Source organism: Oryzomicrobium sp., assembly GCF_021287045.1.
In the GTDB taxonomy this organism is placed as follows: domain Bacteria; phylum Pseudomonadota; class Gammaproteobacteria; order Burkholderiales; family Rhodocyclaceae; genus Oryzomicrobium.
Map to the genome: position 1 here is coordinate 281795 of NZ_JAJTBG010000001.1, position 55588 is coordinate 337382.

59 protein-coding genes and 1 tRNA gene (2 of these 60 cut by a window edge) are annotated in these 55588 nt (G+C 66.4%); 34 read left to right on the top strand and 26 right to left on the bottom strand.

Annotated elements, in window-relative coordinates:
* Positions 1–70: the beginning of a membrane-bound lytic murein transglycosylase MltF gene (gene mltF, locus LWW89_RS01275; RefSeq protein WP_293259921.1), read on the bottom strand. The gene continues 1448 nt to the left of window position 1, outside the view; only the first 70 of its 1518 coding nucleotides appear in the window; the start codon lies at positions 68–70; its stop codon lies beyond the left edge, outside the window.
* 224 nt (positions 71–294) lie between these two features.
* On the opposite strand from mltF, the gene LWW89_RS01280 reads away from it, so the two are divergent.
* Positions 295–387, top strand: a tRNA-Ser gene (locus LWW89_RS01280).
* Positions 388–554: 167 nt separating this feature from the next.
* Here LWW89_RS01280 and LWW89_RS01285 read toward each other — a convergent pair.
* Both LWW89_RS01285 and LWW89_RS01290 read right to left on the bottom strand, forming a co-directional pair.
* Positions 555–1268: a DUF599 domain-containing protein gene (locus tag LWW89_RS01285; RefSeq protein WP_293259924.1), complete on the bottom strand. Its 714-nt coding sequence runs from the start codon at positions 1266–1268 to the stop codon at positions 555–557.
* A gap of 73 nt (positions 1269–1341) precedes the next feature.
* Positions 1342–2007 carry an HNH endonuclease gene (locus LWW89_RS01290; RefSeq protein ID WP_293259927.1) on the bottom strand — a complete coding sequence of 222 codons (666 nt, stop codon included), beginning with the start codon at positions 2005–2007 and terminating at the stop codon, positions 1342–1344.
* A 135-nt stretch (positions 2008–2142) separates the two neighbouring features.
* Between LWW89_RS01290 and LWW89_RS01295 the strand changes: the two genes are divergently transcribed.
* Positions 2143–2937 (top strand): energy transducer TonB, encoded by a 795-nt coding sequence (locus LWW89_RS01295; RefSeq protein ID WP_293259930.1) that lies wholly within the window; start codon positions 2143–2145, stop codon positions 2935–2937.
* 84 nt (positions 2938–3021) lie between these two features.
* Here LWW89_RS01295 and LWW89_RS01300 read toward each other — a convergent pair whose 3' ends face one another.
* The gene (locus tag LWW89_RS01300) at positions 3022–3615 is read right to left on the bottom strand and encodes an NUDIX hydrolase (RefSeq protein WP_293259933.1); all 594 of its coding nucleotides are present in this window, start codon (positions 3613–3615) and stop codon (positions 3022–3024) included.
* Positions 3616–3905: 290 nt separating this feature from the next.
* Between LWW89_RS01300 and motA the strand changes: the two genes are divergently transcribed.
* From motA to motD, 17 genes are all read left to right on the top strand, one after another.
* Positions 3906–4766 (top strand): flagellar motor stator protein MotA, encoded by an 861-nt coding sequence (gene motA / locus LWW89_RS01305; protein ID WP_293259936.1) that lies wholly within the window; start codon positions 3906–3908, stop codon positions 4764–4766.
* 21 nt (positions 4767–4787) lie between these two features.
* Positions 4788–5723, top strand: coding sequence for a flagellar motor protein MotB (gene motB, locus LWW89_RS01310; protein WP_293259939.1), 936 nt, complete (start codon positions 4788–4790; stop codon positions 5721–5723).
* A 384-nt stretch (positions 5724–6107) separates the two neighbouring features.
* Positions 6108–6929, top strand: coding sequence for a CheR family methyltransferase (locus tag LWW89_RS01315; protein WP_334158374.1), 822 nt, complete (start codon positions 6108–6110; stop codon positions 6927–6929).
* A 58-nt stretch (positions 6930–6987) separates the two neighbouring features.
* On the top strand, positions 6988–8037 hold the full coding sequence (locus LWW89_RS01320) for a chemotaxis response regulator protein-glutamate methylesterase (RefSeq protein ID WP_365780816.1): 1050 nt from the start codon (positions 6988–6990) through the stop codon (positions 8035–8037).
* A gap of 189 nt (positions 8038–8226) precedes the next feature.
* Positions 8227–9918 carry a methyl-accepting chemotaxis protein gene (locus LWW89_RS01325; RefSeq protein WP_293259942.1) on the top strand — a complete coding sequence of 564 codons (1692 nt, stop codon included), beginning with the start codon at positions 8227–8229 and terminating at the stop codon, positions 9916–9918.
* A gap of 133 nt (positions 9919–10051) precedes the next feature.
* Positions 10052–11017: a chemotaxis protein gene (locus LWW89_RS01330; RefSeq protein WP_293259945.1), complete on the top strand. Its 966-nt coding sequence runs from the start codon at positions 10052–10054 to the stop codon at positions 11015–11017.
* 21 nt (positions 11018–11038) lie between these two features.
* Entirely contained in the window at positions 11039–11977 is a 939-nt protein-coding gene (locus tag LWW89_RS01335; protein WP_293260322.1) for a chemotaxis protein, read from the top strand.
* A 50-nt stretch (positions 11978–12027) separates the two neighbouring features.
* Positions 12028–12417: a chemotaxis response regulator CheY gene (gene cheY, locus LWW89_RS01340; RefSeq protein WP_293259948.1), complete on the top strand. Its 390-nt coding sequence runs from the start codon at positions 12028–12030 to the stop codon at positions 12415–12417.
* A 3-nt stretch (positions 12418–12420) separates the two neighbouring features.
* On the top strand, positions 12421–13335 hold the full coding sequence (gene cheZ, locus LWW89_RS01345) for a protein phosphatase CheZ (protein WP_293259951.1): 915 nt from the start codon (positions 12421–12423) through the stop codon (positions 13333–13335).
* A gap of 10 nt (positions 13336–13345) precedes the next feature.
* A complete protein-coding gene (locus LWW89_RS01350) occupies positions 13346–15250 on the top strand; it encodes a chemotaxis protein CheA (RefSeq protein WP_293259953.1) in 1905 nt (634 codons plus the stop codon).
* A gap of 190 nt (positions 15251–15440) precedes the next feature.
* Complete coding sequence (gene flhB, locus LWW89_RS01355; RefSeq protein ID WP_293259955.1) at positions 15441–16607, top strand: flagellar biosynthesis protein FlhB; 1167 nt, start codon at positions 15441–15443, stop codon at positions 16605–16607.
* Positions 16600–18687 carry a flagellar biosynthesis protein FlhA gene (flhA, locus tag LWW89_RS01360; RefSeq protein ID WP_293259958.1) on the top strand — a complete coding sequence of 696 codons (2088 nt, stop codon included), beginning with the start codon at positions 16600–16602 and terminating at the stop codon, positions 18685–18687. Before flhB ends, flhA begins: the two co-directional genes overlap by 8 nt.
* Positions 18684–20201 (top strand): flagellar biosynthesis protein FlhF, encoded by a 1518-nt coding sequence (gene flhF / locus LWW89_RS01365; protein ID WP_293259961.1) that lies wholly within the window; start codon positions 18684–18686, stop codon positions 20199–20201. Before flhA ends, flhF begins: the two co-directional genes overlap by 4 nt.
* Positions 20194–21081, top strand: coding sequence for a cellulose synthase operon protein YhjQ/BcsQ (locus LWW89_RS01370; protein ID WP_293259964.1), 888 nt, complete (start codon positions 20194–20196; stop codon positions 21079–21081). Before flhF ends, LWW89_RS01370 begins: the two co-directional genes overlap by 8 nt.
* A gap of 15 nt (positions 21082–21096) precedes the next feature.
* The gene (locus tag LWW89_RS01375) at positions 21097–21846 is read left to right on the top strand and encodes an RNA polymerase sigma factor FliA (RefSeq protein WP_293259967.1); all 750 of its coding nucleotides are present in this window, start codon (positions 21097–21099) and stop codon (positions 21844–21846) included.
* Positions 21839–22579, top strand: a complete 741-nt coding sequence (locus tag LWW89_RS01380) for a flagellar motor protein (RefSeq protein ID WP_293259969.1) — start codon at positions 21839–21841, stop codon at positions 22577–22579. The genes LWW89_RS01375 and LWW89_RS01380 overlap by 8 nt, the downstream gene beginning before the upstream one ends.
* Positions 22580–22583: 4 nt before the next feature.
* A complete protein-coding gene (gene motD / locus LWW89_RS01385) occupies positions 22584–23477 on the top strand; it encodes a flagellar motor protein MotD (RefSeq protein WP_293259973.1) in 894 nt (297 codons plus the stop codon).
* Positions 23478–23609: 132 nt separating this feature from the next.
* On the opposite strand, the gene LWW89_RS01390 is transcribed toward motD, so the two are convergent.
* From LWW89_RS01390 to flgA, 3 genes are all read right to left on the bottom strand, one after another.
* Positions 23610–24107, bottom strand: a complete 498-nt coding sequence (locus tag LWW89_RS01390) for a flagellar protein FlgN (RefSeq protein WP_293259976.1) — start codon at positions 24105–24107, stop codon at positions 23610–23612.
* A 9-nt stretch (positions 24108–24116) separates the two neighbouring features.
* Positions 24117–24428 (bottom strand): flagellar biosynthesis anti-sigma factor FlgM, encoded by a 312-nt coding sequence (gene flgM / locus LWW89_RS01395; RefSeq protein ID WP_293259979.1) that lies wholly within the window; start codon positions 24426–24428, stop codon positions 24117–24119.
* Positions 24429–24599: 171 nt separating this feature from the next.
* Positions 24600–25295, bottom strand: a complete 696-nt coding sequence (flgA, locus tag LWW89_RS01400) for a flagellar basal body P-ring formation chaperone FlgA (protein ID WP_293259982.1) — start codon at positions 25293–25295, stop codon at positions 24600–24602.
* Between the two features lie 214 nt (positions 25296–25509).
* Between flgA and flgB the strand changes: the two genes are divergently transcribed.
* The 12 genes from flgB (at position 25510) to LWW89_RS01460 (ending at position 37153) form a co-directional block, all read left to right on the top strand.
* Positions 25510–25926: a flagellar basal body rod protein FlgB gene (gene flgB / locus LWW89_RS01405; RefSeq protein WP_334158382.1), complete on the top strand. Its 417-nt coding sequence runs from the start codon at positions 25510–25512 to the stop codon at positions 25924–25926.
* 35 nt (positions 25927–25961) lie between these two features.
* The gene (gene flgC / locus LWW89_RS01410; protein WP_293259985.1) at positions 25962–26369 is read left to right on the top strand and encodes a flagellar basal body rod protein FlgC; all 408 of its coding nucleotides are present in this window, start codon (positions 25962–25964) and stop codon (positions 26367–26369) included.
* 36 nt (positions 26370–26405) lie between these two features.
* On the top strand, positions 26406–27083 hold the full coding sequence (locus LWW89_RS01415) for a flagellar hook assembly protein FlgD (RefSeq protein ID WP_293259988.1): 678 nt from the start codon (positions 26406–26408) through the stop codon (positions 27081–27083).
* 70 nt (positions 27084–27153) lie between these two features.
* Positions 27154–28491, top strand: a complete 1338-nt coding sequence (gene flgE, locus LWW89_RS01420; protein ID WP_293259991.1) for a flagellar hook protein FlgE — start codon at positions 27154–27156, stop codon at positions 28489–28491.
* Positions 28492–28544: 53 nt separating this feature from the next.
* Positions 28545–29288: a flagellar basal-body rod protein FlgF gene (flgF, locus tag LWW89_RS01425; RefSeq protein ID WP_293259995.1), complete on the top strand. Its 744-nt coding sequence runs from the start codon at positions 28545–28547 to the stop codon at positions 29286–29288.
* Positions 29289–29321: 33 nt separating this feature from the next.
* The gene (flgG, locus tag LWW89_RS01430; protein ID WP_293259998.1) at positions 29322–30104 is read left to right on the top strand and encodes a flagellar basal-body rod protein FlgG; all 783 of its coding nucleotides are present in this window, start codon (positions 29322–29324) and stop codon (positions 30102–30104) included.
* Between the two features lie 30 nt (positions 30105–30134).
* Positions 30135–30818 carry a flagellar basal body L-ring protein FlgH gene (locus tag LWW89_RS01435; protein ID WP_293260001.1) on the top strand — a complete coding sequence of 228 codons (684 nt, stop codon included), beginning with the start codon at positions 30135–30137 and terminating at the stop codon, positions 30816–30818.
* A 21-nt stretch (positions 30819–30839) separates the two neighbouring features.
* The gene (locus tag LWW89_RS01440) at positions 30840–31976 is read left to right on the top strand and encodes a flagellar basal body P-ring protein FlgI (protein ID WP_293260003.1); all 1137 of its coding nucleotides are present in this window, start codon (positions 30840–30842) and stop codon (positions 31974–31976) included.
* 15 nt (positions 31977–31991) lie between these two features.
* Positions 31992–33044: a flagellar assembly peptidoglycan hydrolase FlgJ gene (flgJ, locus tag LWW89_RS01445; RefSeq protein WP_293260006.1), complete on the top strand. Its 1053-nt coding sequence runs from the start codon at positions 31992–31994 to the stop codon at positions 33042–33044.
* 79 nt (positions 33045–33123) lie between these two features.
* Positions 33124–35169, top strand: coding sequence for a flagellar hook-associated protein FlgK (gene flgK, locus LWW89_RS01450; RefSeq protein WP_293260009.1), 2046 nt, complete (start codon positions 33124–33126; stop codon positions 35167–35169).
* 53 nt (positions 35170–35222) lie between these two features.
* Complete coding sequence (gene flgL, locus LWW89_RS01455; RefSeq protein ID WP_293260011.1) at positions 35223–36611, top strand: flagellar hook-associated protein FlgL; 1389 nt, start codon at positions 35223–35225, stop codon at positions 36609–36611.
* Between the two features lie 8 nt (positions 36612–36619).
* A complete protein-coding gene (locus tag LWW89_RS01460; RefSeq protein ID WP_293260015.1) occupies positions 36620–37153 on the top strand; it encodes a hypothetical protein in 534 nt (177 codons plus the stop codon).
* 42 nt (positions 37154–37195) lie between these two features.
* Here LWW89_RS01460 and fliR read toward each other — a convergent pair whose 3' ends face one another.
* The 13 genes from fliR to fliF form a co-directional block, all read right to left on the bottom strand.
* On the bottom strand, positions 37196–37975 hold the full coding sequence (fliR, locus tag LWW89_RS01465; RefSeq protein WP_293260017.1) for a flagellar biosynthetic protein FliR: 780 nt from the start codon (positions 37973–37975) through the stop codon (positions 37196–37198).
* A gap of 38 nt (positions 37976–38013) precedes the next feature.
* The gene (fliQ, locus tag LWW89_RS01470) at positions 38014–38283 is read right to left on the bottom strand and encodes a flagellar biosynthesis protein FliQ (protein WP_293260020.1); all 270 of its coding nucleotides are present in this window, start codon (positions 38281–38283) and stop codon (positions 38014–38016) included.
* Positions 38280–39005, bottom strand: a complete 726-nt coding sequence (gene fliP / locus LWW89_RS01475) for a flagellar type III secretion system pore protein FliP (RefSeq protein ID WP_293260023.1) — start codon at positions 39003–39005, stop codon at positions 38280–38282. Before fliP ends, fliQ begins: the two co-directional genes overlap by 4 nt.
* A 67-nt stretch (positions 39006–39072) precedes the next feature.
* A complete protein-coding gene (gene fliO / locus LWW89_RS01480; protein ID WP_293260026.1) occupies positions 39073–39612 on the bottom strand; it encodes a flagellar biosynthetic protein FliO in 540 nt (179 codons plus the stop codon).
* A 160-nt stretch (positions 39613–39772) separates the two neighbouring features.
* Entirely contained in the window at positions 39773–40234 is a 462-nt protein-coding gene (gene fliN, locus LWW89_RS01485) for a flagellar motor switch protein FliN (RefSeq protein ID WP_293260029.1), read from the bottom strand.
* Complete coding sequence (gene fliM / locus LWW89_RS01490; RefSeq protein ID WP_293260032.1) at positions 40227–41252, bottom strand: flagellar motor switch protein FliM; 1026 nt, start codon at positions 41250–41252, stop codon at positions 40227–40229. Before fliM ends, fliN begins: the two co-directional genes overlap by 8 nt.
* Before the next feature lie 48 nt (positions 41253–41300).
* A complete protein-coding gene (gene fliL / locus LWW89_RS01495; protein ID WP_293260035.1) occupies positions 41301–41828 on the bottom strand; it encodes a flagellar basal body-associated protein FliL in 528 nt (175 codons plus the stop codon).
* A 163-nt stretch (positions 41829–41991) separates the two neighbouring features.
* Positions 41992–43056: a flagellar hook-length control protein FliK gene (locus tag LWW89_RS01500; protein ID WP_293260038.1), complete on the bottom strand. Its 1065-nt coding sequence runs from the start codon at positions 43054–43056 to the stop codon at positions 41992–41994.
* A 97-nt stretch (positions 43057–43153) separates the two neighbouring features.
* Positions 43154–43591 carry a flagellar export protein FliJ gene (gene fliJ, locus LWW89_RS01505; RefSeq protein ID WP_293260041.1) on the bottom strand — a complete coding sequence of 146 codons (438 nt, stop codon included), beginning with the start codon at positions 43589–43591 and terminating at the stop codon, positions 43154–43156.
* Positions 43592–43665: 74 nt separating this feature from the next.
* Entirely contained in the window at positions 43666–45012 is a 1347-nt protein-coding gene (gene fliI / locus LWW89_RS01510; RefSeq protein WP_293260326.1) for a flagellar protein export ATPase FliI, read from the bottom strand.
* Between the two features lie 137 nt (positions 45013–45149).
* Entirely contained in the window at positions 45150–45869 is a 720-nt protein-coding gene (gene fliH / locus LWW89_RS01515; RefSeq protein ID WP_293260044.1) for a flagellar assembly protein FliH, read from the bottom strand.
* Between the two features lie 44 nt (positions 45870–45913).
* Positions 45914–46915, bottom strand: a complete 1002-nt coding sequence (gene fliG / locus LWW89_RS01520; protein ID WP_293260047.1) for a flagellar motor switch protein FliG — start codon at positions 46913–46915, stop codon at positions 45914–45916.
* Between the two features lie 30 nt (positions 46916–46945).
* Positions 46946–48685, bottom strand: a complete 1740-nt coding sequence (gene fliF, locus LWW89_RS01525) for a flagellar basal-body MS-ring/collar protein FliF (protein ID WP_293260050.1) — start codon at positions 48683–48685, stop codon at positions 46946–46948.
* 231 nt (positions 48686–48916) lie between these two features.
* Here fliF and LWW89_RS01530 point away from each other — a divergent pair, with 231 nt between their 5' ends.
* From LWW89_RS01530 to fliE, 3 genes are all read left to right on the top strand, one after another.
* Positions 48917–50110: an ATP-binding protein gene (locus LWW89_RS01530; RefSeq protein WP_365780827.1), complete on the top strand. Its 1194-nt coding sequence runs from the start codon at positions 48917–48919 to the stop codon at positions 50108–50110.
* Between the two features lie 22 nt (positions 50111–50132).
* Positions 50133–51605 (top strand): sigma-54 dependent transcriptional regulator, encoded by a 1473-nt coding sequence (locus LWW89_RS01535; RefSeq protein ID WP_293260053.1) that lies wholly within the window; start codon positions 50133–50135, stop codon positions 51603–51605.
* Positions 51606–51778: 173 nt separating this feature from the next.
* Complete coding sequence (gene fliE / locus LWW89_RS01540) at positions 51779–52108, top strand: flagellar hook-basal body complex protein FliE (RefSeq protein ID WP_293260056.1); 330 nt, start codon at positions 51779–51781, stop codon at positions 52106–52108.
* A 70-nt stretch (positions 52109–52178) separates the two neighbouring features.
* On the opposite strand, the gene LWW89_RS01545 is transcribed toward fliE, so the two are convergent.
* The 6 genes from LWW89_RS01545 to fliD form a co-directional block, all read right to left on the bottom strand.
* A complete protein-coding gene (locus LWW89_RS01545; RefSeq protein WP_293260059.1) occupies positions 52179–52964 on the bottom strand; it encodes a flagellar brake protein in 786 nt (261 codons plus the stop codon).
* A gap of 190 nt (positions 52965–53154) precedes the next feature.
* The gene (locus LWW89_RS01550; protein WP_293260062.1) at positions 53155–53481 is read right to left on the bottom strand and encodes an EscU/YscU/HrcU family type III secretion system export apparatus switch protein; all 327 of its coding nucleotides are present in this window, start codon (positions 53479–53481) and stop codon (positions 53155–53157) included.
* On the bottom strand, positions 53468–54586 hold the full coding sequence (locus LWW89_RS01555) for a flagellar hook-length control protein FliK (RefSeq protein ID WP_293260065.1): 1119 nt from the start codon (positions 54584–54586) through the stop codon (positions 53468–53470). The genes LWW89_RS01550 and LWW89_RS01555 overlap by 14 nt, the downstream gene beginning before the upstream one ends.
* Before the next feature lie 41 nt (positions 54587–54627).
* Positions 54628–54915, bottom strand: a complete 288-nt coding sequence (locus LWW89_RS01560; protein WP_293260068.1) for a flagellar protein FliT — start codon at positions 54913–54915, stop codon at positions 54628–54630.
* Positions 54912–55337: a flagellar export chaperone FliS gene (gene fliS / locus LWW89_RS01565; RefSeq protein ID WP_293260071.1), complete on the bottom strand. Its 426-nt coding sequence runs from the start codon at positions 55335–55337 to the stop codon at positions 54912–54914. Before fliS ends, LWW89_RS01560 begins: the two co-directional genes overlap by 4 nt.
* A gap of 10 nt (positions 55338–55347) precedes the next feature.
* Positions 55348–55588, bottom strand: partial view of a flagellar filament capping protein FliD gene (gene fliD / locus LWW89_RS01570; RefSeq protein WP_293260074.1) — the end only. The gene runs 2108 nt beyond the window's last position; 241 of the gene's 2349 nt are visible here — the last part of the coding sequence; its start codon lies beyond the right edge, outside the window; its stop codon occupies positions 55348–55350.

The window sequence follows — 55588 nt, forward strand, 5'->3', positions numbered from 1 at the left end:
GCGCACGCGCAAGGCGGGCGAGGCGCGACAGCCAGGTGGGGCGGACGGCGGGGCAGACCCCGAGGGGCATACCCCCAGTCCGGTAGAGGTGGCTCGGCATGGAGCGGCGTCTCCTCCGGGAGGGAAGTACGGGGGGCAGGGAAGGCGCCATGATACCAGCCCCGTTTTTTTCACCCGCCGGACCCCCGCCGGGGGATGCGCGCCGGGGGCGCTTAGGCTATACTGCGCAGCCTTCCGGTACGCCGCAGCGCGGCCGGGAACACTGCCCCCGGGGTCCCCCGGGTTCGGCAGCGCGGAGAGGTACCGAAGTGGTCATAACGGCGCCGACTCGAAATCGGATGGTCAGGGAAACCTGGCACAAGGGTTCGAATCCCTTCCTCTCCGCCACTCCCTGCTTCCCATTCCCCTGTTTTTCTTCTTCCCGGCTTTTTCAGCCCGGGCTGCTGCGCGCATTCGCGACGCCAGTGTCACTGCCTTTTCTTGCGGCGCGATGACCGCCGCTTTCCCGCGTGCGTCCCGCCTCACGGGCCCCCGGGGCGGAGGCGGGAGGGGGCTCAGTCCTGGCCCAGCCCCGCCGCCAGGGTGGCGGCGATGCGCGAGGCGTAGTCGCGGCGGTAAAGCACGATCACCACTATCACCGTCGAGAACAGGAACAGCCAAGGGCTGACCACCCAGGTGAGGGCCGTCAGGCCGAAGTAATAGGCGCGGATGCCCCGGTTGAATTCGTCGCCGGCCAGGGAATTGACCTCCGCCAGGCGGCGGGCGTCCTGTTCGCGCTTGGTCGGGTCGCCGGAGCCGGAAGGGGAGGGGGCGGCGCCGAGCAGGATCGACAGCAGGTTGAACTGGCGCAGGGACCAGGTGAACTTGAAGTAGGCCACCACGAACACGCCGAAGAGCAGCAGCAGCTTGAATTCGAGCAGGTCCCGGGAGGTGTGGGCGGCGAAGGGCAGGTCGGCGGTGAAGGTGATCAGCTTGTCCAGGGTGCCGAGCACGGCGAACAGGCCGGCGATGATGTAGATGGTGGTGTTGGCGTAGAACGAGACGCTGGTCTGCAGGTTGCCGATCAGGCTGGCGTCCATGATGCGCACTTCGCGGGTGAGCAGCTGGCGCGCCCAGAGCAGGCGGTACTGGTGGCCCAGGCCGACCAGCCCTTCCCGGGCGCGGCGGCCGTATTCGGAATAGAAGGTGTAGCCGAACCAGGCGGTGACGAAGGCGAGCAGGGCGAGCCAGTCGGGCCAGCCGATCTCGGCAAGCAGGCTTTTGAGCATGGCCCCTCCAGGGCGGAAACGGCCGGCGATTCTGCCACATTTCGCCGGCGGGCCGGGGCGGGAGGCCGAGGGTTCAGGCGGCCAACTGGGGATGACCGGGGACGGGGCCACCGCTCAGAAGCGGGTCGGCGTGCAGGCGGCTGCGGGCCGAGACGTGGCGGGCGAGAAAATCCATCTGGTCGGCCAGGATGTGGCGGTTGCACAGGATCAGGAATTCGGCCCGATTGGGCACGTAGGGGGCGTAGAGCAGCTGCATGCGGGCCTGTTCCGGGGTCCGCCCGCCCTTCTTCTGGTTGCAGGGGCGGCAGGCGGTGACCACGTTCATCCACACGTCGCGGCCCCCCTGGGACACGGGGGTGATGTGATCCCGGGTGAGGCGGAAGGCCGAGCCCTGGTGGCCGCAGTAGGCGCAGATGTGGCGGTCGCGGCGGAATAACTCCCGGTTGTTCAACGGGGGCACCTGGGAAAAGTCCAGGTGGCCCCGGGCCTGGCCGCGCACGGCGATGATACTGTTGGCGGTGATGTGGGAGCGTTCCCCGGTGCGCCGGCAGATGCCGCCGTGAAAGGTGAAGTCGTTATCGCCGGCCACCCAGGCCACCAGGTTGCGGGCATAGTAGAAGCAGGCGGTCTGCCAGTGCAGCCAGCGCTGGGGCACGCCGTTCTGGTCGAGGGCCAGTATCAGGGGGAGGCTGCCCGCCGGGTCGCTGTCGGCGGGAGGGGCGGGGAGGAAGGGGTCCATGATGGCAGTCGTCGCGGTTTGGAATGCGGTGCCTGGCCGGTCGAAAAGGCCGGGTGGCCCATGTTGACGTTTGTTAGACCGATAAACGGCCCCGCCGTTTCCAAAAATCCCATTGGCAAGCGTCTGGCCCTGGCCTTGAGCGCTTCCCTGATCCTCCACGCCTGGGTACTGCTGGCCCCGGCGCAACTGCCGACGGCAACTGCCACCGCGCCCCTCCAGGCCCGCCTGGAGCGCACAGGGGCGGCGTCCGGCGGCGACGGGAAGGCGGCGGAAGCACCCATGCCGGCGGCCATGCCCGAAAAGCCGCGCCATGCGCAACCGGTGCCGCCGGCCCATGCTTCTTCTACGCCGCCAAGCCCCAGGCGGGATGCGCTCCCCGTTCCCACGCCGCTGGCGCAAGCGGTCGCGCCAGCCGTTGCATCGGCACCATCTGCGCTGGCCGCTGCCGTGCCCAAGTCCGGTGAATCGGTAGGCCGGGCGGACGAGGCGGCGGGGCATCCCTCCGCTGTCGGTGGCCCGACGGCAAGGGGGGAGCCGAATCCTGGTGGAAATTCCGGTGGAACTTCTGCTGCGAATGCCGCTGTAAATGCCGCGCTAAATGCCGGCGGGGGAGGCGGCGAGGCGCCGCCGCCGGATGCGCTGCGAGCCTACACCATCGCCCTTGGGGGGTCGGCCAGCCGCCTGCGCCGCTATCCGCCCCTGGCCCGGGAGCGGGGCTGGGAGGGGCGGGTGGAGGTGGCGGTCACCCTGCTGCCGGGCCTGGCCGTGCCCCGGGTCGGCCTGCGTCGGGGTTGCGGCCACGAACTGCTCGACGAGCAGGCCCTGGAGATCGTGCGCGGGGCGGTGGCGGCGGTGCCGCTGCCCGAGGCCCTGCGCGGGCGCAGCGCCTCGGTGCGGCTGCCGATCGAGTTTTCCCTGGCCGGGGAGTGAGCGGGGCGGCCTTGCCATTCGGCCGCGCCGTGCCGGGCCGGGCGTGGTGCCCGGTTGTCCGGCGCTATGCAATCCGGTATGCGGTTAAAGGAATTCCGGCGGCGGGGGCGGCAGGTCGCAGGAGTGCAGGCCGAAGGCGCCGCGCTTGCGGTCGGCCAGGTAGGCTTCGAGGCAGAAGCGCACGCTGCGGAAGGCCAGTTCGGCCCAGGGAATCTCGTCCTCGGCGAACAGGGCCGTCTCCAGGCTTTCCTCGCCGGGGGCGAAGCGGCCATCGCGCAGGTGGCCCCGGTAGAAGAGGTGCACCTGGTGGATGTGGGGCACGTTTACCAGGGCGAACAGGGACAGGTCGGCGCCCTGCGCTTCGGTGGCGGCCGCCGCCGCGCCGGGAGCGCCCACCACCACGGCACAGGCTTCCTCCCAGGTTTCCCGGGCGGCGGCCTGGGCGGTGGTTTCGCCGTTCTCCATGAAGCCGGCGGGCAGGGTCCATTTGCCGTGGCGCGGTTCGATGGCGCGGCGGCAGAGCAGAATGCGCCCTTCCCATTCGGCCACGCAGCCGGCCACGATCTTGGGATTCTGGTAGTGGATGGCGCCGCAGTTGTCGCAGACGTGGCGGGGCAGCCGGTCGCCCTCGGGAATGCGCAGGGAAACGGGGGCGCCGCAGTGGGAACAGAAATTCATGGCGGAAAGGCGGGGGAGTGGAATGCCCGGCGCCGGGGCCGGGGTTCCAGTGTAGCGGAGTTCGCTGCCGCTTTGCCGGCGGTCCGGGGGGCGGATTCAGCGGATTTCGTCACGTTTTTGCCACATTGGCGCGGCCATTCTTGCCGCCGCCGTGAAATATATGATGGCCGGTTTTGCCGCCCGCCCCGGGCTCCAGATAGAATGTTGCCATTCATTGCAGCCCGTCCGTGGCCGCCCGCTCGAACTTCACTCCGGCACCCACCGAGATCGGGGCCGCGTCAGGGGATTCCATGTTTTTGATCATCGGCTATGTTGTCGTCCTTGGCTCCGTGCTGGGCGGGTTCATGCTCGCCGGCGGTCACCTGGGCGCACTGGTCCAACCCACCGAGCTGATCATCATTGCCGGCGCCGCCGGCGGCGCCTTCTTCGTCGCCAACCCGCCCAAGTCGATCAAGGCGGTGTTCAAGGCCCTGCCGTCCGCCTTCAAGGGCTCCCGCTACACCAAGGCCCTGTACATGGACCTGCTGGCGCTGCTGTTCGAACTGCTCGCCAAGGTGCGCAAGGAAGGCCTGATGTCCATCGAGGCCGACGTGGAGAACCCGGAGCAGAGCCCGATCTTCACCAAGTACCCGAGCATCAGCGGCGACCACCATGCGGTGGAGTTCCTGACCGACTACCTGCGCATGATGGTGGGGGGCAACCTGAACGCCTTCGAGATCGAAAACCTGATGGACAACGAGATCGAAACCCACCACCACGAGGCCGAGGTGCCCGTGGCCGCCATCAACCGCCTGGCCGACGGCATGCCGGCCTTCGGTATCGTGGCCTGCGTGATGGGCGTGGTGCACACCATGGAGTCGGTGGGCATCCCCCCCGCCGAGCTGGGCAAGCTGATCGCCGCGGCGCTGGTGGGTACCTTCCTCGGTATTCTGCTGGCCTACGGCTTCATCGGCCCGGTGGCCAGCCTGCTCGAACAGAAGGCCAGCGAAGAGACCAAGATGTACCAGTGCATGAAGGTGGTGCTGCTGGCCTCCATGTCGGGCTATGCCCCTCAGGTGGCGATCGAGTTTGGCCGCAAGGTGCTGTTCTCCAGCGAACGTCCGACCTTCCGCGAGCTGGAAGACGAGATCAAGGCCCGCAAGGGCAAGTAAGGCGGGCCGAGGACTATCACGGTGAGCGACGACTCCCAGCGCCCGATTATCGTCAAGCGCATCAAGAAGGGTGGCCACGGCCACCACGGTGGTGCGTGGAAGATCGCCTATGCCGACTTCGTGACGGCGATGATGGCCTTCTTTCTTTTGATGTGGCTGCTCGGCTCCACCGCCAAGGGGGATTTCGAGGGCATTTCCGAATACTTCAAGACGCCTCTCAAGGTGGCCCTCTACGGCGGCGACAACGGCACCGGCGATTCGTCGTCGGTGGTCAAGGGCGGCGGCAAGGATCTGACCCGTTCCGCCGGCCAGGTGAAGAAGGGCGAGATCGAGGCCAAGAGCAAGTCCTTCACTACCAAGGAGGCCGCCCTGGAGTTCGAGCGCAAGGAAAGGGCCATCCTGGGTGAATTGAAGAACCGCATCGAGGAGGTGATCGACAAGACGCCGACCCTCAAGCAGTTCAAGAGCCAGTTGCTGCTCGACATCACCAGCGAGGGCCTGCGCATCCAGATCGTGGACGAGCAGAACCGGCCGATGTTCGACCTCTCCAGCGCGGACCTGAAACCCTACACCCGGGACCTGCTGCGCGAGATCGCCAAGATTCTGGAGCAGGTGCCGAACAAGGTGAGCATTTCCGGACACACCGACGCGGCCCAGTATTCCGGCGGCGCCCGGGGCTTTTCCAACTGGGAGCTATCGTCGATGCGCGCCAATGCCTGCCGTCGCGAACTGGTGAACGGCGGCATGAACGACAGCAAGGTGCTGCGGGTAGTGGGCATGTCGTCTACCGTCATGTTCGACAAGAACGATCCCCTCAACCCGGTGAACCGCCGTATCAGCATCGTTGTCCTGAACAAGAAGACCGAAGAAGCCTTCCTGCGCGAGGGCGATCCCGAGGCCGACGCGCCGGCCGTGCCGGCCGAAAGCCTGGTCGGCGGCGCCCAGGAAGGGCGCTGACTTTCGCGGCGGGGCGCCTCGGCGCCCCGGGAGCTTCGGCAGCAACCACGGCGTCCTGCCAGGTCAGGGGAGGGGCGCCTGTCATGAGGTATTGTCCCGGCCATGTCCGATAGCAAAAAGCCGCCGCCCGGCGGCATCCATCCCCCGGGGAGCCTCGCTCGCCCCCTGTCGTCCCCGTCGCCGACTCCGCTTCGGCCTTCTCCTACGGGCACCGTGCCACGCCCGGTGTCGGGCGGCGCCCCGGCGGCACCGGCACGTCCGGCCGCGCCCCCGGGGCGCTCTGGTCTGGCACCAACGGTTCCGGCGACGCCCGCCCGCCCGTTGAGCGGCGCAGCCGGTACGCTTTCCTCCCTTCTGCCGTCCCGGACCGAGGGAGCCTCGCCGGTGCGGGAGTTCGAATTCACCCCGGCGGATTTTGAGCGCATCCGCAAGCTCATCCACCAGTACGCCGGCATCTCCCTGTCGCCGATCAAGCAGGACATGGTCTATTCGCGCCTGGCGCGGCGCCTGCGCGCCACCGGCAAGCGCACCTTCGCCGATTACCTGGCGATCCTGGAGAGCGGCGACCGGGCGGAGTGGGAGCGTTTCGTCAATTCGCTCACCACCAACCTCACCTCGTTCTTCCGCGAGCCGCACCATTTCCCGATCCTGGCCGACCACCTGCGCAAGATCGGTACCGGCCGGCCGATCAAGATTTGGTGCAGCGCCGCTTCCACCGGTGAGGAGCCGTACTCCATCGCCATGACGGTGATGGAAACCTTCGGCACTGCCGACGTGCCGGTGTCGATCCTGGCCACCGACCTCGATACCAACGTGCTGGCCACGGCCCAGAAGGGGGTGTATCCGGCCGACCGGGTGGACAAGATGTCGCCCGAGCGCATCAAGCGCTTCTTCCTCAAGGGCACCGGCAGCCAGGAAGGGCAACTGTGCGTGCGTCCGGAGCTGCGCAAGCTGGTCAGCTTCCAGCGCATCAACCTGCTCGAGCCCAACTGGCCGGTGAAGGGCCCTCTGGATGCCCTGTTCTGCCGCAACGTGATGATCTATTTCGACAAGCCGACCCAGTACCAGATCCTGTCCCGCTTCGCCCCCCTGATGCATCCGGACGGCCTGCTCTTCGCCGGCCATTCTGAAAGCTTCCTGCACGCCGCCGACCTGTTCCGCTCCCTGGGCAAGACGGTCTACGAACTGGCGCGGCGTCCGGCGTGATGCCCATGGGGGGCCAGTTTCCCGCCCGTGCCGCGCCGGCTTCCGGGGCTGACCGGCCATGGTGATGACTCGCGTCCTGGTGGTCGACGATTCCCTGGTCATGCGGCGCCTGCTCTCTGACCTGATCGCCGCGCCAGATTTGGAGGTAGTGGGCAGCGCCGCCGATGCCCAGTCCGCCCAGGGGCGCATCAAGCTCCTGGCCCCTGACGTGGTGACCCTGGACGTGGCCATGCCCGGTACCGACGGCCTGGTCTTTCTCGAACGCCTGATGCGCCTCTCCCCGCTGCCGGTGGTGGTGGTCTCGTCCCTGGCCGGCGAGGGGTCGGATGTCCAACTGAAGGCTCTGGAGCTGGGGGCGGTGGACGTCATTGGCAAGCCCCACCAGGAAGGCGGAAGCTTTGCCGCCTACGCTGCCGAGTTGCAGGACAAGATCCGCGCCGCCAAGGGCGCCCGGCCGAAGCGTCCGGCCGGGGCGGGAGGGGCTGCGGTGGGGGCGTCCGCGCCGGCGCCGGTACGCCCCGTCCTCGGCGCGGGCAGCGGCAAGGTGCTGTTCGTCGGCGCCTCCACCGGCGGCACCGAAGCGATCAAGGCTTTTCTTTCCGGCATGCCGGCGGATTGCCCGCCGACCCTGGTGGTGCAGCACATGCCCGAAACCTTCACCGGCTCCTTCGCCCGCCGGCTGGACAGCCTGTGCGCCCCCCGGGTGGTGGAATCCCAGGGCGACGAGCGACTCGAACCCGGCATTGTCTTCATCGCCCCGGGGCACTCCCACCTGCTGGTCAAGCGCACCCCGGCCGGGCTGGTCACCGAACTGTCCAAGGCGCCGCCCATGAACCGGCACCGTCCTTCGGTAGACGTGCTGTTTTCTTCCGCCGCCGAGGTGGTGGGGCGCAACGCCGTCGGCGTGATCCTTACCGGCATGGGCAAGGACGGCGCCCAGGGGCTGCTCGCCATGCGCCGCGCCGGCGCCCACACCTATGGCCAGGACGAAGCGTCCTGCGTGGTCTATGGCATGCCCCGGGAAGCGGCGGTCCTGGGGGCGGTGGAGGAGGTTGCCAGCCTGGGCGAGCTGTCCCGGCGGGTGCTGGCCGGGCTACATCGTGTGTGATTTCGTGTGATTTGGCACGGTCGGCAGCGGCCTGACGCGATGCCGGACAGCATTCCCGGTTCCACCGAAGGCGCCGCCGCAAGTATCATGGAATAACCCATAAGCGTGGCCGCCCTGCCCGATGCCGGGCGGTCCGGATAAGCGATGATCGGCCGGCTTGCCGGCGCCGACTGGCGGAGGAGTGATTCGATGAAAATTGGGGCGAAGATTTCCCTGGCGCTCGTGTTCGCGGTTCTCCTGGCGCTTGGCGGAGGCTATGCACTGGGGCAGGCGGGCGCCGCCCAGGCGCTCTGGCTGGGGGCGGCGGCCGTGCTGGCGGTGCTGGCCTGGGGCGGCGGGGCCGTGCTGGCCCGGTCCCTGCTGGCGCCGGTGCGTGCCTTGCAACAGACCCTGGAAAAAACCTATGCCGATGGGGACTTGACCCGCCGTGCCCCCACCGACGGCCCTGCCGACCTGGCCGCCGCCGCCCAGGCCTACAACCGCTTGGTGGGCAGCATCCAGACCATCATCGGCAAGGTCTTCTTCAATTCCCGGGAAGTGGGGCGGGCGGCGCGCCAGCTGGTGGGCGAGGCCAACCAGGTGGCCGGCGGCTCGGCCCGTCAGCACGATGCCGCCCAGGCTTCCGCTGCCTCGATGAATGTGCTGTCGGAGCGCTTGGGCGAGGTCAGCGCCAAGGCCGGCGAAACGGCTGAGATCGCCGAGACCGCCACCGCCCTGTCGGCCGAAGGGGAGGGGATCGTGGCCGAGGCGGCCCAAGAGATGGGGCGGATCGCCGCCTCGGTGGACCAGTCGGCACAGGTGCTCCAGGCCCTGGGTGAGCGCTCCGAGGCCATTTCCGGCATCGTCCGCACCATCCGCGAGATCGCTGATCAGACCAACCTGCTGGCGCTCAATGCCGCCATCGAGGCTGCCCGGGCCGGCGAGGCGGGCCGCGGCTTCGCCGTGGTGGCCGACGAGGTGCGCAAGCTGGCCGAGCGCACGTCCCTGGCCACCGGCGAGATCACTGGGGTGATCGGCGCGATCCAGACCGAGACCCGTTCGGCCATCGGCAGCATCGGCGCGGGGTCGGCCCAGGCCGTGCAGGGCGCGGCCCTGGCCCGGCAGGCGGCGGAAGCCCTGGCCCGGATCAACGCCGGCGCCCGGGATACCCAGGACAAGGTGCGCGCCATTGCCGCCACCATCGACGACCAGAGCCGCAGCGGGCAGGAGATCGCCGCCCATGTCAGCGAGATCATGTCCATGGTCGAGGCCAACAGCGCCTCGTCCGACGCGGCGCTGCGCGAAGCCCGCCATCTGGAATACCTGTCCGCCAACCTGAACGAGATCGGCGACGTGTTCCGCCTGGGCGAGGCCGGCGACCGGGCCCTGTCCATCCATTCCGGCATGCCCGGTGTGGTGGAGCAGGCGGCGCGGGCCGTTTCCGAAGTCTTTTCCCAGGCCGTGGCCCGGGGCAAGGTCGGGGCGGACGATCTGTTCGACGGACAGTACCAGCCGATTTCCGGCACCAAGCCGCAAAAATTCTTGACCCGCTTCGACGCCTTCGCCGACGGCGTGCTGCCCGCCGTCCAGGAGCCCCTGCTCCAGCGGCACCCGGAAATCGTCTATGCCATCGCCTGCGACGCCCGGGGTTACGTACCGACCCATAACCAGCGTTTTTCCCAGCCGCTCACCGGGGACGAAAAGAAGGATTTCGTCGGCAACCGCACCAAGCGCATCTTCGACGACCCCGTGGGCAAGCGCTGCGGCGCCCATACCCAGCCTTTCCTGCTACAGACCTACAGGCGCGACACGGGGGAGATCATGCATGACATTTCGGCCCCGGTTTACGTCGATGGCCGGCACTGGGGAGGGTTCCGCATCGGCTACAGAACGGAAGGATGAGGCCGTTCATACAGAATGACAAAAATTACGTGTATGCTCCGATTGAGCGGCATTTCGTCCGAATCCGTTAAAATTCGCCGCCCGCGCACCACTGAATTTCCGATTCAGAAGATCCCGCGGCCTGGGAGAAACAATGTCTGAACTGCTGAAGAGCATCGACGCCCGGACCAAACTGGCCGGCACCAACAAACTGGAAATCCTCCTGTTCACCTTGGGACAGGATGCCCGCAACGGCCGCAAGGAAACGTTCGGCATCAACGTCTTCAAGGTGCGGGAAGTGATGCGCACGCCGCCGATCACCTCGGCACCGGAAATGCCGGCGTCGGTCGAGGGCATGGTCAGCCTGCGCGGCGCCCTGGTGCCGGTGGTGGACCTGGCCAAGTACGCCGGCGTCCAGACCGAGTCGCCCCGGGACATCATGATCGTCACCGAGTACAACGGCCACACCCAGGGCTTCCTGGTCGAAGCCGTCGATACCATCCTGCGCCTGGACTGGAGCCAGATGCGGGTGCCGCCGGAAATGCTGGTGGCCGAGATGGGCGGCCTGGTCACCGCCGTGACCGAGCTGCGCGACAACCGGCTGGTGATGATGATGGACGTGGAGAAGGTGCTTTCCGAGACCTCCCGCTACGACGACGAATTCCAGTTCCGCACGATCCGCCCGATCGACCGGCCCGACTGTACCGTGCTCTTCGCCGACGATTCCATCGTCGCCCGCAAGCAGATTCAGCGCACCCTCGACGCCATGGGCGTGCGCTACGTGGCGGCCATCAACGGCCGCCAAGCTCTCTCCGAACTGGAGAAGCTGGCCACCTACGCCCAGGGCCAGGGCAAGCCGACCAGCGATGTGGTGAGCCTGGTGCTCACCGATATCGAGATGCCTGAACTGGACGGCTACATGCTGACCAAGCAGATCAAGACCGATCCGCGCTTCGCCAACATTCCAGTGATCATGCATTCGTCCCTGTCCGGCATGTCCAACCAGAAGCTCGGCCTGTCGGTCGGCGTTGACGAATACGTGGCCAAGTTCGAACCGCAGCGTCTGGCCGAAACCCTGGCCCGGCGCCTGGGGGCATCTCTGCCCGTCGAGGCGGAATAAGGTTCGCAGGGGACGATGACGATGAATCTTGCTGACAAGAAAAACCTGCTGGAAAGCGTGGATGCCCGCACCAAGCTGGCCGGCTCCAATCAGATGGAAATCCTGCTGTTTTCCCTGGGCACCCGGGAAACCTTCGGGATCAACGTGTTCAAGGTGCGCGAAGTGGGGCGAACCCCCCACATCACCAGGACCCCCAACATGCCCCGCGGCGTGGAAGGCCTGATCTCCCTGCGCGGCAATGTCATTCCCGTGCTGTCCCTGTCCTCCTTCCTGCAACTGGACGGCGAGGCGCCGGCCATCGGCAAGTCGATGATGGTGGCCGAATACAGCCGCCGCACCCTGGGCTTCCTGGTGGACGAGGTGGATCGCATCATCCGGGTGGACTGGGAAAAGGTGAAGGCGCCCGAATCGGTGCTGGTCGCCAACCAGGGCCTCATTTCCGCCGTCATCGAGCTCGAAGGCGGCCACCTGGTGTCGATCCTCGACGTGGAGCAGATACTGGCCAACGCCTTCGGCGAGGCCGTGGTGGTGGACATCGCCCCGGCCAGCGTCGAGGAGGACACTACCGTCTTCTTCGCCGACGATTCCATCGTCGCCCGCAAGAAGATCGCCGAGGTGCTCGACAAGCTCGGCGTCAAGCACAAGCATGCCACCAACGGCGCCGAGGCCCTGTCCCGGCTCCAGGCCATCGCCGCCCACTGCCAGCAGATTCACAAGTCGGTGCGCGACGAGATTCGCTTGATCCTGGTGGATGCCGAAATGCCGGAAATGGACGGCTACGTCCTGACCAAGAACATCAAGGCCGACCCCCGCTTCGACGGGGTGCCGGTGGTGATGCACTCCTCCCTGTCGTCCGAAGCCAACCGCGCCATGGGCAAGGCGGTGGGTGTCGATGCCTACGTGGGGAAATTCGACGCCGAAATCCTGGCCGATACCCTGCGCCCCCTCGTGGAACGTTGATTCCTTCCCCCTCAGAGACACCCGCTAAGAATTAGAACCGGAGTCACGCCATGCCCGATCCCAAGATGAAATTCCTGGTGGTGGACGACTTTTCGACCATGCGTCGAATCGTCCGCAACCTGCTCAAGGAGCTAGGCTTCACCAACGTCGACGAAGCCGAGGACGGCGCGATCGCACTGCAAAAACTCCAGGCTGGCGGCATCGATTTCGTCGTCACCGACTGGAACATGCCGAACATGGATGGCCTTACCCTGCTGCAGACCATCCGCGCCACACCGACGCTGAAACACCTGCCGGTGCTGATGATCACCGCCGAGGCCAAGCGCGAGAACATCATCGCAGCGGCTCAGGCCGGCGCGAGCGGTTATATCGTCAAACCGTTCACGTCGGCGGTGTTGAGCGAAAAGCTGCAGAAGATTTTTGAAAAGATGGGGGTCTGATTGATGAGCAATCCGGCCAATTTTGGGGAGGCGGGCGACAGCGCAGAGCTGGAGGCCCTGTTCGACAGCATCTCCTCGACCCTCCCGCAGGAAGCGCCCGCCGCACCTGCCCCGGCGCCTGCGCCAGCACCCGCCGCGCCTGCCAGCGCGGGAGCGGCCGGGGATTCCGACGAGCTTCAAGCCCTGTTCGACTCGGTGGCCGGCACCAGCGTGCCGGCTGCCGAGCCGGAAGTCGCCAGCACCGTGGAGGCCCTGCGCGAAGTGCCCCGCGCCCTGATCGTGGCGGCCGGTGCCGGCGAATCCTGGCCTGGCCAGGATCGGGTGTTCAACCGCATCGGCCAGATGGCCCGGCAGTTGCACGACACCCTGCGCGAACTGGGTTACGACAAGCTGCTCGAAAACACCATGTCGGCGCTGCCCGATGCCAAGGACCGGCTGGCATACGTGGCCAACCTGACCGAGCAGGCCGCCTGCCGCGTGCTTAACGCCACCGACATCGCCAAGCCGATCCAGGACGAGCTCCAGACCAGCGCCGAAACGCTGGGCGGGCGCTGGGACAAGGTCTACGCCAACCAGATGTCGGTCGAGGAGTTCAAGGCCCTGGCGGCGGAAACCCGGGACTTCCTCAAGACCCAGGTGCCCCAGAAGGCCAGCGCCACCAACGACCAGTTGATGGAAATCATGATGGCCCAGGATTTCCAGGATCTCACCGGCCAGGTCATCAAGAAGATCGTCAGCCTCTCCCAGGATCTGGAAGAGGGGCTGATGAAGGTGCTGGTGGAGGCGATGCCCGAGGCGCGGCGCAGCGACGCGGTGGATTCGCTGCTCAACGGCCCGGTGATCAATCCCGAAGGGCGTACCGACGTGGTCGGCAGCCAGCAGCAGGTGGACGACCTGCTGGAAAGCCTTGGTTTCTAGGAGCAAGACGATGAGCGATTTCGCCGGGATGGAGGATCTTCTGCAGGATTTCCTGCAGGAAGCCCACGACCTCCTGTCCGATGTGGACAACAAGCTGGTGGACCTGGAAAAGAACCCGGAAGACCGGGGACTGCTGAACGACATCTTCCGCGGCTTCCACACCATCAAGGGCGGCGCCGGGTTCCTCAACGCCACCGAGCTGGTCACCCTGTGCCATCTCACCGAGAACCTGTTCGACCGGCTGCGCAACTCCGAGATGCACCTCACGCCGGAGTTGATGGACCTGATCATGGCGGCCACCAAGGGTGTGCGCGACATGTTCGGCGAGCTCTCCGGCGGCGTCCAGCCCCGGCCCGCCGACGATGCCCTGATCGCCGCCCTGCGCCACACCCTTGAGGCGGGCGCAGTTCCGGGTGCGGCTGCCGCACCGACGGCCGCGCCCGTGGCCGCCTCTGCTCCCGCTGCCGCTGGTACGATCCCCGCGGCCGCCGATGGCGGGCCCGATTGGGCGGTGCTCCATGCTGCGATCACCGGCGTGCCCGCCGTGATCCCGCACCAGACGCCGGCCGCTGCGGCCGCAACCGCGCCCGCGGCCCCCGCCGGTGCCACGGTGACTCCGGTGCCGCCGCCCTACGGCCGCCGCGCTGTCGACAAGCCCGGTGCCGCCGTGCCGGCCGGCCGCCGCGTCGAGGAGCGGGTGCGTGAGAACACCATCCGCGTCGATACGGCCCGCCTCGACCAGGTGCTCAACCTGTCCGGCGAGATCGGCCTGACCAAGAACCGCCTGACCAGCCTGCGGGTGGACATCCTGGCCGGCAAGAACGATGCCGACACCCTGCATGCCCTGGACCAGGCCGTCTCCCAGCTCGACCTGCTGGTGTCCGACCTGCAGAACGCGGTGATGAAGACCCGCATGCAGCCCATCGGCCGCCTCTTCCAGAAGTACCCGCGCATTGCCCGGGACCTGGCCCGCCAACTGGGTAAGGACGTGGAGCTGGTGCTGGCCGGCGAGGAAACCGAGGTGGACAAGACCATGATCGAGGATCTGGCCGACCCCCTCATCCACCTCATCCGCAACGCCGTGGACCACGGCGTGGAAGGCCCGGAAGAGCGGGCCGCCGCCGGCAAGCCGGCCAAGAGCCTGGTGCGCCTGGAAGCGCGCCAGGAGGGCGACCACATCCTGCTGATCATCGCCGACGACGGCCGCGGCATGAGCGCCGAGCGCATCCGCGCCAAGGCGGTGGAAAAGGGCCTGATCTCCGAGGAAGAGGCCAACACCCTGGACGAGCGCCAGAGCCTCAACCTGATCTTCCTGCCCGGCTTCTCGACCAAGACCCAGGCCTCCGATGTGTCCGGCCGGGGCGTGGGCATGGACGTGGTCAAGACCAACATCCAGAAGCTCAACGGTTCGGTCGAAATCCGCTCCGAGCCGAGCAAGGGGTCGGTGTTCATCATCTCCCTGCCGCTCACCCTGGCGATCCTGCCGGTGCTGCTGGTACTGCTCGGCGACCAGCCGTTCGCCCTGCCGCTCTCGCTGGTCCGCGAAATCCTGCCGGTGGATCGTAGCAAGATCCAGGAGGTGGGCGGCAAGGAAACCCTGGTGGTCCGCGGCGAGATCCTGCCCGTGGTATCCCTGGCCAAGCTGCTGGGCTGGCCCCAGGAGCGTCCGGCCGATTACGGCGTGCTGATGCAGACCGCGGAAAAGAGCTTCATCCTCGGCGTGGACAACTTCGCCGGCCGCGACGATGCGGTGATCAAGTCCCTCGAGGATTTCCGCCCCCGCGGCGTGGCCGGGGTCACCACCCTGTCCAACGGCCAGATCGTGCTGATCCTGGACATGAAGGAACTGCTGGCGGACATGGGGCAGCACCTCGATTCCGACAGCCGCAGCCTGCGCGCCCTGGAAGTGCACTGACCGGGCTCACCACTGCCGGATGAAAAAGCGGGGCTCACGCCCCGCTTTTTCATTTCTACGGTATCGCGTCGGGATTGAGTTGCAGGCTTGACAGGCTGGAAAACTTTAAAAACGACATGAAAATGAATTGGTTAGCTATTTAATTTTTCTGGATTTTTCTATAATACGGCCAACGTAAAGCGCACCCGGTATGGCTGAAGACAGCGATCTCGAACGAACAGAGCAGCCAACAGGCAGACGGCTCGAAAAGGCCCGGGAAGAGGGCCAGGTTCCCCAGTCTCGCGAACTGGGCGCTTTTCTCGTCCTTATCGCCGGCGCCGCCGTGATGTGGACCCTGGGCGGCTATTTCGTGGATCGCATGCTCCGGGTGTTCAAGAAGGGTTTCGCCTGGGACCGCCAGCTCGCCACCGATTCCAACGTCCTGGTGATGCGTCTGGCCGATGTGGCCACCGATGCGGTGTTCGCCCTGTGGCCCCTGTTCCTGGTGCTGATCGTTGCCGCCCTTGCCTCCCCGGTTTTCCTCAACGCTTGGCATTTCTCGGCCCAGGCCTTCTCGCCCCGGTTCAATCGCCTCAACCCGATGAACGGAATCGGGCGCATCTTTTCCTGGAACGGCCTGGTGGAACTGCTCAAGGCCGTGGTCAAGGCGGGCCTGGTGGGCGGTGTGGCGATCTGGGTGATCTGGCGCGAGATCGACCAGTTGCTCGGCCTGGCGTCCCAGCCCCTGGAATCCGGCCTGGCCGACGCCGGCCACCTGATGGCCTGGAGCTTCCTGGTGATTGCCTCGGCCATGGTCCTGATCGTGGCGGCGGACGTGCCCTTCCAGCTGTGGCAGTACTACGACAAGCTGAAGATGACCAAGGAAGAGGTCAAGCAGGAAATGAAGGAGATGGAGGGTAGCCCCGAGGTCAAGGGCCGCATCCGCCAGCTGATGCGTGAAGCCGCGCGCAAACGGATGATGTCCGCAATTCCCAAGGCCGACGTGATCGTCACCAACCCCACCCACTTCGCCGTGGCCCTGGCCTACCAGGCCGGCATGAAGGCCCCCAAGGTAGTGGCCAAGGGTCTGGGCGTGCTGGCCCTGAAGATCCGCGAGATCGGCGCCGAGAACGGCGTGCCGTTCCTCGAAGCCCCGCCCCTGGCCCGGGCCCTGTACAAGCATGTGGAGCTGGAGGCGGAAATCCCCGGCGACCTGTATACCGCCGTGGCCGAGGTGCTGGCCTACGTCTACCAGCTGCGCCGCTACCGCAGCGAGGGGGGCGACTATCCGGTGCCGCCCCGGGATCTGCCGGTGCCGCCCGAACTGGTGCCGCCGGCGCCTGAAGAGCCGGCCCTGGCGGGAGCGTTGAATGGCTGAAGCCAGCGCCGTCCTGCGCGGCTTGTTCAGCCGCCTCTCGCCCCAGCAGCTGGCGGGGCCGATCCTCATCCTGATGATCCTGGCGATGATGGTGCTGCCGCTGCCCGCCTTCGCCCTGGACGTGTTGTTCACCTTCAACATTGCTCTGTCGATCATTGTCCTGCTGGCCGCCATCAACACCCAGAAGCCTCTGGATTTCTCGGTCTTCCCGACCCTGCTGCTGGTCACCACCCTGCTGCGCCTGTCGCTCAACGTGGCCTCCACCCGGGTGGTGCTGCTGCACGGCCACGAGGGGCCGGATGCCGCCGGCAAGGTGATCGAGGCCTTCGGCCACTTCCTGGTGGGCGGCAACTACGCCATCGGCCTGATCGTCTTCCTCATCCTGGTGGTGATCAACTTCGTGGTGATCACCAAGGGCGCCGGCCGGGTGGCCGAAGTGTCGGCCCGCTTCACCCTCGACGCCATGCCCGGCAAGCAGATGGCCATCGACGCCGACCTCAACGCCGGCCTGATCGGCGAGGACGAGGCGCGCAAGCGCCGTACCGAGATCGCCACCGAGGCCGACTTCTACGGCTCCATGGACGGCTCGTCCAAGTTCGTGCGCGGCGACGCGGTGGCCGGCATCGTCATCATGCTCATCAACGTGGTCGGCGGCCTGGTCATCGGCGTGCTCCAGCACAACATGGATGCCGGCACCGCCGCCAAGCAGTACGTGCTGCTGACCATCGGCGACGGCCTGGTGGCCCAGATTCCCGCCCTGATGATCTCGATCGCCGCCGGCATGGTGGTGACCCGGGTCGGCGACAACGAGCCGATCGCCCAGCAGTTCCTCACCCAGCTCCTCTCCAACAGCCGGGTGATGGGCGTGACGGCGGTGATCGTCGGCGGCCTGGGGATCATCCCGGGCATGCCCAACCTGGTCTTCCTGCTCTTTGCCGGCACCCTGGGCTACTACTCATGGCGCTTGTCGAAGCAAACCGCCGAGGTGGCCAAGGCCAAGCCGGTGCCGGTCCAGGCTAAACCGCCCCAGGAAGCCCAGGAGGCCACTTGGAGCGACGTGCTGCCGGTGGATGTGCTCGGCCTGGAGGTGGGTTACCGCCTGATCCCGCTGGTGGACAAGAACCAGGACGGCGAGCTGCTCAAGCGCATCCGCGGCATCCGCAAGAAATTCGCCCAGGAAATCGGCTTCCTGGTCCCCTCGGTGCATATCCGCGACAACCTGGAGCTCAAGCCCAACGCCTACCGCATCCAGCTCAAGGGGGTGGAAATCGGCGGTGGGGACGCCTATCCGGGCCAGTTTCTGGCCATCAACCCGGGCCGGGTGGCCGCCGAGATCAGCGGCAACAAGACCATCGACCCGGCCTTCGGCCTGCCGGCGGTGTGGGTCGAGGCCGCCCTCAAGGACCAGGCCCAGGCCTTCGGCTACACCGTCGTCGATTCCAGCACCGTGGTGGCCACCCACCTCAACCACCTGATCATGTCCCATGCCGCAGAGTTGCTCGGCCGCCAGGAGACCCAGGCCCTGGTGGATTACGTCGGCAAGGAAGCCCCCAAGCTCACCGAAGACCTGGTGCCCAAACTCATCCCCTTGGGAACCCTGCAAAAGGTGCTGCAGAACCTGCTCGAAGAAGGCATCGCCATCCGCGACATGCGCACCATCCTCGAGACCCTGGCCGAGCATGCGCCGCGCAACGCCGATGCCGAGGCCCTCACCGCCCAGGTGCGCCAATCCATGGGCCGTGCCATCATCCAGCAGCTCTATCCGGGCAACGCCGACATGCAGGTCATGGCCCTGGACCCCCAGCTGGAGCGCATTCTGGTCCAGGCCGTGTCCGGCTCCGGCGACGGCGCCACCATCGAGCCGGGCCTGGCCGACACCCTGGTGCGCGAAACCGCTGCAGCGGCGCAGCGCCAGGAAGAGCTCGGTCTGCCGGCGGTGCTGCTGGTTCCCGGCAGCATCCGCGCCCTGTTGTCCCGCTTCCTCCGTCGTTCGGTGCCCCAGCTCAAGGTGATTGCCCACGCGGAAGTACCCGAAACGAAGATCATCAAAGTGACCTCGATCATCGGAGGTAGGTCATGAACGTCAAGAAATTCATCGCCGTCAACGCCCGGGAGGCGCTGCGCAAGGTCAAGGAGACCCTGGGCGCCGACGCCATCATCCTGTCCAACCGGGGCGTGGCCGGCGGTGTCGAGATCATGGCGGTCGCCGCCCGGGACATGGCGGCCATCGCCCCCGGCCCGTCCCGCGACGAGCAGGGGCCGGTGCCGGTCGCTCCCCGGCTGCCTGCCGCCCGCAGCGACGACGGCGACGATTATTCCGTCAGTCTGAGCGCGGCGCGCGCTGCCGCTGCCCAGGCGCCGGTCCGTCCGACGCCGATGCCCCTGGCCGACCTGGCCGGCGGCATGGCTCCGCCGCCGGAACAGCGTCCCGCCCCCTTGCCGCGCCCCGCTGCCGAGGCCGGCTATGCCCCGTTTCGCCAGGTGCGGCAGGAGGTGGCCGCGCCCCGTGGCATTGTTCCGCCGCCTGCGCCTCCGATGGCGCCGCCGGCCATGGAGCGGCCTGCGGCCATCGCCGCGGAACCCCGCCGTTCCCTTCGCCCCGAGCCCCTACCACGCGCCGAGGAGCCAGGCGTTTCCCAGGCGGTGATGGACGAACTGCGAGCCCTGCGCAAGGTGGTGGAACAGCACCTGGCTGGCTTCAGCTGGGCCGAGACGGGGCGCCACGAGCCGGGCAAGACCCAGGTCCTGGCCCAGTTGCTCGATGCCGGGTTTTCGCCCGGATTCGCCCGGGAGCTGCTCTCCGGCCTGCCCGAAGGGCTGGATGCGGCCCAGGCCATGATCTGGGTGAAAGGGGCGGCGGACCGTTCCCTGATGACCCTGGCTTCGGACGCCGACATCATCGAGCAGGGCGGCGTCTATGCCCTGGTCGGCCCTACCGGTGTGGGGAAGACCACCACCACCGCTAAGCTGGCGGCCCGCTGCGTGGTGCGCCACGGCGCCGCCAAGGTAGCCCTGGTGACCACCGACGGCTACCGGATCGGCGCCCACGAGCAACTGCGCATCTACGGCCGCATCCTGGGGGTGTCGGTGCACCTGGTGCGCGACGCTTCCGATCTGCGCCAGACCCTGGCCGAGCTGTCCCACAAGCACATGGTGCTGATCGACACCATGGGTATGAGCCAAAAGGACAAGCACGTCCAGGAGCAGATCGCCATGCTGGTTTCCGGCGGTAGCGTGCGCCGCCTGCTGTTGCTGTCCGCCACCAGCAAGGGCGACACCCTGGACGACGTGATCCGTGCCTACCGGGGCGACCAGCCCGGCGACGGTCTGGCCGGGTGCATCCTGACCAAGGTGGATGAGGCGGCCAGCCTGGCCTCGGCCCTGGACACGGTGATCCGCCATGGCCTGTCGCTGCACTACGTTTCCAACGGCCAGCGGGTGCCGGAAGACCTGCACCTGCCCAACCGCACCTACCTGCTGCACCGCGCCTTCCGCGACGTGCCCGGCGATTCGCCCCACCGTTACGCAGGGCTCGAACCGACCCTGGTAATGGCCAATGCCGGCCTGCCCAGTTCCGGAGGCAGCCATGGCTGAGTTCTATGCCGACCAGGCGGCGGGGCTGCGCCGCATCTTCGGCCAGGAAACGGTGCGGGTGGTCAATTGCATCGCCGGCCGCACCGGCGTTGGCCGCAGCGTCGTCCTAGCCCAGTTGGCCGCCACCCTGGGGCGCCAGGGCCAGGAGGTGCTGATCCTCGACGAGAACGGCGAAAAATCGGTAGCCGCCTTGTTCGGCGCCATGCCCCGGGCCGATCTGCTCGATGTGCTGCGCGGCCGCTGTACCCTGGCCGAGGCGTTGCTGCCGGTGGCGCCGGGGGTGACCCTGCTGCCGGTGGCCCAGGCGATGCGCGCCATGGCCGCCGCCACGCCGGCCCAACAGCGGGCCCTGGCCGACACCCTGGCGGGGATCGACCGGCCGGTGGACGTGATCCTGGTGGACGGCGCCCCAACCCCGTCCGGCGTTTCCCCCCTGGGGCTGGCGGCGGGCGAGACCCTGGTGGTGGTGTCGGGCGATACCGCGGCCATCACCGAGGCCTATGCCCTGATCAAGCGCCTCAGCCAGTCCTACGGCCGGCGCCACTTCCGGGTGCTGCTCAACAACATCCGCCTGCCCGAGGAAGCTGCCGCCATTTTCGACAACATGGCCCAGGTGGCGGCCAGCCGGCTCGGTGTGCGGGTGGACCTGGCCGCGACCCTGCCCCACGACGAGGCCCTGCGCCGGGCGGTGCGGTTGGCCCAGCCGGTGATCGCCGCCTATCCGGATAGCCCGGTGTCCTATGCTCTCAGGATGCTGGCGGCCGACCTGATGTCCTGGCCAGTGGCCGATTCTCAGGGGCCGGGGGGACTCGGACAGTTCACCCAACAGCTGTTACACTTGAGCCAACAAATAACGCTAACCGCTGTCCTTGCCGGATAGCCAGTACCAGAGCCGATGTATACCCCTGCCGGACAGCTTGATAGGGAGCAGCTGATCCAGCATTACGCCCCGCTCGTCAAACGCATCGCCCATCACCTGATGGCGCGCTTGCCGGCCAGCGTGTTGGTGGATGACCTGGTCCAGAATGGCATGATCGGTCTGCTGGACGCCATGACCCGCTTCGAAAGCGGCATGGGCGCCCAGTTCGAGACCTACGCCACCCAGCGCATCCGCGGTGCAATGCTGGACGGCTTGCGCGAAAACGACTGGTTGCCCCGGGGGCTGCGGCGCGAGCTGCGGCGCGTGGAGCAGGCGGTGCATCGGCTCGAGCATGCCAATGGCCGCCCGCCTACCGAGCAGGAACTGGCCGATTCCCTGGAAATGCCTCTGGCGGACTACCAACGGCTACTGCTCGACGCCCGGGGTCACCAGATTCTCTATTTCGAGGATTTCTCCGACGAAGAGGGCGAATCGTTTCTCGACCGCCATGCCGGCAGCGAAGACGATGATCCCTTGCGCCGGCTGGAGGATCAGGGGCTGCGCCAGACGCTGGTGGCAGGGATCGATGCCCTGCCCGAGCGCGAAAAACTGGTGATGGCCCTGTACTACGAAGAAGAGCTCAACCTGCGCGAGATCGGCGAAGTCCTCGGCGTGACCGAATCCCGGGTCTGCCAGCTGCACAGCCAGGCCATCGCCCGGCTGCGCGCCCGGGTGCTGGGCGAGGAGGGAAAAGTGAAGAAGACCAAGAAGGGGCGTCATGGATAAGATCAGCCTGATCGGCCTGGTGGTGGGCCTCACTGCCATCGTCGGAGGACAGATTTTCGAAGGGGGGCACATCGGCTCCCTGTTGCAGCCCACCGCCTTTGTCATCGTGATCGGCGGCACGCTCGGGGCCATCCTGCTGCAAAGCCCGTCGGCCACCTTCACCCGCGCCCTGCGCATGCTCAAGTGGGTGGTCCTGCCGCCCCAGGTGGAAACCAAGCGACTGATCGACCAGGTGGCCAATTGGAGCCAGATTTCCCGCCGCGAGGGCCTGCTGGCGCTGGAAGGTTTCATTGCCGCCCAGACCGATCCCTTTTACCGCAAGGGTCTGCAATTGCTGGTGGATGGCGCGGAGCCGGAACGCCTGCGGGAAGTGCTCGAGGTGGAGATCGGCGCCTACGAGAGCGATCTCAAGCAGGCCGCCAAGGTGTGGGAATCCGCCGGCGGTTATTCGCCCACCATCGGCATCCTTGGCGCGGTTATGGGCCTCATCCACGTCATGGAAAACCTGACCGATCCCTCCAAGCTGGGGGCGGGCATCGCCGTGGCATTCGTCGCCACCATCTACGGCGTGGGGCTGGCCAACCTGGTGCTGATCCCCATGTCCAAGAAGCTGCTGGCCTACGCGGGCCGCCTGGTCACCGCCCGGGAAATGTTCGTGGACGGCCTGGTGGGCATCGCCAACGGCGACAACCCGCGCATCATCGAAGGCCGCATGCGCGGCTACCTGGGCTGATTTCATGGCGAAGCGTCGGCGCGGCCACGAGGACGAGCACGAGAACCTGGAGCGCTGGCTCGTCTCCTACGCCGACTTCATCACCCTGCTGTTCGCCTTCTTCGTGGTGATGTACGCCATTTCCTCGGTGAACGAAGGCAAGTACCGGGTGTTGTCCGATTCCCTGGTGTCGGCCTTCCGCAACGTGCAGATCGTCGGGGCCGGGCAGATGCAGGTGGTTACCACGCCCAATGCGGCGGTCAAGCAGATCGTGGTGCAGCAGGACCCCAAGAGCGAGGCGCGTCGCCAGGCCCAGCGCGAGAAGATGCGCAATGTGGCCCAGGACATCTTTCGCGTGTTGGCCCCCCTGGTGCGCCAGGGCAAGGTGCGCCTGGTGGAAACCGACAAGGGCGTGACCATCGAGATCGCCGACAGCGTCCTCTTCTCGCCCGGCCAGGCCCAGCTGGAAACGACCTCGGTCCAGGCCCTGCGCATGGTCGGCGAGGTGCTGGCGCCCACCGAATTCCCCATCGTGATCGAGGGGCATACCGACAACGTGCCCATCCGCACCTCCCAGTACCCCTCCAACTGGGAACTGTCGGCGGTGCGGGCCACCACGGTGCTGCGCCTGTTCGTCGATGCCGGAGTGTCGCCGCAGCGCCTCACCGCCATCGGCTACGGCGAGCACCGGCCGGTGGAAAGCAATGACAGCCTGGAAGGCCGGGCGCGCAACCGACGCGTCTCGATCCTGATCGAGTCGGCCATCCCGCTCGAACCGGAGGCGCCTCCCCTGGCTCCGCCACCGGAGCAGCCCCAGGCCGCTGCCGTGGCCGGCCGTGGCGGTGTGGCCACTTCGCCTGCCGCCGCTTCGGCGGTGGGGGCCGCCCTGGGCGGAGGAGGGGGGCAACCGGGGCGCTGAAATCGAGAGAATCCGGGGCGGTCGGAGGCCCCGGGGAGCAGCGCAAATGACAACGCCCTCGCAAGAGGGCGTTTCCGTTGGGGCATCTAGTATCGCCGCCGGTCGCTTGCGCTGCCGCCGTTCAGATCGAATTCAGACCGAATCGATCAGGCGGCTGCCGGTGCCGGCCTGCTTCTGGCCGTCGGGACCATAGACACCGCTACCGGCCTGGTGCCGCTGGAGGAGCACCTGGAGGGCGCCGCTGGCCCCCTGCAGACGTTGGGAGATCAACTGGCCGTTGAGCCCATTCAATTCCTGGGCCTGGTGGGCGAGGGATTGCAGGCGTTCCCAGGCGGCGCGCATCTCCGCGGTACCGTGAGCTTCCAGGTAACCGTGGAAACCGGCGCGGTCATTGGTGAAGCCGGCGACCTGGAGCAGGTAGCGGCGTTCATCGGCGATGCGGTTGAGTTGCTGGACCAGGGGGTTCTTGGCGGCCACCAGGGCGTCCAGACTGTCGACCTGGCCGGCGGTGAGGGCGGCCTGCTCCTGTTGCAGCAAGGTGACGAACTGGCCGATGGCCGACTCCTCCTGACTCAGCAGGGCAGCGAATTCACCTGGTGTGGCGGCTGCGGGAGGCGTGGCAGTAGCCATTCGGACTGATCAGGCCTGACGGCCGGCCCGTTCCGGGCTGCCCTGGACCAGTTCCCGCGCGGTGGCGAGCAGGCGGTCGGCAATGGCGCCGGAATTGATGGAGAAGCGGCCTTCGCTGATGGCCTGGCGGATAGCGGCCACCCGGCCGGCGTCGAAGGGGCTGTCGCTGCTGGCGGCCTCTTCACTGCGGGACAGGCTGACGCGCACATCCTCGCCGGACGGCGCTTCCTCGGTACGGGTTTGCTGCCGGACGCGCGCGTCGCCGGCTGCGTAGCTGCCGGTGGTACTGGCCGGTGGGGTGGCAGAGGGTGAGATTTTCACGATGGGCCTCTGAAATAGTTTCCTAGCAAATCCTTCTATCGGCACAACGGCGAGAAACTTGAGGCCCTTTGTTATGCCGTTTTGCAAATCGCATTGCCGGGCCCGGGCATCAAGCAGATGCATCCGCTTGAATTGTAGCCGATTTCACCCACAGCGGGCGGGAACGGGGCGTTAAAAGCTGACTTCGACGATCCCGCCGGCACGGGCGGTGCCGCTGACGGTCTGGCCATTGGCTGTGCGCACCTGGGCGGGTTGGCCTTCTGCTGCGTTCGACAGGGCGGTGCCCTCGGCGCTCACCGAGAAGCCGGCCCCCTGGGACACCAGCTTGACTGGTTGGCCCTGGCGCACCACCAGCGGTGCGATCAACTGGTCGGCCCGGATCGGCTGGCCGGCGGCGATGGCGTTGCGCAGGCTTTTGCCCACTAGTTGCCCGGTATCGGTGACTACCCCGGCCGGCAGGGTGGCCAGGTCGCCGCTGGCCAGGGCCACGTCGGCGGCCTGGAGGGGCTGGTTGGGGGCCAGGGGGCGGGCCGATACCAGGTAATTGCCCATCACGCTGACGGTGACCGGCACGAACACGGTCCAGCCGGCCGGCGCGTTGCAGCGCACGCCCACGGTGGAGCGCCCCCACAGCCGGGCGCCGTTGGGCAGGAAAGCCTCGACGGCAGGGCAGGGGGTGAGTTGGGTACGCGGGTCCAGGGTGCCGATGCTGCTGCTGACCCGGCCGGGCAACCCCTGGGTCTGGGTTGCCAGGAAGCGGTCCACCGCGTTGTACACCACGGCCTCCACCCCGTTGCCCTGGGCATGTCCCGGCAGGGATGCCAGGGTTAACAGGAAGACGAGCAGCGGGGCGAGCAGACGAGGCATGGGATCGGCATCGGAGTGGCGGGGCAGGGCTATTGTGCCCCAGGGGCGGGCCCCCGGCAAAACTTGCCGGATGGCATGGGTAGGAGCGGTGCCGGCGGCATCGCCCGGGCCGTGACCCCGGCCCTGCACGGCGTTTCCCGGGGCTGGCGGAGCAAGAAGGGAGTTGGCATGAAATCCGCTAAGGAAAAGCCAGTCTTCTCCAGCGAGGTTTCCCGTGGTGGCCAGCAAACTCGATCAGCTCATCAACGTCCAGCGCCAGGCGCTCGGCGTGCGCTCCCAGCGCCAGCAGATCCTGGCGGCCAACATCGCCAACGCGGACACCCCCAACTACAAGGCCCGGGACATCGATTTCCAGTCGGTGTTCGCCGATGCGGTGGCCGGCAAGAGCCAGGATAGCGGCGTCGATCTGGCCCGCACCAACACTCGCCACTTGTCCGGCACCGGCAGCCCGTCGCCCTTCCCGGTGCTCTACCGCCGCGACGTGCAGTCGAGCGTGGACGGCAACACGGTGGACATGGACACCGAACGGGCCTCCTTCACCGACAACGCCCTGCACTACGAAGCCGCCGTGACCTTCATCTCCGGCCAGTTCCGCACCATGCAGTCGGCGATCCAGAGCAACAACGGCTGACCTTCGGCGCCCGCCAACGAACAGGAATAATCACCATGAGCATGTTGAGCGTCTTCAATATCGCCGGCAGCGCCCTGACCGCCCAGTCCATGCGCCTGAACACCGTGGCCAGCAACCTGGCCAACGCCGACTCCATGGTCTCGGCCAACGGCCAGCCCTACCGGGCCAAGCAGGTGGTGTTCGAAGCGGTGCCGATGGGCTCCACTCAGGCCTCCATGGGGGTCAAGGTGCAGCAGGTGGTGGAAAGCGCCGCCCCGGGCCGCCTGATCTACGACCCCCGCAGCCCGGCGGCCAACGCCGACGGCTACGTGACCATGCCCAACGTGGACGTGGTCGAGGAAATGACCAACATGATTTCCGCCTCCCGGTCCTACCAGACCAACGCGGAAGTCATGAATACCGCCAAGACTCTGCTGATGCGCACTCTCAATCTCGGCCAGTAAGCCGCGCATCCATACCCTGTTACGTAGGAGACCACCATGTCCACCGTCCAGTCCTCCACCGATCCCCTGGCTGCGTACAAAAGCGGCTCGTCGAGTTCGTCCGGATCGTCCGGGTCCAGCACGACCGCTTCCGACATGCAGACCACGTTCCTCAAGCTGCTCACCACCCAGCTGCAGAACCAGGATCCGCTCAACCCCATGGATAACGCCCAGATGACGTCCCAGTTGGCCCAGATCAACACCGTCAGCGGCATCGAGAAGCTCAACACCACCATGGCGCAGATGATGTCGTCCTTCGCGGACGCCCAGGGGGTGCAGAGCGCGGCCCTGCTCGGCAAGAACGTGCTGACCAGCGGCAACACCCTGGCGCTGGGCGAAAAGGGTGGGCTGGCCGGGATCGAGCTGGGCAGCGCCGCCGACAAGGTGATGGTCAATATCAAGGACTCTACCGGTCAGGTCGTGGCGACCGAGGAATTGGGCGCCAACGCCGCCGGCAGCTTCGCCTTCATCTGGGACGGCAAGGGGGCCGACGGCACGGCGATGCCCCAGGGCAACTACACCTTCGACGTGACGGCTTCCAAGAACGGCACCGCCGTGAAGGCCACTGCGCTGCAGCTTGGCACGGTAACTGCATTGGTTCGCACCAGTACCGGCTTCAATCTGGATCTGGGCAGCCAGCAGGTGGCGTTCTCCGACGTCCGCCAGATTCTCTAAGCCCCGAGCCCGTCCAGACCGGCAAAAAACGCCGGCAGCCCGGTAAAAACGATCAGTCAGGAGTTAGAACATGGCATTCCAACAAGGCTTGAGTGGACTCGCCGCCTCGTCCAAGGCGCTGGATGTGATCGGCAACAACGTTGCCAACGCGAGCACGGTCGGCTTCAAGGCGGCAAATGCCCACTTCGCCGATGTCTATGCCAACGCCCTCAACGGGGGCGGTGCGATGCAGGTGGGGATCGGCACCTCGCTGGCGGCGGTGGTCCAGCAGTTCACCCAAGGCAACATCACCACCACCAACAACCCGCTCGATATCTCGATCAACGGCAACGGCTTCTTCCGCATGAGCCAGAACGGGGCCATCACCTACACCCGCAACGGCCAGTTCCACCTCGACAACAGCAACTTCATCGTCAACGACCAGAACTACAAGCTGACCGGTTACCTGGCCGACGCTTCAGGCAACATCGCCGCCACCACGCCCCAGGAAATCCAGATCAGCGCCACCGACCTAGCGCCGGTGGCCACCGGCGCCAGTACCGGTACCGGCTTCAAGGGCGTCCAGGCGGTGGTCAACCTGGACTCCCGCTCCCTCGTGCCGAGCACCGCCTGGGCACCTACCGTGTCTCCGGGGCCTGCCGGGCTGGCGACCGTCAACGCCACGTCCTACACCTACTCGACCCCGGCCCAGATCTACGATTCCCTGGGCAATGCCCACACCATGACCTACTACTTCCTGCAGACGGCGACGCCCGGGCAGTGGCAGGTCTATGCCAACGTGGACGGTACCCAGTTCTCCAACGTGAACCTGGGGGCCGGTGCCGGCAACCCCATCACCCTCAACTTCGATACCAACGGCAAGCTCACCACCGCCATGCCGATCACCGGAGTGAGCGTGAACCTGGCGGGCATTACCGCTGACTTGACCGCTGCCGGGGTGAATAAGCCCAACGGCGCCACCACCCCCCTGGTGTTTGGCCTCGACTTCACCGGTACGACCCAGTTCGGGAGCACCAGTGGTACCAATACCGTCACTTCCGACGGTTACAGTTCGGGTCGCCTGGTGGGGCTGTCGGTGGGTTCCGACGGCATCGTCCAGGGACGCTACAGCAACGGCCAGGCCCGCAACCTGGCCCAGGTGGTGATGGCCAACTTCCAGAACCCCAACGGTTTGACCAGCCTGGGCAACAACCAGTGGGCCCAGACGTCCGCCTCCGGCCAGCCGGCCATTGGTACGCCTAATACCGGCAGCATGGGGGTGCTCCAGTCCAACTCGATCGAAGAGTCGAACGTGGACCTGACCGGCGAACTGGTGGCGATGATCACCCAGCAGCGCAACTACCAGGCCAACGCCCAGACCATCAAGACCCAGGATTCGATCATGAACACCCTGGTCAACCTGCGCTGATCGCCGTCCTGACCTGTAACCCGTAGCCAACCTCACCGACCTGACCGGATTCCATGGATCGCCTCATCTACACGGCCATGAGCGGCGCCAAGCATGCCTTCCTGCGGCAGGCCGGCGTGGCCAACAACCTGGCGAACGCATCCACCGTGGGCTACCGCAGCCAGGATCACCAGTTCCGCGCCGTACCGGTGCAGGGCGAAGGTGTGCCCACCCGGGCCTTCGTAGTGGATGCCTCGGTCAAGGATGTGTTCGACCAGGGCACCCTCAGCTACACCGGCCGCGCCCTCGACGTGGCCGTGCAGGGCCAGGGCTGGATCGCCGTCCAGGCACCCAACGGCCAGGAGGTCTATACCCGGGCTGGCAACCTGCAAGTCAGCGCCAACGGCCAGTTGCAGACGCCGGACGGCTATCCGGTGCTCTCGCCCAGCGGCCCGATCGCGGTGCCGCCGGACAACCGGGTGACCGTCGCTCCGGACGGCACGGTTTCGGTGGTACCCCAGTTCGGCACGCCCAACGTGACCGACTCGGTCAGCCAGATCAAGCTGGTGAACCCGGACCCCTCGACCCTGGAACGGGGCGCCGACGGCTTCTTCCGCCTGAAGAACGGCCAGCCGGCCGATGCCGACCCGAACGTGCGCCTGGCCCCGGAAACCCTGGAGGGGAGCAACGTGAACGTGGTGGACAGCATGGTCACCCTGATCTCCCTGTCCCGGCAGTTCGAGATGCAAGTGCAGATGCTGCAAAAAGCCGATACCAATGCCCGCAGCGCCGACCAGTTGCTCAGCCTGACCAGCTGACCGGCGCGATGAACAACTAGGAAGAATGCCCCGATGATCCGCTCACTCTGGATTGCACGGACCGGCCTGGATGCCCAGCAGACCCAGCTGGACGTGATTTCCAACAACTTGGCCAACGTCAGCACCAACGGCTTCAAGCGTTCCCGCGCGGTGTTCGAGGATCTGCTCTACCAGACCGTCCGCCAGCCCGGCGCCCAGTCGTCCCAGCAGACCCAGATTCCCTCAGGTTTGCAGATCGGCACCGGCGTGCGCCCCGTGTCCACCGCCCGCATCTTCACCCAGGGCAACCTGCAGCAGACCGGTAATTCGATGGACGTGGCCATCAACGGCAACGGTTTCTTCCAGATTCTGATGCCGGACGGCACCATCGCCTACACCCGGGACGGCTCGTTCCAGCAGGACAACCAGGGCCAGCTGGTCACCTCCAGCGGCTATCCGCTGCAACCCAACATCACCATCCCCTCCAACGCCCTGACCCTGACCGTCGGCAAGGACGGGGTGGTCAGTGTGACCCTGCCGGGCCAGACCAACGCCCAGCAGCTGGGGCAGATTCAGCTGGCCAGCTTCATCAACCCGGGCGGCTTGCAGAGCGTCGGCGAGAACCTGTTCCAGGAAACCGCCGCCAGCGGCGCCCCCCAGCCCAACATCCCGGGTACCAACGGCCTGGGCAGCCTCAACCAGAACTACGTCGAGACCTCCAACGTGAACGTGGCCGAGGAACTGGTGACCATGATCCAGACCCAGCGCGCCTACGAGATGAACACCAAGGTCGTCTCCACCTCCGATGCGATGCTGGGCCGCCTGACCCAGCTGTAAGGCTGAATCGCCACGACAAGGAAGAACGCCATGAACCTGCCCACCCTGCGCCGCGGCCTGCTGCTTGCCGCCGCCGGCGTCGCGGCCCTCCTGGCCGGCTGCGCCTCGGTGCCACCCACCAACATCCACCAGCCGATGACGGCCCGGCCCCAGCCCCGGGCGGAAATTGTTGCCGCCAACGGCAGCATTTACCAGAACGCCAATTTCCGCCCCCTGTTCGAGGACCGGCGCGCCCGCTTCGTCGGCGACACCATCACCATCAGCATCACCGAGAACACCAACGCCTCCACCAACCAGGCCACCAAGGCCACCCGCGACAGCAGCATCCAGGCGGCGGTGCCGACCCTGAACGGCCTGCCAGGCAAGAGCCTGATGGGTATGGGGTTGAATGCCACGTCCAACTCGGCGCTCAACGGCCAGGGGCAATCCAACAACACCAACGTGTTCTCCGGTACCATCACCGCCACGGTGATCGAGGTGTTGCCCAACGGCAATCTTCTGGTCTCCGGGGAGAAGCAGATCGCTATCGGCTCCCAGCAAGAGTTCGTGCGGCTTTCCGGTGTCATCAACCCGCTCTTCGTCGGTACCAACAATACCGTCGCCTCGTCCCAGGTGGCCGATGCGCGGATCGAGTACAAATCAACCGGCAGCATCAGCGAATCCCAGGTCATGGGCTGGCTGGCACGATTCTTCCTTAACGTATTGCCGTTCTAAGTCGACTCGTTGGGAGGGACCATGCGCGGTCCTCGCAGGTTTGTCCGCCGCTTCGCGGCCGTTTCACGCATTTCGTTCCTGGCCCTGGCCGTTTTTGCCGCCGCTGCGCCGGCTCACGCCGAGCGTATCAAGGACCTGGCCACGGTCCAGGGCGTGCGCAACAACCAATTGCTGGGCTACGGCCTGGTGGTCGGCCTGGACGGCAGCGGCGACCAGACCACCCAGACCCCGTTCACCGTACAGAGCCTGACCAACCTGCTGTCCCAGTTGGGGGTCAACCTGCCCACCACTGGCCAGCCGCCCCAGTTGCGCAACGTGGCGGCGGTGATGGTCACCGCCAACCTGCCGCCCTACGCCAAGGCGGGCCAGCAGATCGACGTCACCGTTTCGTCCATGGGCAACGCCAAGAGCCTGCGCGGCGGCACCTTGCTGATGACGCCGCTCAAGGGCGCCGACGGCCAGGTCTATGCCATGGCCCAGGGCAGCCTGGCCGTGGGCGGGGTGGGAGCGTCCGCCTCCGGGTCGAGCGCCCAGATCAACCATCTGTCGGCCGGGCGCATTCCCGCCGGCGCCACCGTCGAACGGGAAGTGCCTTCCGCCGTGGGGCAGGGGGGCTACATCCATTACGAACTCAATACCGCCGATTTCGACACTGCTCGGCGCATCGTCGATGCCATCAACCGGGAAGTCGGTCCCGTGGCCCAGGCCGTGGACGGCCGCCAGATTCGGGTGTCCGCCCCGGATGATCCCAACGCCCGCATCGCCTTCCTCGGCCGCATCGAGAACCTGGATGTGAAGCCGGCCATGCTGCCGGCCAAGGTGATCGTCAATTCCCGCACCGGCTCGGTGGTGATGAACCAGACCGTGCGCATCGACCCCTGCGCCGTGGCCCACGGCAACCTGTCGGTGGTGATCGGCACCCAGAATTCGGTGAGCCAGCCCAATGCCTTCTCCCAGGGGCAGACCGCCGGCGTGAGCAATTCGGATGTGCAGATCAAGCAGGACGGCACGGCCCTGATCAACCTCAAGGGTGGCGCCAACCTGGCCGACGTGGTCAAGGCGCTCAACACCCTGGGGGCCAAGCCCCAGGACATGCTGGCCATCCTCCAGGCCATGAAGGTGGCGGGGGCTCTGCGCGCCGAGCTGGAAATCATCTAAGACCGGGGCCGCGCCATGAAGGCTTACGATCCGTCGACCCAGCAGCTCATCGGCGACCCGCGCACGCTGCAACAGCTCAAGAGCCAGGCCGCCAAGGATCCCAAGGCAGCCCTCAAGGCCACGGCCCAGCAGTTCGAGGCCCTGTTCCTGCAGCAGGTGCTGAAGAGCATGCGCGACACCCTGCCCAAGGACGGCCTGTTCGATAACGACACCACCCGGCTCTACACCAGCATGCTCGACCAGCAGCTGGCCCTGCGCCTGGCCACCTCGGGCCAGGTTGGGCTGGCCAAGGTGATCGAGCAGCAGCTCAGCCGCAACATGGGCGTCCCCCCGTCCGCCCTGGAGAACGGCGAGGCGGCCGATGCCGCCGCCGGCAAGGTGCCGACGCCGGCACAGTTGCTCGAATCCCTGCAATCCGGCGTGGATGGCGTCCAGGCCAATCCGGGGTTGCAGACCAAACTGGCGGCTGCCTTGCAGTCCCTGACCAATGAGCAGCAGCGCAACCGGCTGCTGGCGGCAGATCGTACGGCAAATATTGCCACGGCGACGCCTTCGGCCTTGCCGGCCGCAGCCCAAGCCGCGGCCGACGGGCGGGGCGACGCCACCGCCCGGGATTTCGTCGCCCGCATCTGGCCCCATGCTGCCGAGGCCTCCCGGGCCACCGGGGTGCCCACCCATTTCCTGGTGGCCCATGCCGCCCTGGAGTCGGGCTGGGGCCGGGGCGAAATCCGCCGCCCGGACGGCTCGCCGTCCTTCAACCTGTTCGGCGTCAAGGCCGGCAAGAGTTGGCAGGGCGGCGCCGTGGAGGTTAACACCACTGAATACGTGGGCGGACAGCCCCAGCAGGCCCGGGAAAAATTCCGCGCCTATGGCTCCTACGCGGAGGCCTTCCGCGACTACGCGGCACTGCTGCAGCGTCCCCGTTTTTCCGGGGCCTTGAACGCGACCGATGGCACAAGTTTTGCTGCATCACTGCAGCAAGCCGGATATGCCACCGACCCCATGTACGCGGACAAGCTCAACCGCATCATCAACGGTGCCACGCTGCGCCAGGCCCTCGCGGGCTAGCCTGCCACCGTTCTCGGTATCCGTCCGGCTCAACTTTTTCTGAATCTGGCCGTTACTCTAGGTCAGTCGGGAGTTTGCCATGACAGGTATCTTCAGTATCGGGCTGACCGGCATCAATGCCGCCCAGTACGGTCTTCTCACCACCTCGCACAACATCACCAACGCCAACACCGACGGGTACAACCGTCAGGTGATCTCGCAGGCGACCAACATCCCCCTGCCCACCGGGGCTGGCTTCGTCGGCCAGGGCACGCACGTGGCGACGGTGCAGCGGATGTACAACCAGTTCCTGTCCCAGCAGGTGATGCAGGCCCAGACTTCCGCCAACGAATACAACACCTACTACAAGCAGGTATCCCAGGTGGACAACCTGCTCGGCGACAGCAACGCCGGCCTGTCCTCGGCCCTCCAGGGCTTCTTCTCCGGCGTCCAGCAGCTGGCGTCCAAGCCGGGCAACTCCACCGTGCTGGCCACCATGGTGTCCTCGGCCCAGACCCTGGCGAGCCGTTTCCAGACCATGGAAAACCAGCTCAACCAGCTGTACCAGGGGACCAACCAGCAGATCACCGACACGGTCAACAAGATCAATTCCTACGCCACCCAGATCGCCAAGCTCAACGAGAGCATCACCATGGCGCAGGCGTCCACCAACCAGCCGCCCAACGACCTGCTCGACCAGCGCGATCAGTTGATCTCCCAGCTGAACCAGGAAATCCGGGTCACCACCGTGACCCAGAGCGACGGTTCCCTGTCGGTGCTGATAGGCTCCGGCCAGCAACTGGTAGTGGGGCAGCAGGTGAGCCAGCTGACCACCCAGCCATCCCAGGACGATCCGACCCGCATGGCGGTGGCTCTGCAGACCGGCAGCGTGAACATGGAGTTGCCCGAGTCTCTGCTTTCCGGCGGCAACCTGGGAGGCTTCCTGTCCTTCCGTTCCGGCGCCCTGGACGATGCACGCAATACCCTGGGCCAGCTGGCGGCCAGCGTGGCGCTTACCTTCAACGCCCAGCAGGCCCTGGGTCAGGACCTTCACGGCAATGTGGCCGGGGACGTCGGCTTCGCCTCCCAGTTGTTCCAGATTTCCGACCCCAAGGTCATCCGCAATTCCACGTCGTCCAATACGGCGGTGCTGTCGGCGAGCTTCCAGGCGCCCCAGAACTCGAACGGCAATTTCAGCACCCAGCTGACCTCCAGCGACTACGAGCTGCAGTTCGGCACTGGCGGTGCCTACACGGTGGTGCGCCTGTCCGATAATTCCCAGGTGGCTTCCGGCACCGTATCCGGGGCGCCGCCGACCAATGTCAGCTTCGACGGCGTGCAGTTGAGCATCACCACCGCCGGCCTGAACGGCGACCGCTTCACCATCCAGCCCACCAAGGAAGTGGCGCGCAACTTCGCCGTCAATTCGGCGGTGATCGGCGATCCCAGCCTGGTGGCGGCGGCTGCGCCGATCCGGGCTTCGGCCGCCCTGACCAACACTGGCGATGCCACCATCACCCAGGGCAGCGTGGGCACGGGGTACACCCTGCCGACCACGCCCCTGACCCTGTCGTACACCAATACCCCGAGCTCGGGGCTGACCGGCTTCCCGGTGGGTTCCACCATCTCGGTGACCGACGCCAGCGGCAACACCACGACCACCACCATTGCCGCCGCCACCGACGTGGTGGCCTTCGGCTCCGGCAACACCATCACCATCAATGGCCCCACGGTCAATGCGGTGAGCTTCAGCGTCAGCGGCACCCCCAAGGCCGGCGACCAGTTCACCTTGCAAAAGAACGTCGCCGGGGTGGCCGACGGCCGCAACGCCAACCTGATGGGTCTGCTGCAGACTCAGCAGACCATGACCGGTTCGGGCAACGGCGGCGGCCTGACCACCTTCCAGGATTCCTACGGCGCCCTGGTGGCCCGGGTGGGCACCAAGACCAACGAGGTCAAGGTCATGGGCGATTCCCAGAGCGCCCAACTGGCGTCGGCCCAGTCATCCCAGCAGTCCCTGTCGGGGGTGAACATGGACGAAGAGGCGGCCAACCTGATCAAGTACCAGTACATGTACCAGGCATCGGCCAAGATGCTGCAGGTGGGTAGCACCATCTTCGACACCATCCTGTCGATCGGAAGATAAGGAACAGGGTAGGGGGGGCGACGATGCCTTCCCCGGCCCCCAAGGAGAACACCATGCGCGTTAGTACCGCCCAGCTCTACGATGTCGGTATCACCGGCCTGCAGCGCAATCAGTCGTCCCTGTTGAACACCCAGAACCAGCTGTCCACCGGCAAGCGGGTGATCAATCCTTCCGACGATCCGGTGGCCTCCGCCCGGGCGCTGGTGCTGGGCCAGTCCCAGAACGTCAACAGCCAGTACCTGACCAACCAGAAAGCGGCCAACAGCCAGTTGCAGCTCGTCGAAGGTACGGTGGGGTCCCTCAACGACCTGCTCCAGTACATCCGCAGCCAGGCCGTGGCGGCCGGCAACCCGGCCCTGACCAATTCCGAGCGCCAGTCGATGGCCTCCGACCTGGAGTCGCGCTTCCAGGATCTGCTGGGCATCGCCAACAGCCAGGACGGCACCGGCCAGTACCTGTTTTCCGGCTTCCAGGGCCAGACCAAGCCCTTCGCGGTGACGTCCACCGGCGCCGTGCAGTACCAGGGCGACGACGGCCAGATTTCGGTGCAGGTGTCTTCTTCGCGCCAGATCGCCATCACCGACGCGGGCAGCGACCTGTTCATGCGTATCCGCCAGGGCAACGGCAGCTTCGCCACCGCCACCAGCGGCAACACCTTCAATGCCCCCACCAACCAGAACCTGGGCACCGGGGTGATCGACCAGGGCAGCGTGCTCGATCCGACCAAGTGGAATGCGGCGACCAACTCGGGCAGCTTCTCCGTCAAGTTCGCCCGGGACTACACCGCCTCGCCGCCCACCACCACCTACGACATCGTCGACACCACCAGCAACACGTCGATCTTCACCGGTGCGGCGCCGTCGGCCACTGGTCCGCTGCCGGGCGGTACCTTCGTGCCGGGGCAGACCCTCACGCTGGCCGGCCCCAACGGCGGGGCCCCGGTGGATTACGGCGCATCGATCACCATCACCGGCCAGCCTGAGGACGGGGACACTTTCTCGATTTCGCCGAGCAAGAGCAACCAGGACATCTTCCAGACGGTCCAGAGCTTCATCAACCTGCTCAAGAACCCGCCCACCCAGGGAACATCCCAGAACGTCACCCACAGCAACCTGGGGGCCACGGCCACCGGCTACAACATCAATGGCAGCGGCACCACCGAGTTCGCCAACCAGTTGGGCGGGATCATCTCCAACCTGGACCAGGCCCTCGACAAGGTGAACACGGTGCGGGCCTCCCAGGGTTCGCGCATGAACGAACTCGATTCCCTGACCTCCGCCGGCCAGGCTATGGATACCCAGTACCAGTCCTCGATCTCGGACCTGGTGGATGTGGACTACTACAGCGCCATCTCCCAGCTTTCCAAGCAGTCGGTGCAACTGGAAGCCGCCCAGAAGGCCTTTGTACAGATCACCAGCCTGGGGCTGTTCAAGCTGCTCTGATTGCTCTGATGGCGCCTTCTATTCTCTCCGCCTGTCGCCTGTGGCTGCTTGCCGCAGGCGCGGGCAGCCTGCTGGCCGGGTGCAGTTCCATTACGGGGACCTATCCGCGCTCGTCCCCCATCGTTCCCCAGGCCAGCATCCAGGTGACGGCCAGCCAGGCCTATACCTTCGAGCAGATCGCCACCACGGCGGGCGTGGCTGCCATTCTTTACGTCGTCTACGATCCCCTCGCGCCCAACTGGACCATCCAGGAAACGCGCCTTGACGACCGCACCTACCGGATGGCCTTCAAGCTCAAGCGCTTCCACATCGGCGGGTCCGGCGAGGTGTCCCAGATCTTCCGCCGCCGCGCCGAGCAGTTGCGGCGCGAGACCGGGGCCCTGACCTACCGGGTCCTGGACTACTCGGAAGGCATCGAATCGGGCACGCCCCAGGCCCAGCGCGTCGCCGAAGGCACGGTGGAATTGGTGGCAGGCGCCTTCCCCCTGGCCGAGCCGGTGTCGGCGCCCACCACCCCGCGCTCCAACTTCTACCGCGACTGAGTCGACTTCCGGCGGCGCCAGCCGAGCGGGGGCGCGTACGCCTCAGGGCTTGAACAGCAGCAGCGAGGCGCTGATCGACTGGTCGATCAACTGCATCAGCGGCGCCACCATCGAGGGCAGGGACAGGCCCAGCAGCACCATGCCCATGGCCAGGGTGATGGGAAAGCCCACGGCGATCAGGTTGAGCTGGGGGGCCGCCCGGGACAGTACCGCCAACGCGATGTTGGTGATCGACAGGGCCACCACCACCGGCAGGGCCAGCAGCAATCCTCCCGAGAACATCAGCCCGGCGAAGCGGACCAGGTTCAGCCACGAATCCGGGTGGGGAAAGGGCGAGAACACCGGAATGCGGACGAAGCTCTCGGCCAGGGTGGCGATCATCGTCAGGTGGCCGTTGAGGGACAGGAACACCAGCAGGGCGAACAGGTTGATGAACTCGGTCACTACCGCCGTGTTGGCCGACGAGTGGGGGTCGTAGAAGGTGGCGAACGACAGGCCCATCTGAAAGCCGATGAATTCGCCGGCCACGGCGATGGCGGCAAAGGCGATGCGCATGGCGAAACCCAGGGTGACGCCGATCAGAATCTGCTGGCCGACCAGCATCAGTACCACCAGAGAATTGGGCTCCAGGGGGGCGGGCGGCGGCGGCAGCAGGGGATGCAGCCCCAGGGCGACGGCCATGCCGAAGATCAGCCGGATGCGGCGCGGCAGGGCCGCGCTGGAGAACACCGGAGCCACGAAGACCAGCGCCAGCACCCGGGTCAGGGGCAGGAAGAACGACAGGATGAAGGCGTTCAGCTCGGCGCTGGAGATGGTGAACATGGGGGCGCGGGCGGAAGCGAGGAGCGCGGACCGCTCCCTCAGCCGATCAGCTGGGGAATGGCGCTGAACAGGCGGGTGATGAAGTCCACCGCCGTTTGCAGCATCCAGGGGCCGGCGATGATCAGGGTGGCGAACATGGCCAGCACCTTGGGCACGAAGGACAGGGTGGTCTCGTTGAGCGAGGTGGCAGCCTGGAAGATGCTGATCAGCAGGCCCACCACCAGGGCCACCAGCAGCAGGGGGCCGGACAAGAGGATGGTGGCCTCGACTGCCTGGCGGCCGATTTCGACGACGGTGCCCGTATTCATGGCGCGAAGCTCTTCACCAGGGAACCCAGGACCAGGTGCCAGCCGTCGGCCAGCACGAACAGCATCATCTTGAAGGGCAATGCCACCATCACCGGCGACATCATCATCATGCCCATGGACATCAGGGTGGCGCCCACCACCATGTCGATGACCAGGAAGGGGATGAAGATGATGAAGCCGATCTGGAAGGCGGTCTTCAGCTCGCTGGTCACGTAGGCCGGCACCAGGATGCGCATCGGCACTGCCTCGGGGGATTCGATGCGCTCGACCTTGGCGAAGCCGGCGAACAGGGCGATGTCCGCCTCCCGGGTCTGGCGCAGCATGAACTGCTTCATCGGCACCGAAGCCCGTTCCATCGCCTGGGGAAAGGTGATCTTGTTCTCGGACAGGGGCTGGTAGGCGTCCTGGTACACCTTCTCGAAGGTGGGGGCCATGACGAAGAAGGTCAGGAACAGGGACAGGCCGATCACCACCTGGTTGGGCGGCGCCATCTGCAACCCCATGGCCTGGCGCAGCATCGACAGTACGATGACGATGCGGGTGAACGCCGTCATCATCAGCAGCGCCGCCGGGATGAAGGTCAGGGAGGTGAGGAAGAGAAGGGTCTGGATCGACAGCGAATAGTTGGTGCTGCCGCCCGGTCCCGGGCTGCTGGTCAGGGCCGGCACGCTCTGGGCCAGCACAGGGGCGGCCGCCAGGACCAGCAGGCCGAAAACGGCCACCAGTAGCGCCTTTCCAGGGAGGGGGCGTGAAGATGCCCTATTGGCGCGGGGTTTGGCGGGGAGGGGGTCAGGAACGGGGTTGGCCATGACGGCGGTCGACGAATTCTTTGAGTTTGGCGGCGAACGGCGGAAGCAGTTCGGGGGCGGGCGGCGCTTCGCCCTTGGGCAGGGTGTGCAGGGCGACGATGCCTTGGGGGGTGATTCCCAGCACCAGCCAGGTATCGGCCACCTCGACGATCACCAGCCGTTCCCGGGTGCCCAGGGGCAGGGCCGCCACCACCCGCATCAGCCCGCCCCCCAGGCCGCGCTGGCCCTGGACCTTGCGCAGCCAGTAGGCTGCGGCCATCAGCAGAGCCAGCACCAGGATCAGGCCGAGCAGGGCCTGGAGCAGGCTGCCGGCCCCCAGGGGGGAGGCGGAACCCAGGACCATGGTGGGGGCGGATGGCGCTGCAGTCACCGGAACCGGGTTTGCCGCCGGCGCCGCCTGGAGCGTGGGAGCCGCCGCCGGAGGTGGGGCGCCATCCTCGGCCAGGGCCCGGGTCAGGGGCATGGCCAGCAGCAGGGTCAGGCAGAAGCGGGGGAAGAGGCCGAGGCGCAGGCGGGACACGGTGGTGGGCGGAAAGTGTGCGGAAAAGGTGGGGCGGTAAAAATTGCCGCCCGGCGATCTCCGGATCCCGTGTCGGCGGCATGCCGAAGCGCCCTATGGTAATCGAAGCGGGGGCAATAAAAAACCGCCCGGGTGGGCGGTTGCCGGGAGCGGGCGCCGGTCAGCGGCCCAGCTTCCGCATGCGTTCGGAGGGGGTGATGATGTCGGTGAGGCGGATACCGAACTTGTCGTTGACCACCACCACCTCGCCTTGGGCGATCAGGGTGCCGTTGACCAGCACATCCATGGGCTCGCCGGCCAGGGCATCGAGTTCGACCACCGAGCCGTGGGCGAGCTGGAGCAGGTTCTTGATGGTGATCTTGGTGCGGCCGAGTTCGACGGTGAGCTGGACGGGAATGTCCAGGATCATGTCGAGTTCCTTCATCATCCCGTTCTTGGCCGGCTCTTCGCCGAAGGACGGGAAGATGGCCGCCGGTTGGGCGGGAGGGGCGCTCGGTGCCGCCGCCTCGTCGACGACGGCTTGTTCGGCCATGGCGGCCGCCCAGTCATCCTCGCTGATCTGGTCGCCGCCGGCGTCCGGATTTTCCTGATTGCTATCCACGTTGTCTTCCAAATCAGCCATGTTGGTCTCCCGTGTCGTTGGAGGAGGAGGCCTGTAAAGGGGCGAGCAGGTCGGCGTTGACGAAGCCATCGACCTTCAGGGCGTACTGGCCACCCTGCTGTCCGTAGCGGCAGGTCATGACCGGCACGCCGTCCACGGCGGCGGTGATCTTTTCCGGGATGTTCACGCCGATCACGTCACCGGCCTTCATCTGCAGCACTTCGCGCAGGGTCACCCGGGCGTTGGCCAGGGTGGCCACCAGCTCCAGTTCCGCCCCCTGCAACTGGCGGCGCAGGGTGGCGACCCAGCGCTTGTCGGTGGACAGGTGGTCGCTCTGCATGGTGCTGTAGAGCAGATCTCGAATCGGCTCCAGCATCGAGTAGGGGAAGCAGATGTGCATGTCCGCCGCCGCGCCGCCGAATTCCAGGGTGAAGGTGGTGGACACCACGATCTCCGAGGGGGTGGCGATGTTGGCGAACTGGGAGTTCATCTCCGAGCGCACGTACTCGAACTTGAGTTCCTGCACCGGCTTCCACGAGCGCTCGTATTCGCCGAACACCACGCCGAGCATGCCCTGGATGATGCGCTGCTCGGTGGGGGTGAAGTCGCGGCCCTCGACCCGGGTGTGGAAGCGGCCGTCGCCGCCGAACATGTTGTCCACCACCAGGAACACCAGGTTGGGGTCGAACACCACCAGGGCCGTGCCGCGCAGGGGCTTGGCCAGCACCAGGTTGAGGTTGGTGGGCACCACCAGGTTGCGGATGAATTCGCTGTACTTCTGCACCCGGATCGGCCCCACCGACACCTCGGCGTTGCGGTGCATGTAGTTGAACAGGCCGATGCGCAGGTAGCGGGCGAAACGCTCGTTGACCAGTTCCAGGGTCGGCATCCGCCCGCGGACGATGCGCTCCTGGGTGCCCAGGTTGTAGGCGCTGATGCCGCCCGTCGGAGCCTCGACGACCTCCGGCTCGTCGGATTCCCCGGTGACGCCCTTGAGCAGAGCGTCGACCTCTTCCTGGGAAAGGAAATCCTGGGCCATGGTGAGCGTGTCCGGTGAGTGGGCGGCGTGGGGGCGTTGAAAGCCGGGTTACTGGATGATGAACGAGGTGAACAGCACTTCCTTCACCGGGGTCTCGGCTTTCTTGCCCTTGACCGGCGGATCCAGAATCTCATTGATCGTGTAGCGCAATTCTTCAGCGAGCTGTTCCTTGCCTTCCTTGCTGGTCAGCTCGGAGGCCTTCTTCGACGACAGCAGCAGGGTGATCTGGTTGCGCAGCTTGGGCATGAAGACCTTCATCTTCTCGCCATCGGCCACGTCTTCCAGTTCCACCGAGATGCCGACCTGCAAGTACTGGTCACCCTGCTCGGGCACCAGGTTGACGGTAAAAGTTTCCAGGGCCTGGAAGACAGGAGCATGGGCCTCCTTTTTCTTCTTCTTCGGCTTTTCCTGCTGCACCACGTCCTCGTCGTCGTCGCTGTGGTCCGACTGCTTGAGCAGGAGGAAGGCGCCGCCGGCAAGGACGACCACCAGGATGGCGGACAGCAGGATGATCAGCAGTTTCGCGTTGCTCTTCTTCGGCGCGGCTTCGGCGGCCTTGGCTTCGGTCTTGGCCATGCACTCTCCCTAGATGGCGGTCGTTATGCGGTGGGGGGGGGGGCGGGAATCGCGGCGCCGGCGCCAGGTCGCATCGCTTTTCAGGTCATAACGGCCCGATCGGGGCGGACCTGAATGGCATGGCGGAAAAAAGCGCGCGTGTTGTCCGGATCGGTCAGCCTCCTCAGGCAAACGTATCCACCAGGCCGACGCCTTGCTGGATTGCGCCGGAGCGCCCGGAAATTCCCTCGGCGCCTAGTATAGCAGCGCCCTCGCCGCCATCGCCGCCGCCCCCGAAGCGCCCCGAGCCGGCGCCGCCGAAGTTGCGGGCATTTTGTTGTTGCTGCTGCTGTTGCTGCGCCATCTGCTGCTGGGCCATCGACGATTCGCTGCCCACGTTGGTCTGGCCCAGGGAGACGCCGGCGGCGGTCATCATGTCGCGCAGGCGGGGCAGAGCGGCCTCGATGGCCTCGCGCACCTCGGCATGGGGCGAAATGAAGGTGGCCGTGGCCTTGGAATCGGGCCCCATGTGGATGCTGACTTCCACGGGGCCGAGCTGGGGCGGATTGAGGGTCAGCTGGGCGCTCTGCTGGTCCTGCTTGACCATCCACACCACCTTCTGGCTGAAGTCTTCGCCCCAGCGGGCATCGCGCACCGGGGTCTGCACGGCGGCGGTGTTGGCGGGGGCCTGCTGATGGGTCTGCTGCGTCGTGTGGGGCGCCACCAGCGGAGCCGTTGCGCCGTCCTGGCTGGCGAGTTTGGTATCCGCATCCTGCAAGGCGGCAGAGAAGGCGGCATTTTTTGCCGCCTTGCCGTCCGCACCCAGGTTGAGCACGGAGTTGCCTTCGGCCGGAGCTGCCTGGCCATCGCCCGGGGTGCCGGTCACGACGGTGAGGCCGGCGTCGGATTTGCCCTTGCCCTCCACCGGGGGCGGCGTGTTCGGCGTCTGCGGCACCAGGCTGGCGGCCGCCTGCAGGCCGGCCATGAAGGCGGCCGGGTCGGTGGCGCTATCGTCTTCGCTGCTGTCGGCCTTGGCCGGCTTGAGCGTGCCGGCAGGGACTTCGATGGCCTGGGCCGAGTTGCCGCGCAACTGGGCGATCAGGGCGGACATGAAGTCGCCCTTGGGCCCGCTGGTGGTGGCGGCCGCATCCTCGTTGGCGCTGGCAGCCGGCGTGGCATTGGCCGCGGCCTGGGCAGGCGGCGGAACGACCTTGGCGATGGCGGTTGCGGTGGCGACGGAAATTCCCATGAAAGCCTCGTGCCCGGACAGGCGCAGTTTTTGTCATGGGTTTTTAGCAAGGGCCATGCCAATGGTTGGCCTTGCGGTAGGCGTGTTTGCGGATGGGCTATTCGGGCTTGCTGCGGCGGGCGGCGAATTCGTCCTGGAATTTCTGTTCCCGCTTGTTTTCGCGCAGCTGCTCGCCGGCCTGACGCTGCTGGTAGAGGGTGTCGATGGCCTTGAGCTTGTTGCGCTGTTGCAGCCAGGCATCCTGGCCTTCGGCGGTGCGCTGCTCCGAGGTGGTCACCGTGGCGCGCTGCTGGGCGATGGCCTGGTCGATGCGGTCGATGAAGCTCTGGTAGTTGCGCAGGCTGGTCAGGGACAGCCCGTTGCTGCTGGCATTGCGGAAGCGGGTGACATATTCCTCCCGATACTGCATCAGCAGCTGCAATTTGGACTTGGCGTCCTGCTCGGCCGATACCAGGGTGCCCAGGATGCGGGTGGCGTCGTCGACCCGCTCTTGCATCAGGGCGATCAGAGGTTGGAGGGAGGCGGCTTTGGCCATGGCGTCAGAAGGCGGTTGCGAACGTAATAAGGTGCCAGGACATTAGCTTAGTCCTCCGACGGCCGAGGTCAAATTCAGCTGCCGGGGAAGAGCTGGGCCAGCCGGGCGATGCTGTCCGCGTAGCTGGCCTGTTCGGAAAGGCTTTGTACCAGGAAGGCTTCGAGCTGAGGGAAAGCGCTCACCGCCTGGTCGAGCAGCGGGTCCGAGCCCGGGGCGTAGGCGCCCACAGCGATCAGATCCCGGGAGCGCTGGTAGCGCGAGAACAACTGCTTGAAGCGCCGCACGTAGTCGAACTGGCTTTGCGGGATCAGGTTCACCATGGCCCGGGAGATGGATTGTTCGATGTCGATGGCAGGGTAGTGGCCCGCATCCGCCAGGTTGCGGTTGAGCACGATGTGGCCGTCCAGGATGGCCCGGGCCGAGTCGGCGATGGGGTCCTGCTGGTCGTCGCCCTCGGCCAGCACGGTGTAGAAGGCGGTGATCGAACCGCCGCCCTCGGGGCCGTTACCGGCCCGTTCCACCAGCTGGGGCAGCCGGGCGAATACCGAGGGCGGATAGCCCCGGGTCACCGGCGGCTCGCCGATGGCCAGGGCGATTTCGCGCTGGGCCATGGCGTAGCGGGTCAGGGAATCCATGATGAGCAGGACCTGGTGGCCCTGATCGCGGAAATATTCGGCCAGGGTGGTGGCGTAGGCGGCACCCTGGAGGCGCATCAGGGGGCTGGTGTCGGCGGGGGCGGCCACCACCACCGAGCGGGCCCGGCCTTCGTCGCCGAGGATGTGCTCGATGAATTCCTTCACTTCCCGGCCCCGTTCGCCGATCAGCCCGACGACGATGATCTCGGCCTCGGTATAGCGGGCCATCATGCCGAGCAGCACCGATTTGCCCACGCCGGAGCCGGCGAACAGGCCCATCCGTTGGCCTCGGCCGACGGTGAGCATGCCGTTGATGGCGCGCACCCCCACGTCCAGGGTCTGGGTGATGGGGGCCCGGGACATGGGGTTCACCGGGCGGGAGTGCAGCGGGCGCATGGTTTCGGCCTGGAGCGCCCCCTGGTTGTCGAGGGGGCGGCCGGCACCGTCCACCACCCGGCCGAGCATGGATTCGCCCACAGGCACCAGCTTGGTCTTGTCGGCGGCGCGGCGGCGCATCAGGCGCGGCTGGTCGAGCCGGGGGGGCGGGATGGTGCTTTCATACGGCGCCACCCGGGCGCCGGGGGATAGGCCGTAGATGTCGTCGGAGGGCATCAGGAACAGCTTTTCGCCGTGAAAGCCCACCACTTCGGCCTCCACCGGAGTGCTGCCGACGGGCATGATCTTGGCCGAACTGCCCAGGGGCAGCTTCAAGCCTGCGGCTTCCATCACCAGGCCGTTGATACGGGTCAACTTGCCGGACACCAGCAGGGGCGTGGCCGTATCCAGATTCTCCCGGCATTGGGAGAGGAACTGTCTCAGGTCGGCGTGGCGCTCTTCCGGCGGCCGTTGCTGGGCCTGGATCGGCTCCGTGGCCGGGGTCACCTCGGCCTGGGGAAGGTCGTCGGGATGCTCCACCGCCGGCCTCAGTCGAGCCAGTCCCGCTGTAGGCCGATGGCCTCCAGGGTGCGCTTCCAGCGCGATTCCAGACTGCCTTCCACCTCGCTGTTGCCGGCCTCGACCTTGCAGCTGCCGGCCTGGACGGTCATGTCTTCGATGATGCGCCAGCCGGCGTGTTGCAGTTGCTCGCCCAACTGGTCGCGCACCAGAGCGGCGTCGTCCGGATGCAGGTGGAGCACCGGGCGCTCGGCGTGAGGCAGGGCTACCAGGGCTTCCCGCACCACGGGCAGGAGCAGTTCGGGCTTGACGCGCAGGGATTGGCGAATCACCTGGCGGGCCACTTCCAGGGCTAGGGCTAGCACGTCGTCGGCCACGGCCTGGTCCAGTCCCCGGGCGGCGCTGTCGAGGTGCTCGGCCAGGGCGGCGAAGCGTTCCGCCTGGGTGCGCACTTCCGCCAGTCCTTCAGCCTGGCCGGCGGCGTGGCCTTCGCCGTAGCCCTGGGCGTAGCCTTCGCCGTGGCCTTGTTCCCGGCCCTCGGCATAGCCGGCGGCATGGCCCGCCTGGCGGGCTTCTTCATGGATGCGTTCGAGTTCTTCGGCGGTAGGCAGCGGCGTGACCGGCAGATGGGAGTCGGGCAGCTCGTGGGATTCCACCGTCGTCGGCGCGGCCGGCGGGGCGTCGAAGGCGGCCAGCTCGTACTTTTCGTAGGCGGTGAGCTTTTCTTTGGGGATGTAGTGGTCGGCCATGGATCAGGAGCGGGACTGCGGCTACGGCTGCGGCGGGTGGCGGGTCAGACGAACTGGTCGTCGCCCTTGCCGCCCATGACGATCTGGCCTTCGTCGGCGAGGCGCCGGACGATCTTGAGGATTTCCTTCTGTTCCGCCTCCACTTCGGAGAGGCGCACCGGCCCCTTGGCTTCCAGGTCCTCGCGCAGCATTTCGGCGGCGCGCTGGGACATGTTCTTGAAAATCTTCTCGCGCAGGGTTTCCGAGGCGCCCTTGAGGGCGAGGATGAGGGAGTCGGACTGGATTTCGCGCAGCAGCAGCTGGACCGAGCGGTCGTCCAGGTCGTTGAGGTTCTCGAAGACGAACATCTCGTCGAGGATCTTCTGGGCCAAGTCCGGATCGTACTCGCGGATCGAGTCGATGACCGAGGTCTCGTTGGCGGTTCCCATGAAGTTGAGGATTTCGGCCACGGTGCGCACCCCGCCCATGGCTGCCTTCTTGACGTTGGCCGAGCCGGAGATGAGGCTGAGCATGACGTCGTTGAGCTCCTTCAGGGCGATCGGCTGCACCCCTTCCAGGGTGGCGATGCGCAGCACCACGTCGTTGCGCAGGCGGTCGGTGAAGTAGGAGAGGATCTCGCTGGAGTGGTCGTGCTCCAGGTGGACCAGGATGGTGGCGATGATCTGGGGATGCTCGTTCTTGATCAGGTCCGCCACCGTCGGGGCGTCCATCCACTTCAGCCCTTCGATGCCGTTGGTCTCGCCGCCCTGGAGGATGCGCGAGATCAGGTTGGTGGCCTTGTCGTCGCCCAGGGCCTTGGTCAGCACGCTGCGGATGTAGGCGTCGGTATCGACGTGCAGCGATGCTTGCTCCGAGACGATGGCGTGGAATTCCTCAAGCACCTGCTCGATGCGCGCCCGGGGTACCGACTTGAGGCCGGCCATGGCGTGGCCGAGTTTCTGCACCTCCCGGGGGCCCAGGTGCTTGAGCACCTCGGCGGCACTTTCCTCGCCCAGGGCGATGAGCAGGATGGCGCTCTTTTCAACGGCTTCGTCAGTGGCTGCCATGGGGCGTTATCGGGAAGGGGAGGGCGTCGCTCAGACGCCGCCACCCATCCAGTCCTTGATGATGTTGGCCACGGCCTTGGGATTCGCCTTGGCCAGTTCGCGGGCTTCGGCCAGCTTCTGCTCGAAGGGGTTGATCTGGACGATGGTGCCGTCCTCGTCCTCGATGGTTTCCATGCCGGGTTCCTCGTCTTCCTCCTCCTCGGCGGGGGGCGGGAACATGGTCTTCAGCGCTGGGCGGATGACCATCAGGATGATGATCAGGACGATGCCGGCCACCGCCAGCCACTTCAGCAGTTCCTTGCCGAACTCGATGGCCTCGGGCTGCTTCCACAGCGGGATTTCCAGGGTGGTCTTGTCGCCCAGGTTGAACGGTGCGTTGGCCACCGACAGGGTGTCGCCCCGGTCCTTGCTGTAGCCCATGGCCTCGCGGACCAGGTCGTTGATCTGCTTGAGCTCCTGCTCGTTGAGGGCGCGTTCGATGGCCTTGCCGCCCTTGTCCTTGTCTGGCCGGTTGTTCACCACCACCGCCACTGACAGGCGGCGGATGTTGCCGATGGAGCCCTTGGTGTGGCGGATGGTGCGGTCCACCTCGTAGTTGATGGTGGAATCCTTGCGGGTATTAACCGGCTGGCCGGCCGAATAGATCGGCGCGGTGACGCCGGCGGCATCCAGCTTGCCCGGCGGGGGCGGCTGCTGGCCCGGTGCCAGGCCCTGGCCGGCACCGGTGCCGCCCACGTTGGGCTGGGTGAGGGGCGCGGTGGCGGGCACCGGGGGCTGGTTGCTGAGGGCGCCGGGCACGCCCTGGGCGGGCGGATTGACGCTGGCGGTCTCGGAGGTCTGCTGGCTGCGGATCGAGATGTCCGGTGGGGAGCCGTTGGGGCGGTAGCTCTCGGCGGTCTGCTCGTTCTGGGAGAAGTCCACGTCGGCCGCCACCTGGACCCGGGCGTTGCCCGGGCCGACCACCGGCGAGAGGATGTCGTCGATGCGCTTGATCACCGCCGCCTCCACCTCGCTCACGTACTTGAGTTGGGTGGGGTCGAGGCCGGCTTCGATCAGCTTGCTCTTGAGCTGGGACAGGAGATTGCCCTGCTGGTCGATCACCGTCACGTTGGCGGTGGGCAGCTGGGGCACGCTGGAGGCCACTAGGTGCTGGATGCCGGCCACCTGGGCGGGTTCCAGGGTGCGTCCCGGGTAGAGAGACACCATCACGCTGGCGGTGGGCTTTTGCTCCTCGCGCACGAACACCGAGGGCTTGGGGATGGCCAGGTGCACGCGGGCGCCTTCGACCGTGGCCACCGACTGGATGGTGCGGGACAGTTCCCCTTCCAGGGCGCGCTGGTAATTGACCTGTTCTGCGAACTGGCTGATGCCGAACTTCTGGTTCTCCATCAGCTCGAAGCCCACCAGCCCACCCTTGGGCAGCCCCTGGGAGGCCAAGCGCAGCCGCACCTCATGGACCCGGTTGCTCGGCACCAGGATCGCGCCGCTGCTGTCGGCGAAACGGTAGGGAACGTTCAGCTGTTCCAGGCTGGCGATGATCGCGCCGCCGTCCTTCTCCGACAGGTTGGAGAAGAGCACCTTGTAATCGGGCTGGCGGCTGGCCAGCACCGCACCGACGATCAGCGCCGCCACGGCGGCAATCGCCACCATGAGGATGATTTTCTGCTGATTGGTGAGCCGGTTCAGCCCCTCCCGGAGACGGTCCAGGGGCTTGGTGGCAGGCGGCGGAGCCTGCACGGCATCGGCTGGAGTGTCGGTGGCGGCCGCCATGTCAGATGATTAGGTCTCGGTGAGGGGTCGCGCTAGCGGGTGGAGGTGGAGAAAGGTCCGGATCGGGGCGCAAAGGCGCGGATGCCAGGAAAATACGCTTTCGCCGCCGGGCTTGGGGATTTCCCGTCCGGCATCCGAAATGCGAAAAAATTTCGTGAAATATTCTACTATGGCGGCCGTAAACAAGGGCCAGTTCTTGCTGGCCGCGTTTTTGTCCGTCGAGGTTCTGTTGTGACCGATGCCGATCGCATGACGGAGGTGAAGGCCGAAGAATTGCAACGGGCCTTCTCCGTCTTCAACCAGGTTTCCCAGGAGCTGACCCAGGCCTACGAGGCTCTCCAGGGCCAGGTGGTGCGCCTGACCGCCGAGCTGGAGGTGGCCAACGGCAAGTTGCGTCGCCAGTTTCAGGAGAAGGAAGCCTTGTCCGAGCGCCTCTCACTGCTGCTCAACGCCCTGCCGGCCGGGGTGGTGGCGGTGGACGGGAGCGGGGGGGTGACCAGCACCAACCCGGCCGCCCGGGAAATGCTCGGCCGCGATGCGGCGGGCCTGGCCTGGCGCGAGGTGGCGGCGCAAGAGCTGCGCCCCTCGGTCACTCCCGGTGAGTGGTGCTGCGGTGAGCGCCGCCTGTCCATGGCCGAAAGCCCCCTGGATTCGGCCGGCGGACGCATCGTCCTGCTTCACGACATCACCGCCGCCCATGCCATGAAGGCCAGCCTGGAGCGCAGCCAGCGGCTGGCCGCCATGGGCGAGATGGCCGCGTCCCTTGCCCATCAGTTGCGCACCCCCCTGGCCACGGCGCTGCTCTACAGCAGCAACCTGGGCAAGCCCGATCTGGCCGCCGACGCACGGGTGCGCTTTGCCGACAAGGCCACCACCCAGCTCAAACGCCTGGAACGCCTGATCCAGGATGTGCTGCTGTTCGCCCGGGGCGAGAGCATCGGACGGGACGTGGTGCCCCTCGATGCCCTGGTGCAGGAGGCTTCGCTGGCCGTGGAGGCGCTGATGCGCCGCCAGGGGGTGGCGTTCGCGGTGGAGGGCGAGGCGCCCGGCATGGTAGCGATGGGCGACCACAAGGCCCTTTCCGGCGCCCTCATCAATCTGCTGGAAAATGCCCTGCAAGCCTGCGAGCGGGGAGGGGAGGCAGCCCGGGTAAGCCTGACCCTGGCCGTGACGGGCGGGCGGGCGCGCATTGCCGTGCGCGATACAGGCCCGGGTCTTGCTCCGGAAATGATCTCCCGAATCTTCGAACCGTTCTTCACCACCCGGGGGCAGGGGACTGGCCTGGGCCTGGCCATCGCCTTGGGCGTGGCCCGAGCCCACGGCGGCACCATCGACGTCAGCTCCACCCCGGGGCAAGGCGCCGAGTTCGTCCTCGAACTACCCGCCGGCCCGGCGCCGGCCGGCGTTGCCGGTGAAGAAAACTGACCGCAGAAAACATCAATTAGTCATGACCACCCTGCCAATCCTGGTCGTCGAAGACGATCCCAACCTGCGCGAAGCCATCTGCGACACCCTGGAGCTGGCTGGCGAGCCTCTGGTGGCGGTGGATTCCGGCCCGGCGGCGATGGCCGTGCTCGATTCCCGGCCGGTGGGCATCGTCGTTTCCGACGTGCGCATGGAGCCCATGGACGGCATCACCTTGCTCAAGTCGATCCGCAGTCGCTGGCCGCACCTGCCGGTGGTGCTGATGACCGCCTTCGCCGACGTGGACCGGGCCGTGGAGGCCATGCGTGCCGGGGCCTGCGACTTCCTCATGAAGCCCTTCGAGCCCCAGGCCCTGCTCGCCCACATCGCCCGCTACCGGCTGCCCGACATGGCCGGCGATGCTGGCGTGGTAGCCGCCGATGCCGCCTCGCGCAATCTCTTCTCCTTGGCTGCCCGGGTGGCTCAGACCGATGCCACGGTGCTGCTCACTGGCGAATCCGGTGTGGGCAAGGAAGTGGTGGCCCGCTACATCCATCGCAACTCGGCGCGCCGTGACGGGCCCTTCGTTGCCATCAACTGCGCAGCGATTCCCGACAGCCTGCTCGAAGCCACCTTGTTCGGCTATGAGAAGGGCGCCTTCACCGGCGCCACCCAGGCCCAGGCCGGCAAGTTCGAGCAGGCCCAGCACGGCACCTTGCTGCTCGACGAAGTGACCGAAATGCCCATGTCGCTCCAGGCCAAGCTGCTGCGCGTGCTGCAGGAGCGCGAGGTGGAGCGGGTCGGCGGCAAGAAGCCGGTATCCCTGGATATCCGGGTGGTGGCCACTTCCAACCGGGACATGGCAGAGGCCGTGGCCAAGGGCATCTTCCGCGAGGACTTGTACTACCGGCTCAACGTCTTTCCCCTGCCGATCCCGTCCCTGCGGCAACGCCGGGCCGACATCGTGCCGCTGTCACGGCACTTTCTTGCCGATCGGGGCGGCAAAATCGGCCGGCCCGGCCTGACCTTATCGCCGGCCGCCGAGCAGACCCTGACCGCTTACGATTGGCCGGGCAACATCCGGGAACTTGAGAACGTCATCCAGCGGGCCATGATCCTGGCGCCGGCGGACCGGGTCGACGCCGAGCATCTGCATTTGCCCGTGGCGGCCCTCCAGTTCGGCGCCGTGCCTGCCCCAACGCCGACGGCGCCCGTGGAAGCGGCGTCCCTGGCGCCAATGGGCGGCTTTGCCGCCCCGGCCCCAGCATATTCCCCCGCGGCGGTTGCGCTGCCGGCGGGGGCACCTTTTCACGAATCGTTGCCGGCCGGTAGCCATACTGCGGACGGTGTACGGCGCACCGAGAACATGCGCGACCTGGAGCGGGAGCACATCCTCGATACCCTTCGCTCGGTGGGCGGCTCCCGCAAGCTGGCGGTGGAGCGCCTGGGGATTTCGGAGCGCACGCTGCGCCACAAGCTGAAACAATATCGGGAGGCGGGCTTTCTCAAGGAATGAGCCGGCCAGAATGAACCCCTCCAGTGTTGCGCCGGTCTGACGTTAAGGAAGTAGTGGCGATGTGCTGGAGCGGCTCTGGGGGTGGTGAATCGGCGCCTCTGGAGTCGGCCTTAAGGCGGGGCTAAAGGTTGGCCCATTTCCTGCTAAAGTACGGGAAGCGTTTAGGAACACCTATGGACAGCAACGGTATCAACGACCTTCTCGGCCAGATGCGCGCCACCGCGGCGCTGGCCGCCGGCAAACCGGCCCAGGCCGGGGCGGATTCCAGCGCCCCGGGTGGGGTGGATTTTGCCCAGGTCCTGCAAAATTCGATCAACCAGGTCAATCAGACCCAGCAGCAGGCCCAGTCCATGGCCGAGAATTTCTCTGCCGGGGACCCCAATGCCAACCTGCACGAGGTGATGATCGCCCTGCAAAAGGCCAATGTGTCGTTCCAGGAGATGGTCCAGGTGCGCAACCGCTTGGTGGCGGCCTACCAGGACGTGATGAACATGCAGGTGTGATCTGCGCTGCTCCGAATCAACAAAAAAGCCGGTATCCGACGATACCGGCTTTTTTGTTGGGGTTTGCCGCTCAGAGCATGCCGCTTTCCCGGGCCTTGCGCTCCCGTTCGATGCGGGTGATGTAGCGCTGGATGGCGGCGAGCTTGGCACCCGACAGGTTGTCGAATTCGCAGCCAGCGCGCAGGTAGCTGTTGCCGGTCTTGTTGCTCTGGAAGAAGGCGTTGCGCACGATCATGTTGAAGACGATGGTGCCTTCTTCGGGCAATTCCAGCTTGCAGTTGGCAAAGGCGCTGTCCGCGGCGAAATCCTTGCGGTCTGCGGGCAGCATCAGGCCGATACCACCGCCACTGATGTCGAGCACCGTGGTTTCCAGAATGCCGTCGGCCAATGGGACGAAGCACTTGAGCGGATTGGCCACCGGAGTGGAAAGGCGGTAGTACTCGCGCCGTTGCAGGCGCAGGATCGATTCGGGCAGGTTGCCGGAGAAGGCCGGGCGCTGCTCATGGGTGATGGGAGTGATGCCGGGCAGGGTGAACTGGACCTTCACCTTGTCCAGGGAGGAGGTGAAGATGACCTTGTCCGCCCCGGCCACCTTGCGGTTCATCTCTTCGTTGCTGCCGTAGTCGAAGATCAACTGGTCCTCGTCGCCGTCCACGTCGATTAGGGAGGTGAGGAAGAACGACTTACCATGATCGAAGTGGGCCGTGATCATGCAGCCCTTCTGTTGCAGGGCGCGCAGGACGAACAGCATTTCGCCCCGCGAAAACAGCAGATATTTGCTGTAGAGGTCAGAGTCTTCGAGATCGAAGGGCGACGTCGGTTTTTCCGTATCCGGCGCCTGTTCGTTTTCGGGCATGGGTGTCTCGTGGAGCAAGCGGGCAGGTCTCTGGGCGGGCGCTGCGGTCCCGCTGGCGGCAATGGAATGGCAGATCGGTGGAGCGCCCTGAATTGCGGCAGAAGTTTAATCCATCCGTCGCCATATCGGCGCGAAAAAAGTCTGGGAATCGCCAGAAAACGCCAGACTGCCAGGAACGCGTCAGATTTCCTTATTCGCCGGGCAGGGGCGCCGGTCCCTTGAAAAGAGGTGGCGGGGCCTGGGCGCCCGGCGCGCCGCCCCGTTCGATGCCGTACAGCCAGGCGAGCAGTTCGGCGACGGCAACGTAGAGCTGGGGCGGAATGCGGTCGTCCAGATCCACCTGCATGAGCAGGGCTACCAGTTCGGGGGACTCATGCACATAGACGCCGTGCTCCCGGGCTCGGGAAATGATCTCCTCGGCGATCACGCCGCGCCCCTTGGCCACTACCCGGGGCGCTACGTCGGCCTCCATGTAGGCCAGAGCGACGGCGCTCTTGATGTTGTCAGCCTTGCTCATGGCGCTGGATATCGAGGGCGGTGAGGGTCAGCCCGGCGTCGCTCAGGGCCTGTTGCAGCGCCGGTGCGGCGCCTTGCAGGCGCTGGCTCGACTCGGGCGGGGCCGAGAGTTGCAAGGTGAGGCTGCTGCCCTGGAGCCGGAGTTCCGCATCGATGCCGCCCAGGGAGGGCAATTGCAGATGGAGGTGGGTCTGCCAGCGGGGGGCTTCGTCGCCGCCGCTTTGGCGACGCTGGTCCTCTTCGCTGATTTCCCAGCGCATGTCCTGGCCGGGCCAGACCTGGCCCTGCCAAGCGAAGACCTGGTTGGCAAGGGCAGCTAGTTGCTGCTGCACCAGTTGGGCGGTTTCCGGGGCCACGGCAGTTATTGCCGTGGGGGTGGGGGCGGCGGTATTTGCCGGCGCCGGCTGGGCGGCCGTGCTTTCGTTCGCGGCCGGCAGCGGAGTGGCAACGCCGCGCGGGGTATCGGCAGGCACCGTTGTGGTTGCCTGGGAATGGGTGGGCAGTGGGCGCAGCTGGGACAATTGTCCCTGGGGTTCGGCCAGGAGGGCATCCCGGGGAAGTTGGCCGGTGACCCACTTGGCCTGGTGCGACTCATAGAACAGGCCGCTGTTGCCCACCGCCTGTTGCAGGGCTCGGGCAAGCTGGGGGGCGGCGCTGCCGTCTTCCGACGGCAGTGTGGCCAGGATGGGGTTGCCGCCGTTGAGCACGGCGCCCTTGCCCGGCGTCTGGGCGGTTTCGTCGCCCATCAGGCTGCTGATCAGTTTGCCGGCCTGGCTCAGGGTGGCGGTCACGCCGGCACCGACTTCCTTTTCGCCGCCCTTGGCCAGGAGCGCCAGGGCCACCTTGCCGTCGTTCTCGACGACCTGGAGTTCGAGGGAATCGCCGGATTTGGCCGAGAAGGGCAGGGATAGGACCAGTTCCCGCTGGGCCACCAGGGCCCGATAGGCCCCGTTGGGCAACTGGGCCTGGATTTCGGCCATGACGCGCTGGCCCGGCACCAGGTCGGACAGGCTGTCCGAGATGTCCTTGGCCGGCGAAAGGGGCTGGACCGAGGTTTCGCTGGCCAGGCGCAGGCGCGATGCCAGATCCGCAGGAATCATGCTCATGGCGGAAACCTCGTCAGGGACGGGGAGAAAACGCTATCCGGTCAGGAAGAAAGGGCGCCCCAGCGCGAGAGGAGCTTGCCGGCGTGCTTGAGCCAGGGCTCGACCCGGTCCCGAACCTCCTGGTCCAACTCCAGCACGCGGCGGAAGATCTCCGCTTCCCGGTCATTCAAGGGGCGCCGCTCGATGGCGCGCTGGCGCTTGATAGCGGCTTCGATCTCGTCGCGCTGGTTGGCGTTTGCCTGGAGGGCGGCCCAGTCCTGGTCGATGGCGGCGGCCATCATGGCTTCGGAGCAGGCCAGGAATTCGGCGAACAGGTCGGGGGCGCTCACGGCATCGCCTTCGGCACGAAGCCGGTGACTTCGGGACGGTCGGCGATCTCTTCCCAGGCGCTGTGAATCTGGCCCAGCAGGCCGAGTACTTCGTCCAGGGGGGCGGTCTCGTTCTTCAGGTTGGCGAACAGCAGGCGGTCCACCATGTACTCGTAGAGGGCCGACAGCTGTTCCGCCAGGTTGCCGCCGGCCTCAACGTCCAGGCTGGCCTTGAGGCCGTTGTTGATGATGTCGATGGCCTTGGAAATGGCCGCGCCCTTCTCGGCAATATTGCCTTCGACCATGTTCAGGCGGGCGGTGAAAAGCGCCGCCCGGGCACCTTCGAAAAGTAGCAGGATCAGTTTGTGCGGGCTTGCCGATGCCACGGAGGTTTCTACACCAACCTCGGAGTAGGCGGCGATGGGGTTGCGGCGGACAAACATTGAGAGCCTCTTAAGAACTTGCCTTGATGCTCGCCAGTTGCTGGGTCAAGTAGGAGCTGGTTTGGGTCATCTGGGACATCAAGGTATCGAGCGCAGTGTACCGGGCCATGTACTGGGCCTGCAATGCGGTCAGACGAGTGCTGAGGGTGGTGCGCTGGTCGTCGATGCTCTTGATCGTGCTGTTGATGCCGTCGGTACGGGCCTGGAGCGTTCCACTAGTGCCGATGACGCTATCGAGCAACTGGTTCAGC

Coding starts and splice junctions, on each gene's coding strand:
- flgG (WP_293259998.1), top strand. CDS start 29,322: ATGATCCGCTCACTCTGGATTGCACGGACCGGCCTGGATGCCCAGCAG.
- LWW89_RS01290 (WP_293259927.1), bottom strand. CDS start 2,007: ATGGACCCCTTCCTCCCCGCCCCTCCCGCCGACAGCGACCCGGCGGGC.
- LWW89_RS01545 (WP_293260059.1), bottom strand. CDS start 52,964: ATGCCCGAAAACGAACAGGCGCCGGATACGGAAAAACCGACGTCGCCC.
- fliF (WP_293260050.1), bottom strand. CDS start 48,685: ATGGCGGCCGCCACCGACACTCCAGCCGATGCCGTGCAGGCTCCGCCG.
- fliQ (WP_293260020.1), bottom strand. CDS start 38,283: ATGAATACGGGCACCGTCGTCGAAATCGGCCGCCAGGCAGTCGAGGCC.
- LWW89_RS01460 (WP_293260015.1), top strand. CDS start 36,620: ATGGCGCCTTCTATTCTCTCCGCCTGTCGCCTGTGGCTGCTTGCCGCA.
- LWW89_RS01335 (WP_293260322.1), top strand. CDS start 11,039: ATGAATCTTGCTGACAAGAAAAACCTGCTGGAAAGCGTGGATGCCCGC.
- LWW89_RS01415 (WP_293259988.1), top strand. CDS start 26,406: ATGTCCACCGTCCAGTCCTCCACCGATCCCCTGGCTGCGTACAAAAGC.
- flgA (WP_293259982.1), bottom strand. CDS start 25,295: ATGCCTCGTCTGCTCGCCCCGCTGCTCGTCTTCCTGTTAACCCTGGCA.
- LWW89_RS01320 (WP_365780816.1), top strand. CDS start 6,988: ATGGTGATGACTCGCGTCCTGGTGGTCGACGATTCCCTGGTCATGCGG.
- fliR (WP_293260017.1), bottom strand. CDS start 37,975: ATGTTCACCATCTCCAGCGCCGAGCTGAACGCCTTCATCCTGTCGTTC.
- motA (WP_293259936.1), top strand. CDS start 3,906: ATGTTTTTGATCATCGGCTATGTTGTCGTCCTTGGCTCCGTGCTGGGC.
- flgK (WP_293260009.1), top strand. CDS start 33,124: ATGACAGGTATCTTCAGTATCGGGCTGACCGGCATCAATGCCGCCCAG.
- LWW89_RS01350 (WP_293259953.1), top strand. CDS start 13,346: ATGAGCGATTTCGCCGGGATGGAGGATCTTCTGCAGGATTTCCTGCAG.
- cheZ (WP_293259951.1), top strand. CDS start 12,421: ATGAGCAATCCGGCCAATTTTGGGGAGGCGGGCGACAGCGCAGAGCTG.
- fliM (WP_293260032.1), bottom strand. CDS start 41,252: ATGGCCCAGGATTTCCTTTCCCAGGAAGAGGTCGACGCTCTGCTCAAG.
- fliN (WP_293260029.1), bottom strand. CDS start 40,234: ATGGCTGATTTGGAAGACAACGTGGATAGCAATCAGGAAAATCCGGAC.
- flgL (WP_293260011.1), top strand. CDS start 35,223: ATGCGCGTTAGTACCGCCCAGCTCTACGATGTCGGTATCACCGGCCTG.
- flgJ (WP_293260006.1), top strand. CDS start 31,992: ATGAAGGCTTACGATCCGTCGACCCAGCAGCTCATCGGCGACCCGCGC.
- fliH (WP_293260044.1), bottom strand. CDS start 45,869: ATGGCCGACCACTACATCCCCAAAGAAAAGCTCACCGCCTACGAAAAG.
- LWW89_RS01435 (WP_293260001.1), top strand. CDS start 30,135: ATGAACCTGCCCACCCTGCGCCGCGGCCTGCTGCTTGCCGCCGCCGGC.
- LWW89_RS01440 (WP_293260003.1), top strand. CDS start 30,840: ATGCGCGGTCCTCGCAGGTTTGTCCGCCGCTTCGCGGCCGTTTCACGC.
- flhA (WP_293259958.1), top strand. CDS start 16,600: ATGGCTGAAGCCAGCGCCGTCCTGCGCGGCTTGTTCAGCCGCCTCTCG.
- LWW89_RS01325 (WP_293259942.1), top strand. CDS start 8,227: ATGAAAATTGGGGCGAAGATTTCCCTGGCGCTCGTGTTCGCGGTTCTC.
- flgE (WP_293259991.1), top strand. CDS start 27,154: ATGGCATTCCAACAAGGCTTGAGTGGACTCGCCGCCTCGTCCAAGGCG.
- fliG (WP_293260047.1), bottom strand. CDS start 46,915: ATGGCAGCCACTGACGAAGCCGTTGAAAAGAGCGCCATCCTGCTCATC.
- LWW89_RS01550 (WP_293260062.1), bottom strand. CDS start 53,481: ATGAGCAAGGCTGACAACATCAAGAGCGCCGTCGCTCTGGCCTACATG.
- LWW89_RS01285 (WP_293259924.1), bottom strand. CDS start 1,268: ATGCTCAAAAGCCTGCTTGCCGAGATCGGCTGGCCCGACTGGCTCGCC.
- LWW89_RS01380 (WP_293259969.1), top strand. CDS start 21,839: ATGGATAAGATCAGCCTGATCGGCCTGGTGGTGGGCCTCACTGCCATC.
- flgF (WP_293259995.1), top strand. CDS start 28,545: ATGGATCGCCTCATCTACACGGCCATGAGCGGCGCCAAGCATGCCTTC.
- LWW89_RS01535 (WP_293260053.1), top strand. CDS start 50,133: ATGACCACCCTGCCAATCCTGGTCGTCGAAGACGATCCCAACCTGCGC.
- fliE (WP_293260056.1), top strand. CDS start 51,779: ATGGACAGCAACGGTATCAACGACCTTCTCGGCCAGATGCGCGCCACC.
- cheY (WP_293259948.1), top strand. CDS start 12,028: ATGCCCGATCCCAAGATGAAATTCCTGGTGGTGGACGACTTTTCGACC.
- LWW89_RS01300 (WP_293259933.1), bottom strand. CDS start 3,615: ATGAATTTCTGTTCCCACTGCGGCGCCCCCGTTTCCCTGCGCATTCCC.
- fliL (WP_293260035.1), bottom strand. CDS start 41,828: ATGGCCAAGACCGAAGCCAAGGCCGCCGAAGCCGCGCCGAAGAAGAGC.
- fliJ (WP_293260041.1), bottom strand. CDS start 43,591: ATGGCCAAAGCCGCCTCCCTCCAACCTCTGATCGCCCTGATGCAAGAG.
- motD (WP_293259973.1), top strand. CDS start 22,584: ATGGCGAAGCGTCGGCGCGGCCACGAGGACGAGCACGAGAACCTGGAG.
- flhF (WP_293259961.1), top strand. CDS start 18,684: ATGAACGTCAAGAAATTCATCGCCGTCAACGCCCGGGAGGCGCTGCGC.
- LWW89_RS01330 (WP_293259945.1), top strand. CDS start 10,052: ATGTCTGAACTGCTGAAGAGCATCGACGCCCGGACCAAACTGGCCGGC.
- LWW89_RS01555 (WP_293260065.1), bottom strand. CDS start 54,586: ATGAGCATGATTCCTGCGGATCTGGCATCGCGCCTGCGCCTGGCCAGC.
- LWW89_RS01390 (WP_293259976.1), bottom strand. CDS start 24,107: ATGGCTACTGCCACGCCTCCCGCAGCCGCCACACCAGGTGAATTCGCT.
- fliS (WP_293260071.1), bottom strand. CDS start 55,337: ATGTTTGTCCGCCGCAACCCCATCGCCGCCTACTCCGAGGTTGGTGTA.
- LWW89_RS01370 (WP_293259964.1), top strand. CDS start 20,194: ATGGCTGAGTTCTATGCCGACCAGGCGGCGGGGCTGCGCCGCATCTTC.
- LWW89_RS01500 (WP_293260038.1), bottom strand. CDS start 43,056: ATGGGAATTTCCGTCGCCACCGCAACCGCCATCGCCAAGGTCGTTCCG.
- flgC (WP_293259985.1), top strand. CDS start 25,962: ATGAGCATGTTGAGCGTCTTCAATATCGCCGGCAGCGCCCTGACCGCC.
- LWW89_RS01375 (WP_293259967.1), top strand. CDS start 21,097: ATGTATACCCCTGCCGGACAGCTTGATAGGGAGCAGCTGATCCAGCAT.
- flhB (WP_293259955.1), top strand. CDS start 15,441: ATGGCTGAAGACAGCGATCTCGAACGAACAGAGCAGCCAACAGGCAGA.